Raw genomic sequence first — 55,997 nt, 5'->3', positions numbered from 1 at the left:
ATCTCCGAGATCGTCGACGAGTCCTCGGACCGCATCGGCATGCGGATCGTCGTCACACTCAAGCGCGACGCGGTCGCCAAGGTCGTGCTGAACAACCTCTACAAGCACACGCAGCTGCAGCACAGCTTCGGCGCGAACATGCTGTCGATCGTCGACGGCGTCCCGCGCACGCTGCGCCTCGACCAGATCGTGCGGCACTACGTGCGGCACCAGATCGAGGTCATCGTCCGGCGGACCCGCTACCGGCTCCGCAAGGCCGAGGAGCGGGCCCACATCCTGCGTGGTCTGGTCAAGGCGCTGGACGCGCTCGACGAGGTCATCGCCCTGATCCGGGCGTCGGCCACGGTCGACGTCGCCCGGGCCGGCCTGATCGACCTGCTCGACGTCGACGACATCCAGGCCCAGGCGATCCTGGACATGCAGCTGCGTCGCCTCGCCGCGCTGGAGCGCCAGAAGATCATCGACGAGCTCGCCGAGATCGAGCGCGAGATCGCGGACTACCAGGACATCCTGGCCCGTCCGGAGCGCCAGCGGGAGATCGTCCGCGACGAGCTCGCCGAGCTGGTCGAGGCCCACGGCGACGACCGTCGCACCCGGATCGTCGGCTACGACGGCGACGTCACCGACGAGGACCTGATCGCGGTCGAGGACGTCGTCGTCACGATCACCCGCACCGGCTACGCCAAGCGCACGAAGACCGACCTGTACCGCGCCCAGAAGCGCGGCGGGAAGGGCGTGCAGGGGGCGCAGCTGAAGCAGGACGACATCGTCAACCACTTCTTCGTGTGCTCCACGCACGACTGGATGCTGTTCTTCACCAACCGCGGGCGGGTCTACCGGCTCAAGGCCTACGAGCTGCCCGAGGCCAACCGCACCGCGCGCGGCCAGCACCTGGCGAACCTCCTGGCCCTGCAGCCGGAGGAGGAGATCGCCCAGGTCATGCAGATCAAGGACTACTCGGCGCGGCCGTACCTGGTCCTGGCTACCCGCAACGGCCTGGTGAAGAAGTCGCGCCTGACCGACTTCGACTCCAACCGGGCCGGCGGCCTCATCGGCATCAACCTGCGCGACGACGACGAGCTGGTCGGCGCCGTCCTCTGTTCGGGTGATGACGATCTGCTCCTCGTGTCCGCCGAGGGCCAGTCCATCCGGTTCACCGCGTCCGACGACGCGCTGCGCCCGATGGGCCGCGCCACCTCCGGTGTGCTGGGGATGCGGTTCAACGAGGGCGACAAGCTGCTGGCCCTCGGCGTGATCCGCTCCGACACCTACCTGCTCGTGGCCACCACCGGTGGCTACGCGAAGCGCACCCCGATCGAGGACTACCCCGTTCAGGGCCGTGGCGGGAAGGGAGTGTTGACCCTCCAGTACGACCGTCGGCGTGGCACGCTGGTCGGTGCGCTCATCGTCGGTATCGACGACGAGCTGTACGCGATCACCTCCACCGGCGGGGTCATCCGGACCTCCGCCCGCGAGGTGCGGAAGGCCGGCCGGCAGACGAAGGGAGTCCGCCTGATGAACCTGGGCGAGAGCTCCACGCTGCTGGCCGTCGCCCGCAACGCGGAGGAGACCGAGGAGGACCCGGGCCAGCAGGCGTAGTGCACGTCGGGTGGCCGGCCCCGCGGGGCCGGCCACCCGGCACACGCCGTGGGACCGGGGCAGTACCGAGCGACGACCAGCGAGGAGAGCTCCCACTCGTGAGCACCGACGACCGCACCCCGTCGCAGGACGAGGCCCGCACCGTCGCCACCGACGCCGACCACGACCCGTCGACGACGGCGGCCCCGGCCGACCACGTCCCCGGCCCGCGCGACGACGCCGAGCCCGCGGCCGACCCGGCCGCGGCCTCGCCGCCCCCGTGGCGCCGGGTGCCCGACACCCACGACGACCGCGACGGCGGCTCGGTCGCGGACTCGCTGCTGAGCGAGGCCCCGACCGCGTTCATGACCGCCCCCGGCGCCGGTGCGGCCGGCGCGACGACCGCCGTCCGCGACCCGGAGCAGCGCGAGAACGGCACGGCCCCGGCGGACACGCCGCGCGCGTCGGTCCGCAACCGGCCCCCGCGCCAGGCGCTGCTGCAGCTCAAGCGGCTCGACCCGTGGTCGGTGCTGAAGATGGCCCTGGCGCTGGCCGTCGTGCTGTGGCTGGTGTGGATGGTCGCCGCGGGCGTCCTCTACGGCGTGCTCGGCGGCATGGGCGTCTGGGACCGGCTCAACGGCACCTACGCCGACCTGGTCACCTCGCAGCAGGAGACCGGGGGCTCACTGATCAGCGTCGGACGGGTCTTCGGGCTCGCCGCTGTCGTCGGCGCGGTGAACAGCCTGCTGTTCGCGGTGGCCATCACCGTGGTCGCGTTCGTCTACAACGTGGCCGCCGACCTGGTCGGCGGCATCGAGGTCACGCTCTCCGAGCGGGACTGACCGGAGCGTCGTCACGCACCCCGCACGGGGCCGGGCGGAGGGGGACCCCCTCGTAACCCGCCCGACCCCGTGCGGTAGTGTTTCTCCTGTTGCACGGGCCTATAGCTCAGTTGGTTAGAGCGCATCGCTGATAACGATGAGGTCGCTGGTTCAAATCCAGCTAGGCCCACACCTTCCCCCTCCGACAGTCACTCGCGAGGAGACCTGCGATGAAGAAGCTGTTCGTGCTGGCCGTCGCCGCCGGTGCTGCGTACTTCGGCTGGTCCCGCTTCCGCGGCGTCGGGTCCGACGACCTGTGGCACGAGGCCACCACCCGCTGACCCCGCCTCCCGGGGTACCGTGATCGGGACCCACCAGGGGACATAGCTCAATTGGCAGAGCACCGCCTTTGCAAGGCGGGGGTTAGGGGTTCGATTCCCCTTGTCTCCACCAGCTGATACGCACTTCTCGCCGGTGTCCGTGGTCGGGGCGACCCACCGGACGGCCCGACCACCACTGTGACGCAGTCGTGGCGGTGTCCCGGTGGGCGACCATCCACCACCTGCGGTTCTCCCGGGTGCCCAGCTGTTCCACGTGGAACACGCCGCTCCGGCGCAGGCCGCCCCGGTGCCGGTGGCTGCGGGCCGTGGCGCGGACGGGCCGACCGACTCCGCGAGCCGACCGACCCACCTGTCGTCCGGCCTGCTCAGCCGTCCTCGCGCAGCGGGCCGCCGGCACCCGTCTGCTCCCGCTCGCGCTGCGCGCGGCGCTCCAGCTCCTCGTCGTCCGGCGGGTGCGGAGCCTTGGCGTGCTCACGGTGGTCGGGCGTCGCGCCCTCCTCCGGGTCGATGACCTCGTCCAGGCCCCGTCGGCGTTCGTGGTTGCTCATGTCCTGTGTCGTGCCCGTTCGCGGCCGATCCATGCGCGCTCCGGCACCCCGGCAGCGAGCCGAGCACCCGGGACGGTGCTGACGAGTGGGAGGCCGAGGTCGGTCGCCGCGTCGAGCAGTGGTGGCGGCCCGCCGCCGGGGCCCGACCCCCCGTGCTCACCGGGCGTCGCGGTGCAGGACGACCGTGTCCTCGGGCGCGGCGGTGTCCCCACCGTCGAACGAGACCCCGGTGAGCTCCTGCGAGACGCGCCAGATGCGCTCGGCGTCGTCGGTGCTGCGCAGGGGCCGGTAGAGGCTCAGCTCGGTGGGCGCACCACCCAGACCCCCGAACCCGTCGGGCCCGTAGAACCGCCCACCGTGTGCGTCCGGTGAGGTCGCGGCGTACAGCGCGGGCAGCCCGGCGCTCTGCGCGGTCCCGACGAGGATGCCGCGGGCCGAGAGCGCGCCGATCACCCGTCGTCCCCGCGCGGGCTGCTCGCGACCGACCTCGGCACGCGCGGCGAGCAGGCTGGTCGGGGCGATCCCGGGGTGGGACACGTTGCTGCTGATGCCCCAGCGCCCGGCGCGGCTGCGGCGGTCGAGCTCGAGGGCGAACAGCCCGAACGCGATCTTCGACCGGGCGTAGGCGGCCATGCCGTTGCCGTAGCCGACCTGCGCCTGGAGGTCGTCCCAGGCGATCCGGCCGCGGCGGGCGGCGACGCTGAGCTGGGAGGTCACCCGTGCCCGGCCGGCGCGCAGCAGCGGGAGCAGGTGCGCGACGAGGGCCACGTGACCGAGGTGGTTGGTGCCGAACTGCAGCTCGAAGCCGTCGACGGTCGTCGCCCGCCGGGGCGGGGTCATGACGCCGGCGTTGTTGACCAGGATGTGGATCGGGCGGCCCTCGCCCCGCAGCATGACGCCGAGCGCGGCGACGGAGCCCAGCGACGACAGGTCGAGCTCGCGCAGGGACACGGTCGCGCCGGGGGCGCGGGTGCAGATCGCGTCGACCGCCGCCTCGCCCTTGCGCCGGTTGCGGACGGGCAGCACGATCTCGGCTCCTGCGGCGGCGAGCCGGGTGGCGATACCGAGCCCGATGCCGTCGCTGGCGCCGGTGACGACGGCGAGCCGGCCGGTGAGGTCGCCGATGGTGATGTCGCGGGTGCGGGACATGCTGTCTCCCTGGTGGGTGCGGTGCTCGAGGTCGGGCGGTGGTCAGGCGGCGGTGGCGACGCGGGGGCCGAGCGCGCGGCGGGCGGCGACGAGGGTGCCCGCGGCGAGCGCGGCGAAGGCCGGTACGGCGGCGACGCCGAGCGCGGCCAGGACGGCGGGCCGGTCCGCGAGGTAGGCCACGGCGCGCAGGGTGAGGTTGAGCGCGTGGAGCACGACGCCGGCCAGCGTGCTGACGGTGTAGACGCGCATCAGCCGGGGGTGCCCACGCCAGTCCTCGGGGCCGCCGACCAGCCGGTTGAACAGGGTCCCGGTCACCGGGCGGCGGACGAGGACCGAGCCGAGGAACAGCACGCCGAGTGCGGCCGGGATCAGGGTGGGGAGCAGGAAGAACGCCCGGGCCTCGCCGGAGAACGCGGCGGCGGCGGCGCACACGCCGGCCACCGCCAGACCGACGACGGCGGCCCGCAGCGACTCCCGGCGGGCCAGGCGCACCCCGAACGTCACCGGCGCGGCGACGGCGAGCGCGATGAACGCCCAGCTCAGCCCGCCCGCCGCGTCGGCCGCCACGAAGGCGACGGCGGGCGCGGCGGCGAGGAGGATCCCGACGGCGCCGCCGGAGCGGTCCAGGCTGGTCCGCATCGCCGCGGAGAGCGTGGCGGCACCCGCGGCCCGGGCCGGCTCGCCGGTGCGGTGCTCCTCCGGGCGGCCCGGTGGCACGGTGGTGGTCGGGTCGAGCGGGAAGAGTTCGTTCGGCACGCTGGGCTCCTCGGGTCGGTGGCCGTGTGCCGACCACGTTCGTCCCACCGCCGGCCCGCAACCACGGCCTCCCGATCCACCCCTGGGCCGTGCGGCCCCGACCGGGTGGGGCGGATCGACGGTCCGTGGCTCCGCGCCGTGTGTCCCGGTAGGAACGGACGGAGGCGACCGAGAGGCGGTACGGATGATCGACCGGGCGGGTCTGGCCCAGTTCCTGCGGCGGCGCCGTGAGGTACTGCAACCGGAGGACGTGGGGCTGCCGCGGGGGCAGCGCCGTCGTACCAGCGGGCTGCGCCGCGAGGAGGCCGCGGCGCTGTGCCACATGTCGACCGACTACTACGCGCGCCTCGAACGGGAGCGTGGCCCGCGGCCGTCGGAGCAGATGATCGCCGCGATCGCCCAGGGGCTGCACCTCTCGCTCGACGAGCGCGACCACCTGTTCCGCCTCGCCGGGCAGCATCCGCCCGCCCGGGGCGCGACCAGCGACCACATCGGTCCCGGCCTGCTGCGCATCCTCGACCGCCTCGTCGACACACCCGCCGAGATCGTCACCGAGCTCGGCGAGACGCTGCGCCAGACCTCACTGGGGGTCGCGTTGACCGGCGACACCACCGGGTTCACCGGCCCGTCGCGGAGCATCGGCTACCGCTGGTTCACCGACCCCGGCGCCCGTCTGCTCCACCCGCAGGAGGATCACGCGTTCCTGTCGCGCCGCTACGTCTCGAGCCTGCGGGCGGTCGCGGCCCGGCGCGGGCCGGGGTCCCGCGCGGCCCACCTCGCCGATCTCCTGTACCCGGAGAACGAGGAGTTCCGCGCGCTGTGGGACTCCCACGAGGTCGGCGTCCGGACCGACGACGTCAAACGCCTCCTCCACCCCGAGGTCGGCCCACTGGAGCTGCACTGCCAGACGCTGCTCGACCCCGACCAGTCCCACCTGCTGCTGGTCTACACCGCCGTCCCGGGCAGCGAGACCCACGAGAAGCTGCAGCTGCTCTCGGTCATCGGGGCACCGTCCGCCGCCTGGTACCGGCACGGCGAGCCGGTCGGCCCGCGGCCGGACGAGACCTGACCCGGGCAGGAGGGCCGGTCAGCGCGGACCGGCGCCGACCCCGCGGACCAGGCCGGACAGCAGCACCTTCGACAGTCCCTTCGCCAGCAGCGTCTCACCCGCCGGCAGCCGCTTGTCGGCCTCGACCGCGTAGGTGATCTCGGTACCGGTGCCGACCGGGCGCAGCGTGACCTCGCCGCGGTAGTTCTTCAGCGGCACACCGGCCAGCGCGCGGTACCCGAGGCGTCGCCCCGGCTCGAACGCGGTGACCTCCTCGACGATCGGACCGGGCGAGCCGATGCCGACCTTGCGGACGGTGCCGACACCGTTGGGCTCCGGCGTCCCGGCCCGCGTCACGGCCACCTTCAGGCCCGGCGCCCACGCCGACATGCCCTCGTGGTCGGACAGCACCGACCACACCGTCTCGGGCGTCGCGGACACGGTGCGGACGGACGTCGCTCTGATCATGTGCGGAACTTACTGACGGGTAGGAGAAAAATCGAGCGGACATGTCGAGAACGCGCGTCCGGTTCCGTCCCCGGGGTGAACGCGGCCAGGATGGGCCGCGACGAGCACCGAGGAGACCCACCATGGCCAAGTACCTGCTGCTCAAGCACTACCGCGGCGCCCCGGCCCCGAAGAACGACGTCCCGATGGACCGCTGGGCTCCCGAGGAGGTCACCGCGCACATCCGCTTCATGCAGGACTTCGCCGAGTCCCTGAAGGAGACCGGCGAGTTCGTCGACGCCCAGGCGCTGGCGCCGGAGGGCACCTTCGTCCGCTACGACGGCGAGGGCCGCCCGCCGGTCACCGACGGTCCGTTCGCGGAGACCAAGGACCTCGTCGCCGGCTGGATGATCGTCGACGTCGACAGCTACGAGCGGGCCGTCGAGCTGACCGGTGGGCTGTCGGCGGCCCCCGGCGCCGGTGGGGAGCCGATCCACGAGTGGATCGAGCTGCGCCCGTTCCTCGAGGCCCCGCCGACCGTCACGGAGTGAGCGGCGAGGTGGCCGGCGCCGACGCCGCGCTGCTGCGCGGCCTCGTCCCGGAGGTACTGGGGATCCTCGGCCGCCGCGGTGCGGACTTCGCGGCGGCCGAGGACGCTGTGCAGGACGCGCTCGTCGAGGCCCTGCGGACCTGGCCCGCGGACCCGCCGCGGGACCCGAAGGGCTGGCTCGTGACGGTGGCCTGGCGCCGCTTCCTCGACGCCACCCGGTCGGAGACCGCGCGTCGTGGCCGGGAGGAACGGGCCGAGGCCGAGCCGGCGCCCGGCCCGGCGTCGGACCACGACGACGCGCTCGAGCTGTACTTCCTGTGCGCGCACCCGTCGCTGTCGCCGTCGTCGGCGGTCGCGCTCACCCTGCGCGCGGTCGGCGGACTCACCACCCGGCAGATCGCCGCGGCCTACCTGGTGCCCGAGGCGACGATGGCGCAGCGGATCAGCCGCGCCAAACGCACCGTCGCGGGGGAGCGGTTCGACCGCCCCGGCGACGTCGCGACCGTCCTGCGGGTGCTCTACCTGGTGTTCAACGAGGGCTACTCCGGCGACGTCGACCTCGCCGCCGAGGCGATCCGGCTGACCCGGCGCCTCGCGGCGTCGGTCGACCATCCCGAGGTCGCGGGCCTGCTCGCGCTGATGCTGCTGCACCACGCCCGACGCGCCGCCCGCACCGGCCCGGCCGGCGAGCTGGTGCCGCTGGCCGAGCAGGACCGCGGCCGCTGGGACACCGCCCTGATCACCGAGGGGGTGGCGGTGCTGCAGGCCGCGCTGGCCCGCGACCGGCTGGGGGAGTTCCAGGCCCAGGCGGCCGTCGCCGCCCTGCACGCCGACGCGCCGGCCGCCGGGGAGACCGACTGGCCCCAGATCGTCGAGTGGTACGACGAGCTGGTCCGGCTCACCGGCAGCCCGGTCGCCCGGCTGAACCGGGCGGTCGCCGTCGGGGAGGCCGACGGGCCACGGGCCGGGCTGGCGGCCCTCGCCGATCTCGACCCGGCGCTGCCCCGCTGGACCGCGGTCAGCGCCCACCTGCACGAGCGGGCGGGGGAGCGGGCCACGGCCGCGCGTCTCTACGCCGAGGCCGCGGCACTGGCGTCCTCCACGGCCGAACGGGACCACCTGACCCGGTGTGCCGCCCGTCTCCACACCGGATCGGCGGGCTGAACCGCATCGTCACAATTGACGATCACCCGGTCTCCGAGGCACACCGACAGGACGCCGGCGCGCAGCGGTGCAAGGATCATGCGAATGAGCCTGGTGTCGGATCCCGTTGCGGTCGCGGCACCGTCGCCGCTGACGTCGCCGGCACGGCTGGCCGCGGTCCGGGCCACCCAGCTGCTCGACACCGGGCCGGACGAGGCGTTCAACCGCCTGACCCGGCTGGTCTCGGTGGTCCTCGGCACCCCGGCGGTCATGCTGACCGTCGTCGACGAGGTCCGGACCTTCCTCAAGGGCACGCCCGAGCCCGCGCAGATCGTCGGGCCGGACGGCGTCTGGTCGGCGCCCGTCGAGGACAGCGGGTGCAAGGTCGTCATCGAGTCGGGCGGCGAGATCTGCGCCGGTGACGTGCGGGCCGACCCACGGCTGCGCGACCTCTCGCTGATGACCGACTTCGGTGCGGCCGCCTGGCTCGGCGTGCCGGTGCGCGACCCCGCGGGCCAGGTCGTGGGCAACCTCTGCGCGATGGACGTGGTCGTCCGTGACTGGACCCCGCTGCACCGCGAGACGATCCGTACCCTGGCCGACGCCGTCGAGGGCGAGATCGCGCTGCGTCTGGCCCTGCGCGAGACCGAGCGGCAGGCGGTCGCCGCCGCCCGCGACGCCGCCGAGATCGAGACGCTGGCCCGGACGCTGCAGGAGTCGCTGCTGCCCGCGCAGCCCCCGCGGCTGCCCGGGGTCGACATCGCGGCCCGCTTCCTGCCCGGCGGCTCCGGCGTGGAGGTCATGGGCGACTTCTACGACGCCGTCCCCACCCCGGACGGCGTCGCCGTGGTGATCGGCGACGTCCAGGGCAAGGGCGCCGGCGCCGCCCGGACGACCGCGCTGGCCCGCTCGGCCACCCGCACCGCCGCGCACTTCGAGAACGACCCGGCCGCCGTGCTGCGCACCGTCAACGACGTCCTGCACGTCTGGTTCGACGGCCGCACCAGCTTCGTCACCGCCGCGCTCGCGTCGCTGCGCCGCGGGCCCTCCGACACCTGGCACGCCGACCTCGCCTCGGCCGGTCACCCGCCCGCCCTCGTGCGACGGGCCGACGGCACCGCGGAGTTCCACGGCGGCGGCGGGCTGGTCCTCGGCATCGGCACCACCCCGATGGTGGCCGACGAGGCCGTCTCCCTCGCCGCGGGCGACAGCCTGGTGCTCTACACCGACGGCATCACCGAGGCGCACGTGCGCGGGCACTGGGAGCAGCTGGGGGAGGAGGGCGCCCGGCGCACGCTGGCCTCGCTCGACCCGGGCGCCGACGCCGACACGATCGCGCGCGCCCTCACCGACGCCGCCCTCGCGCACTGCGGCGGTCACCTCAGCGACGACGCCGGGGTGGTCGTCGTGCAGGTCGAGGAGCCCGGCACCGGCGACGTCGACCGGGTCGTCACCGAGCACGTCCCGCACGCCGGGGTCGGCCGGGAGACGCGGCGTTCCGCGGAACGCGTCCTCGTCGGCTGGGACCTCGCCCCCGGCACCCTCGCCGACGCGATGCTGGTCATCGAGGAGCTCGTCGCGAACGTCGTCGACCACGCCCGTACCGCGTTCCGCCTGACCCTGGTCCGCGGCCGGGACGCCCTGCGGATCGAGGTCGACGACGAGGGTGCGGGCGGCCCGCTGCTCCAGCCGCTCGACCTGCGGGCGGCGCGTGGGCGCGGCCTGCAGCTCGTCGACGCCGTCGCGCAGGCCTGGGGCTGTGACCCCCGGGGCCGCGGCAAGCGGGTGTGGGCCGAGCTCGCCGCGCGCTGACCCCCTAGGACGCGTCCTCGCGCCAGGTCAGGTCGACCTCCAGCTGCCGGTGACCGTCGGAGGCGGTGCCGGTCGCGGACCGGCGGACCTCCGCGCGGCCGTCGCGCAGGGCGCGGGCGGCGTCCTCCAGGTGCGCGGCGAGGTCGCGCGCCGCCGTCGTCGCGTCGGGCCAGGACCATGTGTCGCCGGATGCGGTCATGCGCCCAGTGTGCGACACCCGCTCACACCCGCGTGAGGACCAACCAGGTCAGATAGGCCGCGTAGCCCAGCACCAGCAACCCGCCCTCGGGCCGCGACAGCCGGGACCCGGTCCGCATCGCCAGCCCCGCCCCCAGGGTCGCGACGACCAGCAGCACCAGGTCGGCGTCGACGACGTCCGGCGGGACCGCGATCGTCGCGCCGGGTGCGGCGAGCACCGTCGCCCCCAGCACGAGCGCGATGTTCAGGACGCTGGACCCGACCAGGTTCCCGACGGCGAGCCCGGTCTCCCGCCGTGCGACGGCGACCAGCATCGTCACCAGCTCGGGCGCCGACGTGCCGAGCGCGACGACCGTCAGCCCGATCACCGCCTCGTCGACGCCGAGCACCAGCGCCCCCTGCACCGCGCCGTCGACCAGCCACTCCGCGCCGAGCACGACCAGCGCCAGCGAGACCACCAGCACCAGCAGCTGCACCGGCGGGCCGCCGCGCCCGTCGCCGGCGTCGGCCTCGGCGGTGACGTCCTCGCGCGGGGAGGTGCGCAGCACCAGCACGACGTAACCGACGGCGGCGAGGAGCAGCACGACCCCGCCGGCCGGGCCGATCGACCCGTCGCGCGACAGGACGAACAGCAGCAGCGCGGCGGCGACCATCGCGGGCAGGTCGAAGCGCAGCGTGCGCCGGTCGAACGCGACCGGTCGCAGCAGCGCGCCCAGACCGAGCACGAGCAGCAGGTTCGCCAGGTTGGTGCCGACGATGTTGCCGGTGGCGATGCCCGGGCTGCCCGAGCGTGCCGCGTCGATGCCGATCGCGAGCTCGGGCAGGCTCGTGCCGACCGAGACGACCGTCAGCCCGATGACCATCGGGGACAGGCCCAGCCGGGTGGCGAGCCTGCTGCCGGACCGGACGAGCAGCTCGGCGCCGACGAGCAGCAGTACGAGACCGCCGACCCCGAGGAGGACCGCCTCCACCGCCGCTACCGCATCCCGCCGGACACCACGGACCCAGCCTCGCCCACCGGGCGCCGCGTGTCGATCTGAGACAGGTCGGTCCGGCGACGTCCCGGATCGGCCACGCTGGGCCGGTGGAAGACGAGCACGACGTCGTGGTCGTCGGCGCCGGGGTCGCGGGTCTGTACGCGCTGCACCTGCTGCGCCGGCGCGGTCTGCGGGTGACCTGCGTCGACGCCGCGCCCGAGCCCGGCGGGGTGTGGCACCACCAGCGTTTCCCGGGTGCCCGCATCGACACCGAGGGTGCCGCCTACCAGTACCTGTTCTCCGACGAGCTGTACCGCGACTGGGGGTGGAGCGAGCGCTTCCCGGCCGGCTACGAGGTGCTGCGCTGGCTGCGGTTCGTCGTCGACCGGCTCGACCTGCACCGCGACCTGCGACTGTCCACACCGGTCACCGCCGCCCGCTGGGACGGCGGCCGCTGGCGGATCCGCACCGGCGACGACGAGCTGTCCGCGCGGTTCCTGGTCCGCTGCACGGGGTCGTTCACCGCGCCCCGCACCGACGCCGTCCCCGGCCGGTCGGACTTCACCGGGCCGGTCGTCCACACCGGAGCGTGGCCGGCCGGGGGACCCCGGCTCGACGGGCTGCGGGTCGGCGTCGTCGGCTGCGGGCCGAGTGCGGTCCAGCTGGTCCCGGCCCTGGCCGGGCGGGTCGGCCGGCTCACCGTCCTGGCCCGGACCCCGCGGTTCGTGCTGCCCGCGGCCAATCCGATGTTCGGCTGGCCGGAGCGCGCGGCCTATCGCGACCGGTTGCCCGCGATGCGCGAGGCCGTCCGGTCCACACCGTCCGGCACCGGACACCCGTCCGTCCACAGAGGACTCCACAGTCTGGGGACGGTCCACGACGAGGACCCGCTGGCGCTGCACCCGGCCCGGCTCGCCGGGCTCGCGTCCGACCCGGCACTGCGGGCCGCGGCGGCCGCGGTCGTCCGGGACCGGATGCGGGCGCGGCTGGGCGACGACCGCCTCGCGGCGGCGCTGGTCCCGGAGGGCGACGACTACGGCCTGCGGCCCGTCGCGACCGACCAGGGGTGGCTGGAGTCCTTCCACCGCGACGACGTCGAGGTGCTCCCCGTCGCCCGGAACCCGGTCACGCGGATCCGGCCGGAGGGGGTCGGGCTGGCCGACGGGACCGTCGTCGGGCTGGACGCGATCGTGCTGGCCACCGGGTTCGACACAGGCGCGACCCGGGCCGGGATCGACGTCGTCGGCCGCGACGGGCGGCGGCTGGGCACCGGGCCGGGCCTGTTCGGGATGGCGCACCCCGGCTTCCCGAACCTGTTCGCGCCGCTGGCGCCGACCCTCGGGTACGGCAACGACGCGGCCTGCCTGCAGGGGCAGGTCGAGTGGGTCGACCGGGCGATCGGCGCCCTCGACGCCGACGGCCTATCGACGATCGAGGCGCTGTCGTGCCCGGCGGAGCCGGTCGCTCCCCACGCGGTGCCCGGCGGGGTCGCGGGGGTACTGCGGGCCTGCGACGACGAGGCCGCCGCGGGCTACCCGTCGTTCGAGCGGCGCTGACCGTCCAGGCGGACGTCCGGGTCCGGTACGCCGAACACCATGTTCCGCGACGAGGCCGGCTCCTCGGGGATCCGGTCGACGACGTCGAACAGGTCCATCGCGCCGGTCACCTGGAGTGCGCGTCGGGCGGGACGGCTCGACCCGCAGTACACCCGGAGCCGTTTGCCCTCGGCGCCCAGCATGTCGCGCGACTGGAGCAGCGAGTTGAGCCCCGCCGTCCCCAGGAAGTCCACGCCGGTCAGGTCGAGGATGAGCTCGGGGCCGGCCTCGGACCAGATGCCCATCTCGACCCACAGGTCGGGGGAGGTCTCGTCGTCGATGGCGCCGATCGCGTGCAGCACGGTGGCGCCCGCCGGGTGGCTGGACTGCTCGAAGCGCAGCGTCGGCCCGGGAGCGGCGGCCTGCGCGGCATCCGGCACGGAGCGGTCGTCGTCCGCCATGGTCGAGAACCCCCTTCGGCCACCGGGATCTCCGGCACCTCCGACCAGCATCGCAGCGGGTGGCCGTCACCGCATGTGCTGATCGGCGGGCCCCGGGCGCGTAGCCTTCGCACCCGACCGCCCGACCACCCGCGGGGGCGATCCTCCCGCCGGGACCCGAAGGACCACCGTGACCGCTACGACCCTCTCCGCCGCCGCGATCGCCGGGATGATCGACCACGCGATCCTCAAGCCCGAGCTGACCCGCACCGAGGTCGACGCCCAGCTCGACCTCGCCGCCCGCTACCGCATCTTCAGCGTGTGCGTACGCCCGTCCGACGTCGCGCACGCCGCCGCCCGGCTCGCGGGGACCGGCGTCGCCGTCGGCACCGTGATCGGCTTCCCGCACGGCACGACCAGCACCGCGGCCAAGGTCGCCGAGGCGCGGCAGGCGATCGCCGACGGCGCCGCCGAGCTGGACATGGTGCTGAACGTCGGCCGGCTGCGGAGCGGCCTGACCGGCGACGTCGAGGCCGACATCGCCGCCGTCGTCGGGGCCGCCGACGGCCGCGTCGTGAAGGTGATCCTGGAGACCGCGCTGCTGTCCGACGACGACGTGGTCGCCGGCTGCCGGGCCGCCGAGTCGGCGGGCGCGGCGTTCGTGAAGACCTCCACCGGCTTCGCCGGCGGCGGTGCCACGCCCGAGCACCTCGCGCTCATGCGCGCCACCGTCGGACCGCAGGTCCAGGTCAAGGCCTCCGGCGGGGTCCGGGACCTCGACACCGTGCTGGCCTTCCACGCCGCGGGTGTCACTCGCTTCGGCACCAGCGGTACGGCCACGATCCTCGACGACGCCGCGGCCCGCGACGCCGGCGGCGACGCGGCGGCCCGGGTGGACGACGCGTCGTACTGAGGGAGCTACCGAGCGGTACACCGGGCCGCCGGATCTGCGAAGCTGACCGAGCACGTTCCCGTGAGCCCCGGAGGAGACCGATGGCGAAGCAGCCCCTCCCGAGCTCCTGGTCGCCCGCGGGCGTCACCGGGACCCTGATCGGCGCCGCCCTCGGCACAGTCGGCGCGGCTGTGGAGATCGGCCGCCGGCTGCCCGGCTGGCTGGCCGAGGCGCCGCGCGCGGTCGAGGCGATGCCGTCGGTCGCGGCCGACGTCGCCGCGCTGCCGCGGCGCATCGCCGGTGTCGACGCCGCCCTGACCGGCCTCGCCCCGGTGCTCGACGACGTGCTCGGCCGGGTCGTGACGCTGTGGGACGACCCGGTGACCGTCGAGCGGATCGACCGGCTGACCGCGGCCGTGGTCGAGCTGGCCGGGGCCGCCGGACCACTGCGCGAGCTGGCCGGTGCCCGCGAAGACCTGCACCAGCTCGCCGGGCTGCGCGAGGACCTGCACCAGCTGGCCGGCGTGCGCGAGGACCTCCACGAGCTGGCCGGGTTCCGGGAGGACCTGCACGAGCTGGCTGCGGTGCGCGGGGACCTGCACGAGCTGGCGGGGATGCGGGAGGACCTGCGGGAGCTGGCCGCGGTGCGGGGCGACCTGCACGAGCTCGCCGCCGCGGTCGGGCCGCTGCGGGAGCTGGGCGGGGCGGTGGCCTCGCTGCAGGAGCTGGCGGGGGCCGTCGAGGCGCTGCGGGAGCTGGCCGCGGCCGTGGGTCCGTTGTCGGAACTCGCCGGCGCGGTCGAGGCGCTGCGGGAGCTCGCCACCGCCGTCGGTCCGCTGACCGAGCTGGGCACGGCGGTCGAGCCGCTGCGCGAGCTGGGCACGGCCGTCGAGCCGCTGCGCGAGCTCAGCACCGCCGTGGGTCCGCTGTCGGAGCTGGCGGGCGCCGTGGAGTCGCTGCGGGAGCTCGGCGCGGCCGTCGGTCCCTTGTCCGAGCTGGCCGCGGTCCGGGACGACCTGCACGAGCTGGCCGGTGCCGCGGCGCCGCTGCGCGAGCTGGCCCCCGCCGCGGGCGACCTGGCTGCGCTGGCGGGGGCGGTCACCTCGCTGCAGCGCCTCGCCGACGCCGTCGCCCCGCTCCAGGAGCTCGCCGCCACCCGCGCCGACCTGGCGCAGCTCGCCGGCGCGGTCGAGCCGCTGCGGGAGCTGGCCTCGGCCCGCGAGCACCTGGAGAGCCTGACCGGCGCCGTGCCCGCGGTGCACGAGCTGGCCGCGACCCGGGCCGACCTCGCGCGGCTCGCCCAGGCGGTCGGACCGCTGGAGGAGCTGGCCCGCACCCCCGGCGACCTCGCCGCCCTCGCGGGCGCGGTGGAGCCGCTGCGGGTACTCGCCACCGTGCGCGAGGACCTTGCGACGCTGGCCGCCGCCACCGGCGACCAGGGCGCCGTCCGGCGGATCGCCGCGGCCGTCGCGGACGCCGACGCGGAGGGGACCCCGCGGCTGGCGGCGCTGGACGTCAACCTCGCGCAGGCCGCGAGCCAGCTGACCGCCGTCGCCCCGGACCTGCGGTCGGTCGCGGCCCGGATCGACGCGCTCGACCGGCAGATCGGGGTGCTGGCCGACGCGCTCGCGCCGCTGCAGGGCACCACCGAGCGGATCGGCCGCATCGTCGACCGGCTGCCGGACCGCACCCGGCGCCTGGTCACCCGTCCGGCGACGGAGGGCTGAGCGCCACCACCCGGCCGGCGGGCGCGCCCCGGACACACGAACGGGCCGGCCCGCCCGTCCGCGGACCGGCCCGTTCGCCGGAGAAGCCGGGCTGTGCCCCCGGACCTCGGGTGTCTCAGGACTGGTCGGCGACCTGGTCCAGGACGGTCTTCTGGGCCTGCTCGGAGGAGGCCTTGTTGCCCTGCTCGTTCGACGAGTCGATCGAGTTGTCCTGCACGATCTCCTGGCCGGAGCCGCCGCGGACGTCCTCGTTCGCGAAGTCGCTCAGCGAGGCGATGCCGTCGACGTTCGCCGCCGGGTTCGCCTGGGTCACCGGGGCGCCGTTGGCGTTGCCCTGGGTGCTCTCCGACGACTGGGTGCCGGTGGCCGAACCCGCGGTCTCCTGGGTGCTGGTCTCGCTGCGGTCGCCGCGCTCGTGGTCGGCGAAGGCCATGCCGGCCGCACCGATGGTCATGGGGACGGCGAGCGCCGCGGCGGCGGCGATGCGGAAGGACTTGCGCATGGGGAACGATCCTCTCGGGGAAGGGTCCCGGCCGACCCGGTCGTAGGGGTCGGCACGGGCGGTCGGCGCCGGAGCGGTGGGTTGTGCCCCGGCGGCCCGGGGACGGCGGCGGATCAGCCCGCGAGGCCGGCGATCTGCTCGACGACGGTCTTCTGGGCCTGCTCGGTGGAGGCCGTGTTGCCCTGCTCGTTCGAGGAGTCGATCGAGTTGTCCTGGACGATCTGCTGCCCGGACCCCTCACCGCCGTCGTAGTCCTCGTTGGCGAAGTCGCTCAGGCCGAGGACGTCGCTCACGTTCAGCGCCGGGTTCGCCTGGGTGACCGGGGCGAACGAGCTGTTGCCCTGCTCGGTGGCGGCACCCTGCTCGGACGATGCGGTGGCCTCGGAAGCCTGGCCCTGCTCGACGGTGTCGTCGGCGAAGGCCGTCCCGGCCGCACCGAGGGTCATCGGGACGGCGATGGCGGCGGCGGCCAGAGTACGCACGGACTGACGCATGGAATGCGTTCCCTTCATGGGTTCACTGCTGTCTACTGCACGCCCCGGAATAAGGGGACGTACTACGGAGAAAGGTAACCCGCGTTCTCCCGGAATGCGCGCCGACACCAGGTGACGCCATCGACACCCGTCTCGGTGAACCGCTGACGATGTGTCGCACGTAGCGATCCGACATTCTCGGAAGAATAGGCGATCATGGCTCTGAGCTGCTGGAACAGTGACTCGGCGACATCACTCGTTCGAGTGACGTCCAGTCTGTACGCGCACTCCGAATAACGCGCGCGAATTACGTTGCGCGTGGACACGGCGGGGTTACGGCTCGATGTCCCTCTTGTGTGGTGACAATCGTGACCCGGTGATCAGTTGCACGGCGATCGATTTCTCGGCGGAAGAAACTACGAGCGCAGCAGGGCCAGCCCCGGCCACACCAGCGCCATCAGCGTCGAGGCGAGGTCGTCGGGGTCCCCGCCGTCGCCGGCCCAGTCGGCCAGCCCCTCGGCCGCACCCGCCAGCGCCGCCGCGATCGGGGTGGTGACCGTCGCCGGGTCGACCCCCTCGGGGACGACCAGCTCGGCGGCCAGTAGCTGTGCCACCCGGTCGACGATGCGGGTGCGCGCCGCGTGCACCTCGTCCGCGAGTGCCCCGGTGCGGGCCTGGCGGTAGAGCACCGACCAGCCGTCGCGGTGGGTGGTCACGCTGGCGAAGAACGCCCGGAGGCCGCGGTGCAGGCGCACCTCGGCGTCGGCCGGTGCCCCGGCGGCGGCGCCGGAGACCGACTCCAGCAGCCGGTCGGACTCGCGGCGGATGCACCGCCGCAGCAGCTCGTCCTTCGAGCCCCCGCCGTGCGTGTAGACCATCGGCTTCGACAGCCCCGCCTCGTCGGCGACGGTGTCCATCGACGCGTCGTGGAACCCGTCCCGGGAGAACACGCGCACCGCCGCGTCGAGGACCTGCTTCTCGCGCTGCGCGGCAGGGAGCCTGCGGCGGGGTGGGGGTGCCATCTCGACAGCTTAGCTACTGCTGCGTAAAGTACGCCCCGTCCGAGCCGGTACGGCGAGTACCGGACACTTGTGTGAACCACGGCGAGGTGGAGCGAGCGATGGCCGACACGGTCGACATCAACGAGCTGGGTCGCAGCGTCGACCCGAAGTCCCTGTCCGACGAGCAGCTGATCTCCACCCTCGGCACGGCCCTGCGTGACGGGAACGCGAAGGACGTCGACCCGTCGCTGTTCGCCCGCCTGGTCAAGACCGCGTCGAAGCAGCAGCTGGCGACCGTGATGTCCTCCGAGGTCCGCCGGCCGGTCCTGGAGGCGATCTTCGGCCGGATGAGCGAGTTCTACTCGTCGAAGGGGGCCTCCGGAAACCGGCAGGTCGTGCACTGGCACATCAAGGACGGCTCGACGACCGACAGCTTCCAGACCGTGATGCAGAACGGGACCTGCACCGTCACCGAGGGCACCGACGAGGAGGCCCGGACCGCGCTGACCATGCCGGGCACCGAGTTCCTCAAGGTCGCCACGAACAACGCCAACCCGGTGACCCTGTTCATGACGCGCAAGCTCAAGGTCTCCGGCGACGTCGGCTTCGCGACCGCCCTGCAGAAGATGTTCCAGATCCCGTCCGCCTGACGAGAACCGCGACCGACCAGCGGAGAGCTGAGATGACTTCCTTCGAACTGTCCGAGGAGCACCGCGAGCTGCAGGAGTGGGTGCACGGCTTCGCCGCCGACGTCGTACGCCCGGCCGCCGCCGAGTGGGACGAGCGCGAGGAGACCCCGTGGCCGATCCTGCAGGAGGCCGCGAAGATCGAGCTCTACAACTTCGAGACCCTCGCCTCCTTCTGGGGTGACGAGACCGGCCTGTCCATGCCGCTGGTCAACGAGGAGCTCTTCTGGGGCGACGGCGGCATCGGCATGGCGATCTTCGGCACCACCCTCGCGGTGGCCGGCATCTTCGCTTCCGGCACGCCCGAGCAGATGGTCGAGTTCATCCCGCAGTGCTACGGCGACGCCTCCGAGCCGCAGGTCGGTGCGTTCTGCTCGTCCGAGCCCGAGGCCGGCTCGGACGTCTCGGCGATGCGTACCCGCGCCGTCTACGACGAGGCGAAGGACGAGTGGACCCTGACCGGCCAGAAGGCCTGGGCCACCAACGGCGGCATCGCGAACATCCACGTGGTGCAGGCCGTCGTCGACGCAGACCTGGGCAGCAAGGGCCAGGCCGCGTTCGTCGTCCCGCCGAACACCCCCGGCCTGGAGTCCACCCGCAAGATCAAGAAGATGGGTCTGCGCGCGTCGCACACCGCGGACGTCTTCCTCGACGACGTGAAGCTCCCCGGCTCCTGCCTGCTCGGCGGCAAGGAGAAGCTCGACGAGCGGCTCGCCCGCGCCCGGTCGGGGGAGAGGTCGAAGGGCTCGGCCGCGATGCAGACCTTCGAGCTGTCCCGCCCGACGGTCGGCTCGCAGGCGATCGGCATCGCCCGCGCCGCCTACGAGTACGCGCTGGAGTACGCCAAGGACCGCGTCGCCTTCGGCCGTCCGATCATCGAGAACCAGTCGATCTCGTTCATGCTCGCGGACATGAAGACCGAGATCGACGCCGCCCGGCTGCTCGTGCACCGGGCCGCGTGGATGGGCCGCAACAACGTCCCGTTCACCGCGGGCGAGGGGTCGATGTCCAAGCTCAAGGCCGGCCGGGTCGCGGTGTGGACCACCGAGCGCGCCATCCAGATCCTCGGCGGTGCGGGCTACTCGCGCGAGCACCCGGTGGAGCGGATGCACCGCGACTCGAAGATCTACGACATCTTCGAGGGCACCGAGCAGATCCAGCAGCTCGTCATCGCCCGCGCGATCTCCGGGAAGCACCTGGCGTGACCCCGGCGGGCCGGTCCGCTGCGACGGTCAGCGGGCCGGCCTCGCCGGGCGGGGCGTGGCTCCCGCCGCGGGCGACGCGCCGCTCGTCCGGGACGCCGCGGCGGCCGCCTCGCCGGCCGCCGTCCGGGCTCCGGCCCGTCCGCCGGAGGCGCACCCGTTCGTCGTCGGACCGACGAGAACGCGTCACCGCAGGCCGCCGCCCTCGTTCACCGATCGAGAAGATCGACAACGGGGGACGACATGGCACGGACGACGAGGTCCACCCTGCTCGCGCTGGCCGTCACCGCGGCCTGCCTGACCGGCGTCGCGGGGGTGGCGGCGGCCTCCCCGGAGCGCGACCCCGACCCCGGGCCCGCGCTCACCGCGCCCGGCCTGGACGAGAGCCTCACCTGCCACGGCGACCTCGCCGGCTCCGCGGGCAGCCCGGTCCTGCTGGTGCCGGGGACGACGCTGGACCCCGACGTCAACTTCGACTGGAACTACGCCCGCGCCTTCGCGCAGGAGGGCCGGGCCCACTGCCTCGTGCAGCTGCCCGCGCACGCGACCGGGGACATCCAGGTCGCGGCCGAGCACGTCGTCCACGCGATCCGCACCATGCACGACGAGGCCGGCGGACGGATCTCCGTCGTCGGGTTCAGCCAGGGCGGCATGGTCCCGCGCTGGGCGCTGAAGTACTGGCCGGACACCCGCGGCATGGTCACCGACCTGATCGGGATCGACCCGTCGAACCACGGCACGCTCGACGCCTACCCGGTCTGCGGCCCCGGTTGCGTCCCCGCGTTCTGGCAGCAGCGGACCGGCTCCCGGTTCCTCGCCGCACTCGACGACGGGCCGGAGACGTTCGCCGGGATCGACTACACCGTCGTCTACACGGTGACCGACGAGGTCGTGGTCCCGAACCTGCCGCCCGCGGCGAGCTCGGAGCTGCGTCGCGACGGCGCGGGCCGGGTCGCGAACGTCCCCGTCCAGTCGATCTGCCCGGTGCACGTCGCCGAGCACCTGACCATGGGCAGCACGGACCCGGTCGGGTACGCCGTCGTCGCCGACGCGCTGGACCACGACGGCCCCGCCGACGCGGGCCGGATCGACCGCGCCGTCTGCCTGGCCGACGTCATGCCCGCCGTCGACCGGACGCAGCTCCCGGCGAACGAGGCGCGGCTGCTGGGGCAGGTCGCGACCAGCATCGCGACCGAGCCGCGGGTGGCGGCCGAGCCGCCGCTGCGGGAGTACGCGCGCGGCTGACGACCGGCGGGGTGGGCGCGTACGCCGGGCCCCGGGGAGGATGGAGATCCAACCGGGTCCTGCAGCGGGCCCGTCCGTGCTGTGAGGAGACCACGTGCCGAGCGTGACGTTCCGTGGACGTACCTGGAACCGGGACCGGGCGATGGTCATGGCGATCGTGAACCGGACCCCCGACTCGTTCTACGACCACGGCGTCACCTTCGCCGAGCAGGCGGCCCGGGACCGGATCACCGCGGTGGTCCGGGAGGGTGCCGACGTCATCGACATCGGCGGTGTCCCGGCCAGTCCGGGCACCGAGGTCACCGAGCAGGAGGAGATCGACCGGGTCGTACCGACCGTGGAGTGGGCGCGCCACACGTTCCCCGACGTCGCGATCTCGGTCGACACCTTCCGCGCCGGGCCCGCCGACGCCGTCTGCGCCGCCGGGGCCGACCTGGTCAACGACAACTGGGCCGCCGCCGACGGGGCGATCCTCGACGTCGCCGCCCGGTACGGCGCCGGCTACGTCAGCGCCCACACCGACCACGTCACCCCGCGCACCGAGCCGCACCGGCCCCGCTACGCCGACGTGCTCCGCAGCGTCATCGACCAGACCGTCGCGCTCGCCGAGAAGGCCGTCGCCGCCGGCGTGCCCGCCGGGGGGATCCTCATCGACCCGGCGATCGACTTCTCCAAGAACACGCTGCACAGCCTCCAGGTCCTGCGCGGCATCGACGAGATGGTCGCGACCGGCTGGCCGGTGCTGCTGGCGATGTCGAACAAGACCGTCGTCGGGGAGTCCCTGGCCGTGCCGCTCGAGGAGCGGCTGACCGGCACCCTCGCCGCGACGGCGCTGGCCGCGGACCGCGGCGTCGCCATGGTGCGCGCCCACCAGGCCCGGGCCACCCGGGAGACCTGCGAGATGGTCGCCACCGTCCGTGGCGAGCGGAACCCGTCGCGGGCGGTGAGACTGCTGGCGTGAGCATGATCCACCAGATCTTCCCGGTGGCCGACGCCGGCCCGCTGTCGACCGAGCAGCTCGAACGGCTCTACGCCTACCCGGACGACCGCCTCCGGCTGTCGGTCAACTTCGTGTCCAGCGCCGACGGCGCCGTCGAGGTCGAGGGCAGCTCGGCCGGGCTGTCCACCCCGCCCGACCGCGCGGTGCTGGACCTGGGCACCGACCTGGCCGACGTCGTGCTCGTCGCGGCCGGGACGGCCACCGCCGAGGGGTTCACCGGCGTGAAGCACAACGACCGGATGGACGACCGGCGCCGCCGCTTCGGGCTGTCGGAGCTGCCGTCGACGGCGGTCGTCACCTCGTCGGGGCGCTCGCTCGACCCCTCGGCGCCGGTGCTGACCGACACCGTGGTCCCCACGATCGTGCTCACCTGCGAGTCGGTCCCGGCGGACCTGCGCGGCCGGTGGGCCGACGCCGGCGCCGAGGTCGTGCTCACCGGCGACGAGTCGGTCGACCTCGCCGTCGCCGTCGCCGCGCTGGGGGAGCGCGGGCTGCGCCGGATCAACTGCATGGGCGGACCCGCGCTGTTCGGCAGCCTGGCCGAGGCGGGCCTGGTCGACGAGCTGCGGCTGACCCTCGCGCCGTTCCTGGTCTCCGGCGAGGCAGGCCGGATCGCCCGCGGCGCGGGCATGGACCCCGCGCGTCTCGAGCTCGTCAGCGTCGTCACGGGGGACGACACGCTCCTCATGCGCTACCGGGTGCGCGAGGCGCCGTCGTCCTGACGGGGAACCCCGGAGGGGGAGGTCCCGATCACGCACGGCGACGTCTGGGGCAGGATGGTGCCGTGTCGCGTCCCTCGAACATGCTGGCGGACGGCGTCGTCGTCCTCAGTCCGCTCGGCTGGGACGACGTGACGGCCCACCTCGCGGGTGAGGACGCCGAGATCGTCCGCTGGCTCGGTGGCGCACCCGCGACCCCGGCGACCGCCCGCGCCCACGTCCGCCGGGCGATCGAGCGCTGGGCCGACGACGGGCCGAAGCTGAGCTTCGGCATCCGGGTCGACGGCGGCGCCGTCCTCGCCGGGACCATCGACGTCGACCTGGATCCGGCGGGGGACCGGGCCGGTCTGTCCTACGGCGTCTACGCGGCGTACCGCCGTCGCGGCCTCGCGACGCGCGCGGTCCGGCTCGCGGCCCGCTACCTGGGCGAACGGGGTGACGTGCGGTGGATCTCGATCGACGTCGACCCGCAGAACACCGCATCGGTCGGGGTCGCGCGACGGGCCGGGTTCCGGTTCCTGCGCCACGTCGTCGACGACGAGGGGTCCTTCGACCGCTACGAGCTCCTCGTCCGCGCGCCGGTGGTGCCCGCGCCGCCGCCGCGTCCGCGGCACGGCCGGCCCTGACCCCGTCCGCGGTCGCCCGTCCGGTGCCCCGGTCGTGGGGGACACCGGAGGGGCGACGTCGCGAGCGCCGGTCGGGGGTCCGGCGCTCGTCGGTCCGCCGTCAGGAGACGGTCGGGGCCTCGAGGTACATCACGCCCGGGACCTCGAACACGGGCAGCGCGCCGGCGTCGTCGGCCGACGGGAGGTCGGCGTCGTCCGCGGAGGGGAGCTCGGGGGCGTCGTCGGCGGAGGGGAGCTCGGGCACGTCCGGAGCGGAGGGGAGCTCGGGCGCGTCCGCGGACTGCAGCGAGGCGGTGGAGAGGTCGTCCGCGCCCGGCAGCGAGTCCGCCGAGGGCAGTGCGTCGGTGCTCGGCAGCGAGTCGGCCGACGGGAGCTCGTCGGTGCTCGGCAGCGAGTCCGCCGACGGGAGCTCGTCGGTGCTCGGCAGCGAGTCGGCCGAGGGCAGCGCGTCGGCGCCCGGCAGGCCGGGGAGCGCGTCGGCCGACGGCAGCTCCGGCAGACCGGAGGCCTCGCCGTGCGGGGTCTGCAGCTCGCCGAAGGAGACGCTGTTCGCGTCGTTCGACACGGTGCCGTCCTCGTAGGACGGCAGGGCGGAGGTGTCCGGGGCGTCGGGTGCCTCGGGCAGTTCGGCGGCCGAGGCCTGGCCGACGACGCCGGCGCCGAGCGCGGCGATGCCGGCGCCGGCGAGGGACAGCCGCAGGGCGGTACGGGCGAGCGAGGTCATGCGCACGTCCTTCCAAGGGGGAGCGGGGGAGCGGAGGGCCGACGGACGACCCTCGCCGGGGGACAACGAGATCCACATCGGCCGGTTGCGTTCCGCAGTCGATCGGCGGGGATCTTCACTCGTACGAGTGGCAACCTGAGAGGGGTCTCGCACGTACGACCCCGTCTCGTCACTCCAGCAGGCTTCAGGTGGTCCACTCGCGGCACACGTACGCGGGAGAGCAGGATGAGTGTGTGCGCGCGCCGAGCTCCTCCGTCCGCCACTCCGTCCGTCGTTCGGCGCCCGTCGCGGGAGCGCTGGCCGGGGCCCTGGGCGGGGCGGGCGGCGCCGCCGCGGCCGCGATCGGCTGGCACTACTCGACGATCCTGCTGCACCCGTCGCCGCACCCGGGGCTGCCCGAGCGGGTCGTCGCCGCCGGGGACGGCACCGTCGAGCTGGCGCGGACCCGGCTGTCCGCACAGCCGGGCGTCTGGGGGCTGCGCGGCCCGGCCGGGCTCGCCGTCGTCGGTCCGGTCCTGGACCGCGGGCGCCGCACCGTCGTCCGGGAGCTGCACGCCGGCCCGGTCCCCGCGACCGGCCCCGCGGTGCTCGACGCCGGCCCCTTCGACCCGGACCCGTCCGCGCGCGGGCTGCCCTTCGACGACGTCCGGGTGCCCACCGACCTCGGCCTCGCCCCGGCCTGGCGCATCCCCGCCCCGGACGGCGGTGACCCGGACACCTGGGCGCTGTGCGTGCACGGCCGAGGCGGGACCCGGCGCGAGGCACTGCGGATCCTGCCCGCGCTGCACGCGGCCGGGCTGGCCCAGCTCGTCGTCAGCTACCGCGGGGACGGGACCGCCCCGGAGTCACCGGACGGGCGTTCGCACCTCGGCGACACCGAGTGGCGCGACATCGACGCCGCCGCGGCCTACGCCCTGGTCCACGGCGCGCGCCGGCTGGTGCTGGTCGGCTGGTCGATGGGGGCCGCGGTGGGCGGGGCGTTCCTCGACAGGTCCCCGCACGCCGACCTCGTCGACGCCGTGGTCTGGGACGCGCCGCTGCTCGACTGGCGTCGCACGCTGCGCAGGCAGGCCCGCAACCGCGGTCTCCCGCCGACCCTCGCCGGGGTCGCGGCCCGGTTCACCGCGCGCCGGATCGGGATCGACCTCGACCGCTTCGACCTGGTCCGGCGCCCGCCCGCGGTCCGCCCGCCGACGCTCGTCCTGCACAGCGACGCCGACACCGCCGTGCCGGTCACGCTGAGCCGGGACCTGGCCGCGGCCGCCCCCGGGCACGGCTGGCCGGTCACCTACCGGGAGTTCTCCGGCACCGAGCACACCGGCAGCTGGAACGCCGATCCCGACGGCTACGAGGCCGCCGTGACCGGCTTCCTGCGGACCCTGCGCCCGGCCTGACCCGTTCGCCCCGGGACGGGCCGTGGGTCAGTGACCGCTCGTCTGCGACCGGCCCTGGCCGATCGGCTTGCCGTGGATCTGGTCGTCGGTCGGCGGGGTCGTCGGCACCGGGGTCCCCGGGTCCACCTCGCGCTCGCGCTGCAGGACCGTCGCCCAGCCCCACACCGCGGCCGCGGTCAGCAGCAGGACGGCCACGATCCACGGCGCCCGGCGCACCCGCGCCGGGGTCGGCTCGACCACCTCGGCCAGCGCGTGGCGGGCGTCGTGCACCGAGCCGGACACCACGTCGGACAGGCCGGACAGGCGGGACGAGACCCCTCCCGCGACGGCGTCGGCGACCGCGCCACCGGCGATCCGGCCGGCGTCGGCGAAGGTGTGCACGGCCTCGACCGCATCCTTGCGGGCACGGGCCCGCGTCCTCTCGGCACTCATGTTCCGGACCTGCTTCCCACGGATGCGGCTGCTTACTGGCACGATGGTAGCCGTGACGGAACCAGGAAACGCCAACACGACGGCCGTCCTGCACACCTCCGAGGGCGTCGTCCGCGTCGTGCTGTTCGGCGACCACGCGCCGAAGACGGTCGCGAACTTCGTCGGCCTCGCGGAGGGCAGCAAGGACTACACGGGCCCGAACGCGAGCGGCGGCGACTCCGGGCCGTTCTACGACGGTTCGATCTTCCACCGGGTGATCAGCGGCTTCATGATCCAGGGCGGCGACCCGACCGGTACCGGTCGCGGTGGCCCGGGCTACCAGTTCGGCGACGAGTTCCACCCGGACCTCAAGTTCGACAAGCCCTACCTGCTGGCCATGGCCAACGCCGGGCCGGGCACCAACGGCTCGCAGTTCTTCATCACGGTGGGCAACACCCCGCACCTGAACCGGCGCCACACCATCTTCGGTGAGGTCGCCGACGCCGAGTCGCGGGCCGTCGTGGACGCCATCGCCCAGACCACCACCGGCCAGGCCGACCGGCCGCTGACCGACGTGGTCATCGAGAAGATCGAGATCGAGCGGTCCTGACCCCGCAGGTCTCCGACCACCGAGTGGACGGGCCGTGGTGAACGGACGACCCGACGACAGCGGATCCGGGACACCCGGCGAGCCCGAGGGCGGGCCGGGTTCCCCCGGCCCCGCGGGCACGCCGTACTACCCGGCGCCGCCCGGCTACCCGCAGCCCCAGTGGCCGCCGCCGGGCGCGCCGGGCGGTCCGCCCCGGGCCGGTTCCGGCGCGGAGTACGGCGGGGCCCCGAACGGCGGTGCCACGCACGGCGTCCCGCACGGTGGTCCACCGCCCGGTGGGGTCCCGCGGGCCGGGTCCGGTGCCGGCGCGGTCTGCGTCCGGCACCCCGACCGGCCCACCGGGCTGGCCTGCTCGCGCTGCGACCGGCCCGCCTGTCCCGACTGCCTGCGGCCGGCCCCGGTCGGCCAGCACTGCGTGGACTGCCTCGCCGAGGGCGCGCGGACGACCCCGCGCTGGCGCAACGTCGCCGGTGCGAGCCGCACCGGGAAGCCGGTGATCGTCCCCGGTCTGATCGTCGCCAACGTGGTGGTCTACGTGCTCACCGCGGTCACGGCGGGCAGCGTGATGTCCAACTTCCGCTCGCCGCTGTTCGACGCCGGGGGGCTCGTCCCGCTCCTGGTCGCCGACGGCGAGTACTGGCGCATCATCACCTCGGGCTTCCTGCACATCGGCCCGCTGCACCTGGCGTTCAACATGTACGCCCTGTGGATCATCGGCCGCGAGGTCGAGGCGGTCCTGGGCCGGGCCCGGTTCGTCGCCGTCTACGGCGTCTCCATGCTCGGCGGTGCGGCCGCGGTCATGCTCTTCAGCTCCCCGGTCGGGGCGACCGCGGGCGCCTCCGGTGCGGTGTTCGGGCTGATGGGGGCACTGTTCGTCCTGCTGCGGCGGCTGAAGCTGCCGACCGGGCAGGTCGTCGCCGTCATCGCGATCAACGCCGTGATCAGCCTCAGCATCCAGGGGATCTCCTGGCAGGGGCACCTCGGCGGGCTCGTCTTCGGCGCCGCGGTCACCGCGGCGCTGGTCCACCTCGGGACGGGATCCCCGCAGCGCAGGCGGACCCAGCTGCTGGCGGTCTCCGGGCTGGCCGTGCTGGCGCTGGTACTGATCGGGGTGCGCGCCGCGGGGCTGCTCGCGGCCGCCGGTGTCTGAGGCAGCCCGGGCCCGACCTCGGCCCGTACGTCGAGAGGCAGCTCAGGGCTGTCGCCACTGAGTCAGGACGGCCCCGAGGTGCCTGCCGGCGGCTGCCCGCCGACCCGGGCCGTCGGGGCCGGATCCGGTGCTCGCCGAGGTGCGGGTGGCGGGTCAGAGCCCGGGCGGGCCCGCGTCGCCGGGGCGGTGCCCCGGGCGGAGGGCGGCGAGGTCGTCGAACACGTCCACCGGGTCCGCGCCCAGCTCGGCCCGGCCGAGGATCACCAGCCGCTCGTGGTCGTCGACGTCGCGCAGCTCCAGTTCCAGCAGCACCGACTCGCGGCCCAGCCTGCGGGTCCGCAGCAGCCGCAGGTCGTCCACCCGCCCCCAGGGCACGTGCCGGGTCCAGGTCAGCCTGCGGACCGTCAGCCCCTCGGGGCCGGCCTCCAGCCGGGGCCGGGCACGGGTCCCCGACGCCGCGGCCAGGGTGAGACCGAGCGCAGCGACGCCCGCGACCAACGCGCCCGCCGCGTCCGCGCCGGAGACGAGCACCGTGACCGACCAGCCGGTCGCGGCGACCGCCAGCGCCCAGAGCACGACGACCGTGCCCACCGGCGTCGACCACCGAAGTCGATCACCCTGTGTGGTCATGTGAAGTTGTCCACAGGCTCCATCCACACGGTGGACAACTCACATCCGTGTATTTCTGCTGGTCAACGCCACCGCATCGTCATCAGCAGGCCGATCACGATGAGTGAGAACCCGATGATGAAGTTCCAGTTGCCCAGCGCCAGCATGAACGGGATGGACGGACCGGCCAGATAGTTGATCACCAGCCAGGCCAGGCCGAGGATCCACATCGCGACCATGACGGCGATGTAGGCCGGGTGTGTCGGTCCCGCGACCTTCTGCGGGGTGCGGCTGACCGGGGGCGGGGTGTAGGCCGCCTTCTTGCGGACCTTCGACTTCGGCATCTGACCTCATCGCCTGTCGGAGTCGGACACGGGTCCGGCCGGTGCGCCGGCCGGGGGCGGGACCTGCGACGGGGCGCCGTGGTCGGGGGACGTGGCGACCCGGACAGATCCGCCACCACGGTAGCGCGACCGTCTCGCCGTCCGGGTCACACCGGCGACACAGGCGTCACACATCACGGGGACGTCGGGTGGTGCGGGGCGGGGATCAGACCCCGGCGACCAGTCCGGCCATCTCGTCGGACAGCCGTACGACCAGGTCCTCCGGCACGTCGTAGCCGGCCTGGCGCAGCCAGTTCGCCAGCATCCGGTGCCCGCCCTCGGTCAGCACGGACTCCGGGTGGAACTGCACGCCGGAGATCGGGAGCTCCCGGTGCCGCACGGCCATGATCAGGCCGGTCTCGGTGTGGCCGGTCGCCTCCAGCTCCGACGGCAGACCGTCGGGCGCGATCGTCAGCGAGTGGTAGCGGGTGGCCGTGAACGGCGACGGCAGCCCGGTCAGCACACCGGTGTCGTCGTGGAAGACCTCCGAGGTCTTGCCGTGCAGCAGCTCGGGCGCGCGCTCCACGACCCCGCCCCAGGCGGTGGCCAGCGCCTGGTGGCCGAGGCACACGCCCAGCAGGGGCGTGGCGCGCTCCGCGGCGCGGCGGATGACCTCGACGCTGCGACCGGCCCGCTCCGGGGTCCCCGGACCGGGGCTGACCAGGACGGCGCCGACCTCGTCGAGCTCGTCGAGCTCGACCTCGTCGTTGCGCCGGACCACCGGGTCGGCACCGAGCTGGGCCAGGTACTGGACCAGGTTGTAGACGAAGCTGTCGTAGTTGTCGACGACGAGTACGCGCACGGTCCCTCCCGGGAGATCGTCAGTTGAACGGGAAGCCGTTGCTGCCGTTCTCACCGTCGCTGCTGCTGCCACCGGAGTAGCTGCCGACGGTGAGGGTGACGGTCTGGCCGCTCGAGGCCTCGGACCCGCCGGACGGGCTCTGCTGCAGCACGATGCCGTTCTGCGAGGAGTCCGAGACGTCGACCTGGCGGATCGACGGGCTCAGCCCCGCCTCCTGCAGTGTGCTGATCGCGCTGTCGACGCGCTGGCCGACGACGTTGGGCACCTGGTTCTGGTTCCCACGGCTGATCTGGATCGTGATGGTCTGGTCGGGTGCGACCCGGGTCCCGGCCGACGGGTTCGTGCCGACCGCCTGGCCCGCCGAACCGCTGCTGTCGACCTCGGTCGTGGAGATCGACTGGAAGCCGGCGTTCTGCAGCGTCGCCCGGGCGGCGTCGGCCGACTGGCCCGCCACGTCCGGCACGGCGACGGTCTGCTGCTTGCGGCCCACCACCAGCGACACCGCGGTGTTGCCCGAGACCTGCTGGCCCGGCCCCGGGTCGGAGGTGATGACCTTGCCGACCTGACTGGAGTCACTGGTGTCGCGTTCGGTGCGGCCGCCGACCTGCAGGCCGGCCTCCCGGAGCTTGGCCTCGGCCTCGTCCGGGGACAGACCCTCCACGCTCGGCACCGTGACCTGCGCGGGCCCGCTGCCGACGTAGACCGTCACCCGGCTGTTCTCGGCGACCTGGTTGCCGCCGCCGGGGTCGGTCCGGACGACCTTGCCGACCTGGGCGACGTCCGACGGCTGGTCCTGCTGGGAGAACAGCAGCCCGGCCTGGGTGATGGTCTGCCGCGCCTGGTCCGGGGACTGGCCGAGCACGTCGGGCACCGACACCTGGTCCGGTCCCGAGGAGGAGAACAGCTGGAAGCCGACGAAGCCGAGCAGACCGATGACGGCGAGCGCGGCGACCCACAGGAGGGCCTTGCGCCGCCCGCCGCGGCCCTCGTCGTCGGCGTAGTCGGGGTGGTGCGGCGGCATCGTGTGCCGGCCGGTGGGCGGGCCGCCCGCGTCGAGCCGGCGCGTCGCCATGGCCTGGGTCGCGCCGTCGTGGGCCATCATGTGCGTGCGCTCGTGCTCGCTCATGACCAGCGGTGCGTGCACCGGCTCGCCGTTGCGCACGCGGACCAGGTCCGCCCGCATCTCGGCGGCCGACTGGTAGCGGTTGGCCGGGTTCTTGCTGAGCGCCTTGAGCACCACCGCGTCGAGCGCCGGGGGCACCGACGGGTTGAGCTCCGACGGGGACCGGGGGTCCTCCCGCACGTGCTGGTAGGCCACTGCGACCGGGGTGTCCCCGGTGAAGGGCGGCTCGCCGGTCAGGAGCTCGAACAGCACACAGCCCGCGGCGTAGACGTCCGAGCGGGCGTCCACGGCCTCGCCGCGCGCCTGCTCGGGGGACAGGTACTGCGCCGTGCCGATGACGGCGGCGGTCTGGGTGACGTTCTGGCCCTCGCCCAGCGCACGGGCGATGCCGAAGTCCATGACCTTGACCGCACCGACGCCGTTGATCATCACGTTCGCGGGCTTCACGTCGCGGTGGATGATGTTGTGCCGGTGCGAGAAGTCGAGCGCGGCGCAGACGTCGGCCATCACCTCGACGACCCGCTGCTGGGTCATCGGGCCGGTGGTCTTGACGATCTCGCGCAGCGTCTGCCCGTCGACGAACTCCATGACGATGTAGGGCAGCGGCCCGAACTCGGACTCGACCTCGCCGGTGTCGTACACCGCGACGATCGCCGGGTGGTTCAGCGACGCCGAGTTCTGCGCCTCGCGGCGGAAGCGCAGCTGGAACTGGGGGTCGCGGGCCAGGTCGGCGCGCAGCACCTTGACCGCCACGTCCCGGCCGAGCCGGGTGTCGAGGCCGCGGTGGACCTCGGACATGCCGCCGTAGCCGAGCGGGTCGCCCAGCTCGTAGCGCTCGGAGAGCAGTCGTGGTGTCGTCATCGGTTCAGATTCCCGTACTCATCGAGTCCGTCGGAGGCGTGCTCATCATGCCGGTCGGCGCTCACTGCCGGTCCCGTACGGGCGACATGTGCGCCGGAGCGACCGTTCGGTGGGATCACCGGGACATCACCGGGCACCTCCGGTCGATCTTGGGCACGGGGGACGGCGAACGGCTCCGCCGGGACCGCCGGTCCCGTGGACCCGGCCGAGGGGCCGGCCGCGGTCGCCACGGTACCGGGCGCGACCCCCAGCGAGCCGGGCCGCATGTCGTCGGGCGAGGCGCCCCTCAAGATCATCACGGCCAGGAGCACGGCGGCGAGCGTCAGGATCACGAACAGCACGGCCAGCCACGCCTTCGACCGTCCGGAGCGCTGCGGGCCGAGATCGAGCGGGCCGGACGGATGCTGCTCGGGCATCCGGTCGGCGGAGGCGTTGCGGCGCACCGGCGGACGGGTCGGCGCCGATCGCTGCTGCCCCGGGACCCCGGGTCCGGTGGGCGGCCCGCCCGGACGACGGCCACCCGGGAGACCGCCGCTGTGCGGCCCGGTGTGCGGCGGCCGCAGCGGGGCACCGTAGGGCGGCGAGCCCGGGGGCACCGGGACCGGCCCGGACCAGGACGGCGTGCCGCCCGGGGTGCGCGGTCCCTGCGGCCGGCCCGGCGCGCCACCGGGGTACGGACCGGTGACCGGGCGGGAGACACCCTGGTCCGGCCCGGTGCGGCGGGCGCCGTCGGGGCCGGGGTCACCGGTGCGCGGGCCGCGGTCGGCGGTCTCGGTGCCGCCCGCCGACGGGCCGTCGTCACCGGTCTCCGGCCCGGACTCGTGCAGGGTGTGCCGCGAGCCGGTGCCGTCGTCGCCGCGGAAGTCGGGTGCGTACCCGGCGGGGGCGGGGATGCCGGGCGGCGGCGGCCGGTGCCCGCGCCGGACCGCGGCGACGGCGTCGGCGAACTCGGCGCCGTCGGCGTAGCGCTGCTCGGGGTCCTTGACCAGCACCGAGGAGACCAGTTCGCGGACCCGCTCGGGGATCTCGTCCGGCAGCGGTGGCGGGTCGTCGCGGACCTGCATCATCGCCACCGCGACCGCGCTCTCGGCGCGGAACGGCCGCACCCCGGCCAGGCACTCGTAGCCGACGATGCCGAGCGAGTAGACGTCGCCGGACGGCCCGGCCTCCTCGCCGGAGGCCTGCTCCGGAGCGATGTAGTGGGCGGTGCCCATGACCATCCCGGACCGGGTCACCGGGACGGCGTCGGCGGCCTTGGCGATGCCGAAGTCGGTCAGCTTCACGACGCCGTCGGTGCGCAGCAGGATGTTGCCGGGCTTGACGTCGCGGTGGACGAACCCGCGCTCGTGCGCGGCGAACAGCGCCCGGCCCGCCTGCTCGAGGATGTCGAGCGCCTCGTCGGCGGGGATGGGCCCGCGCCCGATCCGCGACGACAGCGGCTCACCCCGGACGAGCTCCATCACCAGGTAGGCGGTGCGCCCGCCGCCGGTGGGGCTGTCGTCCTCGCCGTAGTCGTGCACGGCGGCGATCCCGGCGTGGTCGAGCGAGGCGACGGTGCGGGCCTCGATGCGGAACCGGTGCAGGAACTCCGGGTCGTCGGAGAGCTCCGCCTTGAGGACCTTCACCGCGACGCTGCGCCCGAGCCGGGTGTCCGAGGCCTCCCAGACCTCGCCCATCCCGCCGACCGCGATCCGCCGGTCCAGCTGGTAGCGCTCGGAGATCAGCTGCCCGGCCGACAGGGCGCTCACGGGGCCGCCGGGGACCTGCGCCGGGCCGGGTCCCGCGGGCTCACTGGGCGTCCCGCAGCGCCTCGGCGATCACGGCCCGCCCGATCGGGGCCGCGACCGAACCACCGGTCGCCTCGAGCGCCCGGTCGCCGCCGTTCTCGACGAGCACCGCCACCGCGACCTTGGGGTTGTCGGCCGGTGCGAACGCCACGTACCAGGCGTGCGGCGGGGTGTTCTTCGGGTCGGTGCCGTGCTCGGCGGTACCGGTCTTCGACGCGATCTGGACGCCGGTGATCTTGCCGCCGCCCGAGGTCCGGTCCTCCGAGCCGACCATCAGGTCGGTCATCGTCCGGGCCACGTCGGCCGGCATCGACCGCGACATCCGGTCCGGGTCGGTGGTGTCGACGACGTCCAGGGTCTGGCTCTGGATCTCCTTGACCAGGTGCGGGGCCATCGTCTGGCCGCCGTTGGCGATCGAGGCGCCGATCATCGCCAGCTGCATCGGGGTCAGCCGGACGTCGCGCTGCCCGATCGCGGACTGCTGGGTCGAGGGGGTGTCGGCCATCGGGCCGACCTGCGACGCCGTGACGGGCATCGGGATCTGCAGGTCGGTGCGGCCGATGCCGAACGCCTCGGCCTGGGCACGGAGCTTGTCCGGGCCGAGCTCGCCGCCGAGCTGGGCGAACGCGGTGTTGCAGGATCGCGCCAGCGCCTCGCGCAGCGACGCGGTCGCCCCGCCGCCGCAGGCCGAGCCGTTGTAGTTCTCCAGGGTGGTCGTGGAGTCGGCCAGCTGGATGTTGCGGGCGGCCGTGAGCTGGCTGTCCGGGGTGTAGCCGTTCTGCAGGGCGGCCGCGGTGGTGACGAGCTTGAACGTCGAGCCGGGCGGCTCGATCTCGTTGATGGCCCGGTTGGTCATCGGGTCCGGGTCGGCGGCGCCGTAGCGCTTCCACGCCTCCTGCTGCTGCGCCGGGTCCGGCGAGGCCAGCGGGTTCGGGTCGAACGACGGCGTCGAGGCCATCGCCAGGATCTCCCCGGTCTGCGGCACCAGCGCGACGACGGCGCCGGTGTACCCGCGGGAGGCCAGCCCGTCGTAGGCGGCGCGCTGCACCTCGGGGTCGATGGTGGTCACCACGTTGCCGCCCGCCGGGTCCCGGCCGGTGATGAGGTCCGACAGCCTGCGCACGAACAGCCGGTCGTCGGTGCCGTTGAGCACCTCGTCGGTGGACCGCTCGAGTGCGGTCTTGCCGTACACGGTCGACAGGAAGCCGGTGACCGGCGCGAACATCTCGCCCTGCGGGTACTGGCGGGCGAACCGCAGCCGGCCGTCGCTCTCCACGCTCTGCGCGAGGACCTGCCCGCCGGCGACGATCTGGCCGCGCTGACGCGAGTACTCGTCGATCTGCGATCGCTGGTTGCGGGAGTCGTCCCGGTACTGGCCGGCCATGACCACCTGCACGTAGGTGATGTTGCCGAGCAGGACCACGATCATCACCATCACGGCGAGTGCCACGCGGCGGACCGGGCGGTTCACGTCTCGCTCCTCTGGGCCGCGGTGTCGGCGCGGTTGTCGTCACGGGTGTCGGAACGGCCCGTCCCGGGACGCTGGACGAGTTCGGTGCTGGCCTCGGCGATCGGCGCCCGCGGCTTCGCGGGCCGGACGGGAAGCGGTGCCCTGGCCACGTGCGAGATCCGCAGCAGGATCGCCACCAGCACGTAGTTCGCCAGCAGCGACGAGCCGCCGTAGGACAGGAACGGGAGCGTCAGACCGGTCAACGGGATCAGCTTCGTCACCCCGCCGATGACGACGAAGATCTGCAGCGCCACCGAGAACGACAGCCCGGTCGCGAGCAGCTTGCCGTAGGAGTCGCGCACGGCCAGCGCCGACCGCAGCCCACGGGTGATGAGCACCAGGTAGACCAGCAGGATCGCGGCCAGCCCGATCAGCCCGAGCTCCTCGCCGAGCGAGGAGAAGATGAAGTCGGACTCGGCGAAGGGCACGATGTCCGGCCGTCCGGCGCCCAGCCCGGTCCCGCCGACACCGCCGGTGCCGAGCCCGAACAGCGCCTGCGCGAGCTGGTAGCCGCCGCCGCTGAAGTCGGCGAACGGGTCCAGCCAGATCCGCACGCGGGTCTGGACGTGGTCGAACAGGTTGTAGGCGACGACGGCGCCGCCGGAGAACGCCAGCAGCCCGATCACCATCCACGACACGCGTTCGGTCGCGGTGTAGAGCAGGACCAGGACCAGGCCGAAGATCAACAGCGAGCTGCCGAGGTCGCGCTGGAGCACGAGCACGCCGACCGACAGCCCCCAGGCGACGAGCAGCGGCGCCAGGTCACGGGCACGGGGCAGCTCCATGCCCAGGAAGCGGCGGCCCGCGGTGGAGAGCAGGTTGCGCTTCTGGACCAGGTAGGCCGCGAAGAAGATGATCAGCAGGATCTTGGAGAACTCGCCGGGCTGGATGCCGGGGCCGCCGGGGATGCGGATCCAGAGCTTGGCCCCGTTGACCTCGGAGATCGACGACGGCAGGAACGCCGGGATCGCCAGGAAGACCAGGCCGACGAAGCCGGCGGTGTAGCCGTAGCGGGCCAGTGTGCGGTGGTCCCGGAGGAAGAACAGCACCAGCGCGAACAACGCCAGGCCGGCGACGGTCCAGGTGACCTGGGCGCCGATCAGCCCGCTCGGCACCGGGCTCCCGGTGGCCTCCGCGCGGGCGGCCTTGGCCAGGTCGAGCCGGTGGATCATCACCAGGCCGATGCCGTTGAGCAGCGCGACCGACGGCAGGATCAGCGGGTCGGCGTAGGGCGCGAGGAAGCGCACCGCCACGTGCGCACCCGCGAACAGCACGAGGTACGCCAGACCCACCCACAACAGGTCGGTCGTCAGCGACTGCTCCTGGTTCGCCTCCACCAGCACCAGCGCACCGGTCGTGAGCACGGCGGCCAGGCCCAGCATCAACAGCTCGATGCCGCGGCCGGTGGGCGTGGTCGGCTCCGCGGCGGAGCTGCCCGTGGCCATCAGCCGTCGAGCCGGCAGTTCCGGCCCGGCTCGGGGGTCGCGGTCGGCAGCGGGGTCGTCGTCACCGGCGGGGCGCCGGGTACCTGGACGACCGCGGGCGGCTGCGGCGGGTTCAGCGTGGAGCAGAGCGGGAGCATGCGCTCCCGCAGCCGGTCGACGGTCTCCCGCGCACCGGTCTCGCCCTCGTCGGAGACGATGCCGTCGGTGACCTGGCTGCGGACCGCCTGCGGCAGGTCGTCGAGGCCGATGTCGGTGGACTCGGCCACCCGTTGCAACGGGACCCCGAGCACGTTGCCGCGCACACCCTGGTAGATCGCGACCTGGTTCCGGTCGACGGCCACGTAGTACTGCTGCAGCACCAGCGCCCGGGCGACGAACACACCCGCCACGAGCACCACGAGCACGCCCAGCAGGGCGAGCACCGGGCGCAGGCCGCGCCGTCGGCGCGGCTCCTCCGCGGCGGCGGGCTCCAGCCGCACCGGCTCGGTGCGGGGCAGCGTGGTGGCCGCGGCGCGCTGCGCCGAGGAGTGCGGGGTCCGCTCGTCGTGGCGGTAGTCGCCGTCGCCGGCGCGCGGGTTGCGGCCCGCGGAGCCCCCGATGATCGGGGCGTCGTCGGCGTAGTCGACGTCCACGACGTCGGCGACGATGCAGGTGATGTTGTCCGGCCCGCCGCCGCGCAGCGCCAGCTCGATCATGCGGTCGGCGCACTCGCGCGGGTCGGCGTAGTCGGTCAGGGTGTCGTGCAGCGTCTCGTCGCTGACCGGGCCGGACAGGCCGTCGGAGCACAGCAGGAAGCGGTCCCCGGCGCGGGCCTCACGGATCGACAGCGACGGGTCGACGTCCTGCCCGGTGATGGCGCGCAGCAGCAGCGACCGCTGCGGGTGCGTGTGCGCCTCCTCCTCGGTGATCCGGCCCTCGTCGATCAGCGACTGGACGAACGTGTCGTCCTTCGTGATCTGGGCGAACTCGCCGTCCCGCAGCAGGTAGCAGCGCGAGTCGCCGACGTGGACCATGCCCAGGCGCGAGCCCGCGAACAGGATCGCGGTCAGCGTGGTGCCCATGCCCTCGAGGTCGGGGGCCTCGGCGACGTGGCGGGAGATCGCCTCGTTGCCGTCGTGGGTGGCCTCGCGGAGTTCGGCGAGCAGGTCGTCGCCGGGTACGTCGTCGTCGAGCGGGGCCAGTGCGGAGATCACCAGGGACGAGGCGACCTCGCCCGCGGCGTGACCGCCCATGCCGTCGGCGAGGGCGAGCAGGCGGGGGCCCGCGTAGACGGCGTCCTGGTTGTTCTGCCGGACCAGTCCGCGGTCACTGCGGGCCGAGTAACGCAGCACCAGTGTCACGGGGCGGCTCCGGCTTCGGTCGGGGCACGTCGGGCGGATCCCGCGCCGCGGGACCGGTCGGACGGCCGCGGCACCGGGGGAGCGGTCGGTCGCGCCGGGCTCACGGTCGGTACCTCATGGTCGGTCCGTGTCCGTCACGATCGCAGCTCGATCACCGTCTTGCCGATGCGGACCGGTGTCCCCAGCGGGACCCGGGTGGGCCCGGTGACCTTATTACGTTCCAGATAGGTGCCGTTCGTCGACCCGAGATCCTCGACGTACCAGTCGTCACCCTGCTGCGAGATGCGTGCGTGCCGGGTGGAGGCGTAGTCGTCGTCGAGCTTGAGGGTCGAGTCGTCGGCGCGGCCGATCAGGATCGGCCGGGAGTCGAGCGTGATGCGGCTGCCGGCCAGCGGACCCTGGGTGACGAGGAGCTGGCGGGCCACCTTGCCGCGGCCACCGCCGCGGACCCTGGCGGCCCGTCCGCCGCCCGCGCGGCCGGGTGCGGCCGTCCGGAGACCGGACGCGGCGTAGAGGTCGGAGCGGACCACCTGGAGTGCGAGCAGGACGAACAGCCACAGGAGGGCGAGGAAGCCGCCCCGGGTCAGTTGCAGTACCAGTTCCGGCACGTCGTCCTACTCGCCCTTCTCGTGTTCCCGCACGCTCCGCCCGCCCGGTGGATCACCGGGCGGGCGGGGACGCACCGCTGTCGCTGCGCGGACTCCGCTCCGCGGGTGTGGCTCAGCCCTGGGTGCGGAACACCAGGCTGGAGTGACCCACGCGGATCACGTCGCCGTCGGTCAGCTGGCAGGACTGCACCGGGGAGTTGTTCACCGTGGTGCCGTTGGTCGAGCCCAGGTCGTTCAGGGTCGCGACCTGGCCGTCCCAGGTGACCTCCAGGTGCCGGCGGGACACACCGGTGTCCGGGAGCCGGAACTGGGAGTCCTGGCCGCGGCCGATGACGTGGGTGCCCTCGGCCAGCTGGTAGTTGCGGTTCGACCCGTCGTCCAGGATCAGCATCGCGGTCAGCTGCGCCGGAGCGCCCCAGCCGCCCTGGCCGCCGTAACCCTGGCCGTCGTAGCCCTGGTCGTAGCCGCCCTGCTGGTAGCCGGGCTGGGCGTAGCCCTGCTGCTGGCCGTAGCCGCCGTCGTAGCCCTGCTCGTAGCCACCCTGCTGCGGGTAGCCGGGCTGGGCGTAGCCCTGGGGCTGGCCGTAGCCACCCTGCTGGGGCTGGCCGTAGCCGTCGTAGCCCTGCTCGTAGCCCTGCTGGGGGTAGCCACCCTGCTGCGGCTGGCCGTAGCCCTGCTGGCCGTACTGGTCGTAGCCGCCCTGCTGGGGCTGGCCGTAGCCGCCCTGCTGGCCGTAGCCCTGCTGCTGGCCGTACTGGTCGTAGCCGGGCTGCTGCTGGTCGTACCCGGGCTGCTGGCCGTAGCCCTGCTGGGGCTGGCCGTACTGGTCGTAGCCGGGCTGGCCGTAGCCGCCCTGCTGCTGCCCGTACTGGTCGTACCCGCCCTGCTGCTCCTGGTCGTACCCCTGAGGCGCGTAGGTCTGCTGGCCGTACCCGCCGGGTGCGCCCCGGTCGTATCCGTACTGCCCGTTCTCCTCGGGGTGGCCCGGTTGCTGGCTCATGGGTGCTTCTCCTGCGGTGCGTGCTCGGTTGGCGGCCCGACGGGAAGCGTCGGGGTCGACAGCGGAGCGGGTGCGGAATTGTCCCGTGTGCAGCGCCTCGGAGCGCTCCAGAAAGACTACGACCTCACCGTAGGTGTCCCAGCCCTGGTCGGTGAGTTCCTTCGCCACGTGCGACGAGAGGGATCGGACGACCCCGTCCTCGTCGCCCGCCATCCGGTCGAGATCGCTGGGGCTGAGCAGAACGGTGTACCGGTTGGGCGCCAGCTGGCGACCTCCGGCGAGCTGCTCGACGTTGTCCTCGGCTTCCCTCAGCAGTGCCTGTGCGACTTCCTGTGGGACGACACTGCCCCCGAAGACCCGCGCGAAGGCGTCGCCCACGAACCCCTGAAGTCGGCGCTCGAAGCGGTCCACGCGGCCCAAAAGATCTCCTCCATCCGCATCGGCGTGTCGGTGATGTGCGACCGATCGTATCTGTGTTATCCGCCGGGCACGGCGGGGCCCGGCACGAGCGGGCGACCGGCCCCGCGGTGCCACCGACGTGCTTCCCTCCGATCTACCCGGCCCGGAGCCGCGGCGCATCCCGGTGCCCACCCGCCACGACCCCCTCCAGCTGGTGATCGACGGGCAGGGGACCCCCCTGCGAACGGCTGCCGAGCGGGGTGCTAACTTTCTCGTGTCGCTCGGGCGAGTGGCGGAATGGCAGACGCGCACGGTTCAGGTCCGTGTGTCCGAAAGGACGTGAGGGTTCAACTCCCTCCTCGCCCACCATCTCCCCTCATCGGGGATTCTCCCCCTCCGGCGGTCACCACCGCCATCGCGAGATCGGTTCCGGGTGTAGCCCGATCCGGTCTCGCTTTTCGTTTTCCCGGGTTCCGGCCACGCTCCGTGCCCGGACGCCGTGCGCCGATCAGGCGTCCCGCAGCGCCGGGCGGTCGGGATGGTCGGCCATCACGAGCACATCGGCGAACGAACCGGGGTCGCCCTCGCTCTCGTAGCGGGCGTACGCGGCGGCCGTCCAGGCGTCGTCGGGGGGCAGCATGCGGCGCAGCGCGGCCCCGCCGACGCGCAGGTGCACGGTCAGCTCGGCGGCCAGGCCCCGGCCCAGCAGCCGCCCGCCGGCGAGCAGCACCACCCCGTCCGGCCCGAGCGGCACCGGCTCGTCGCGGTAGGCACGGTCGCGCACCGTGTCGCGCAGCCGGGGCAGCACCAGGCCGCTGCCGCCGGGACCCATCGGGGCGAGGACCTCGCGGCGCAGCGCGGGCTCGTCGAGCCAGCCGTCGAGGAACATGTCCGGGTCGGTGCGGCCGAGCTCCAGGCGGACCGACGCCGGTCGCAGGAAGTCGTCGGCGTCCACCGCCAGGGCCGGTCGGCCGCCGGAGCGCAGCCGCTCCGCGACCGCCCGGGCCAGCTCCAGCGGGGCCGCGGGCGGGGCGCCGTCGACGAGCACGCGCACCCGCCCCGACGGCTCCCGCGCGCGTTCCGCCAGGTGTGCCGCGAGCCCCGCCCGGTCGACGGGCCGGAACGCCCCTGCCATGTCGTCCTCCCGGTCCTGGCGTGCCCTCGGTCCCGCAGCGACACTAGGCGGATGGTCGGCGACGGCGCGGGAGCGGTGCTGCGCCGAGCGCTGCGGGTCCTCGAGGCGGTCGCCGAGGCGGGTGACGGGGTCAGCGCCAAGGCCCTCGCCCGCCGCCTGGAGCTGCCGTTGCCGACGGCGTACCGGTTGCTGGGGACGCTCGTCGAGGAGGGCTACCTGGTCCGGCTGCACGCCGAGCGCGGGTACGGGCTGGGCTACCGCGTCGTCGGGCTGTACCGGGGGATGACCGACCCGATCGTGCCGCCCGCCCCGGCCCGGGAGGTGCTCGCCGAGCTGCACACCACGGCCCGCGCGGCGGTGGTGCTGGCGGTGCTGCGGTCCGACGACGTCGTCGTCGCCCACACCGAGACCTGTGCGGCGCACCCGGGGCCGGGCGCGGTGACCGGGGAGCCGCTGCCCGCGCACGCGACCGCGCCGGGCAAGGCACTGCTCGCCGGGCTCGACGCCGGACGGCTGGCCGACGTCCTCGGCGTCGGGCACGGGCCGCTGGCGCCGCTGACCCCGCACACCCTCACCGACCGGCGGCTACTCGACCGCGACCTGCTGCGGGTCCGCTCGGCGGGGGTCGCGGTGGAGGTGGAGGAGCACGCCCGCGGCCGGGCCGGGCTCGCGGTCGCGGTGCCGCACCCGGGCGGCGGCGCCGCGCTGTCGGTCGTCGTCAGCCGGGCGGACTTCACCGGGCGCCGCTGGGAGCTCGAACGCGCGGTGCGCGAGGCCGCGGCCCCGCTGGCCCGCCACCTGGCCGCGGCGCCGGGGGTCGCCGCGTCCGGCTGAGCCCGCCAGGATGGCCCGATGGCCGACGGGGTGCGCTACGAACGCGACGGACACGTCGTGACGATCACCTACGACCGCCCGGAGAAGCGCAACGCGATCGACGGGGACATGCGGCGTGCGATCAACGCCGCCTGGGACCGCTTCCGCACCGACGACGAGGCGTGGGTCGCGATCGTGACCGGCCGGGGGCCTGCGTTCTGTGCCGGGGCGGACACGCGCTCGACCACCGGCAACCCGGCGGGCGACTTCCCGGGCAGCTTCTTCGAGCGGCCGACGGTGAACTCGCTGGAGAGCGGCTGGGAGATCTTCAAGCCGATCGTCGCCGCGGTGAACGGACCCGCCGTCGGCTACGGCGTCACGCTGCTGACCTGGTGCGACTTCGTGATCGCCTCGGACCGCGCCACCTTCTCCTTCCCGGAGGCCCGGCTGGGCGTCCCGACGATCGTCGGTGCGCTGCGGCTGCCCCGGATGATCGACCGGCAGTACGCGATGGAGCTGCTGCTCACCGGCGAGACGATCGACGCGCGGCGGGCGCACGAGATCGGCCTCGCCGGGTGGGTCGTGCCGCACGAGGAGCTGGGCGACGCCGCCCGGGACCTCGCCCGGCGGCTCACCGCGGGGGCGCCGCTGGCCCAGCGCGCGATCAAGGAGATGGCGGTGCGCGGGCCGGAGATGGGCACCAGGGAGGCGATCCGCTTCGGCGAGACGCTGCGGAAGGTCGTCGCGACCACCGAGGACGCGGCGGAGGGTGCCGCCGCGGCCCGGGAGAAGCGGTCCCCGCACTGGCGCGCGCGATAGACCTTCCATTCTCCGGAAGTGACGTCGGCGGACATGCGGACACGGCGATACGTTCGCCCGATGCCGGAGAAGACAGTGGAGTCGCTCGTCCGCACCGTCCCGCCGTTCCGGGCCGACCACGTCGGCTCGCTGCTGCGGCCGCCCGCCCTGCTCGCCGCCCGGGAGCGGCACGCCGCGGGCGAGCTCGACGACGCGGGCCTGCGCGCGGCCGAGGACGCCGCGATCACCGACGTCGTCGCGCTGCAGGAGTCGGTCGGCCTGCGCTCGGCCACCGACGGCGAGTTCCGCCGCACCTCCTGGCACATGGACTTCATCTACGCCCTCGGCGGCGTCACGAAGACCTCCGGCCGGGTCGAGGTCGCGATGCGCAACGCGGCGGGCCAGAACAACTTCACCTCCGCCGGGATGGCCGTCGACAGCCGGGTGCACCTCGACGAACCCGTCTTCGCCTCGGCGTTCGAGTACCTGGCCGCGCAGGTCACCACGGCGACCCCGAAGCTCACGATCCCCTCGCCGAGCATGGTCTACGCCCGCGGCGGCCGGTCGGTCATCTCCGGCGAGGTCTACCCCGACGTCGAGGAGTTCTGGTCCGACCTGTCGACCGCTTACGCCGACCAGCTCCGCGCGATGTACGACCGCGGCTGCCGCTACCTGCAGCTCGACGACACCGCGCTGGCCTACCTGAACGACCCGGCGCACCGCGCGCAGCTGGCCGAGAAGGGTGACGACCCGGAGACCCAGCACCTGCGCTACATCCGCCAGATCAACGCCGCGATCGCCGACCGGCCGTCGGACATGTACGTCACCACCCACATGTGCCGGGGCAACTACCGGTCGTCGTGGGCCGCGGAGGGCGGCTACGACCACGTCGCCGAGGCGCTGTTCGGCACGCTGGGCGTCGACGGCTTCTTCTGCGAGTTCGACGACGAGCGCTCCGGCGGGTTCGCCCCGCTGCGGTTCGTCCCGAAGGGCAAGCAGGTGGTGCTCGGGCTGGTCACGACCAAGTCCGGGACGCTGGAGGACCCGGACGGGCTCAAGCGGCGGATCGACGAGGCGGCGCGGTACGTGCCGCTGGACCAGCTGTGCCTGTCGCCGCAGTGCGGGTTCTCCTCCACCGTCGAGGGCAACGAGCTCACCGTCGACGACCAGAAGCGCAAGCTGGAGCTGATCGTCTCGGTCGCCGAGGACGTCTGGGGCCGCTGAGGGCCATACTCGCCCGGGTGGCCTACGACGAGGGTCTCGCCGCCCGCCTGCGCAGCCTGCTCGCGGAGCGACCGGTGACCGAGAAGAAGATGTTCGGCGGGCTCGCCTTCCTGGTCGACGGGCACATGGCCGTCGCCGCGAGCGGACGTGGCGGGCTGCTCGTACGGGTGGCCGCGGACCGCTCCGCGGAGCTGCTGGAGCGCCCGCGGACCGAGCGGATGGTGATGGGCGGCCGCGAGATGGCCGGCTGGCTGTGGGTGACCGGCGAGCCCGACGTCGACGACCTCGACGGCCCGGAGCTCGCCGGCTGGGTCGCCGAGGCGGTCGCGGTCGTGGAGACGCTCCCACCGAAGCGGTGACCGCGGCACCGCGCCGGACTAGCGTCGGAGCCGTGAGCACCGCCGCCGCGTCCCCGCTGTTCGACCGTGTCCTGGCGGGCGCCGGCCCGGGCTCGCGGCTGCTGGACGTCGGCTGCGGGGCGGGGCGGCTGCTCGCCGACGCGGCCGCCGCCGGGCTGGCCGTCACCGGCGTCGACACCGAACCCCGCGCGCTCGCCGCGGCGGAGCGGGCCGCGCCCGGGGCGGACCTGCGGGTCGCCGACGCCCATGAGCTGCCCTTCGCCGATGACGCGTTCGACCTGGTCACGCTGGTGCAGGTGCTGGAGCACCTCACGAACCCGGTGCTCGCGCTGCGCGGGGCGGGCCGGGTGTGCGCGCCGGGCGGCGCGGTGCGGGCCACGGTCTGGGGCACCCCCGACGAGTGCGACGCCGCCGTCATCGGCGCGGCGCTCGCCCCGCTCACCGGGGCCGCGCCCGCGCCGCCGCAGAACAACCCCGGGCCCGACCGCAGCGGCGTCGGTGCGCCCCCGCTGACCGATCCGCGGCGGTTGACCCGGCTGGCGGAGCTGGCCGGGCTCGTGGTGCGGGAGGTCGCCGTCGTCCGGGTGCCGGTGGTGCACCCCGACCCGGACGACCTCGTCGCCGGGGTGCTCGCGTCCGGGCCGGGGCGGCACGCGGCACGCCACGCCGGCCCCGCCGCCGTCCGCGCCGCCCTGCTGGCCGCCCTGGCCCCCTTCGCGCACGGGGACGGCTACCGCCTCACCGACACCGTCCGCGTCCTGGACGCCGGTCCTCCCTCGCCCTGATTCGCGGTTCGCGCGCTGATCCGCGGTTCGCGCGTGCCGTGACACGCGCGGACTGCGCGGATGCGCGCGGACTCCGGATCAGCGCGCGGACTCGGGGCGTGCACACGTCCGGGCCGCGTCCCTCGATGAGGGGCGCGGCCCGGAGGTGGCGTGCGGTGGTCAGCGGCCGGCGGTCGCCGCCGTCCGGCCGGTCTCGTAGCGGATCTTCAACAGGCCCTTGCAGTACTCCCCGTTGGTCTCGATCCCGACCCGCTGCAACCGCGCGCGACGCAGGTGCAGCGGGACCTGCTCGACGGTCACCGCGGTGCCGTCGGAGTGGACCAGCAGCGGTGCGTCGTCGCTGGCGGGCAGGCCGATCGCCCTGCGGCGGGTCCGCATCCGGGTCAGCTCCTCGGTGTCGGCCTCGGTCCCGACCAGCTCGCCGAGCGTCAGCCCGGCCAGCTCGTCGGGTCCCCGGCCGGCGTCGACGAGCGGGCGGGCCACCCGGTCCTGGCCGGCCAGCGCGGCCTTGGCCAGGAACGTGTGCCGCAGCTCGTCGAGCTCGGCCGCGGCCTGCCCGTTGATCGAGCCCTCGAAGGACTTGACGAACCCGGCGTGCGCCGCGACCCCGCCGTTGATCTCGTCGGAGGCGTGGTGGTCGGCCAGCGTCACCTCCGCCCTCGTCACTCCCGGTACCGCGGTCACCGCGTCGTAGGCGTCGGCGACCATCAGGAACGAGAAGTTCGGAGCGCAGAAGAACGTCGGCAGCCGGAGCCCGACGACGACCTCACCGGCGGGCGAGACCGACCACGACTCGACGAAGTCGAGCTCGGTGATCGGCTCGTCCAGCTCCGGGTCGAGCACCGTCCCCAGCGCGGACCACACGGCCTGCCGGAGCGGGCTCTCAGCAGGCCGCGGGGTCACGCCTGCGCCCCCGCCTTGTTGTCGACGAGCTCCTCACCCGGGGCCATGGCCTCGTCGGCCGTGGTGTCGGGCAGCCGGCACTCGGCCGGGACCTCGAGGTCGTAGAGCTTCGCCGCGTTGAGGCCGAGGATCTTCTTCTTCGACGCGGTGGTGAGACGCGGGTAGTCGGCGAACTGGTCGTCGTCGGGCATCTGCCAGTCGACCAGGCCCTCGACCTGCCACTTCGGCGTCCAGATGTTGTAGTCGCTGCCGAAGGTCATCTTGTCCTCGCCGACCCAGAACAGCAGCTCGCCCATCACCTTGGCGAAGAACTTCGGGCGGGCGTGCATCAGGCCGCCGACGACGACCGACAGGCCGGCGTAGACGTTGGGCTCCTGCACCGCCATGAAGCAGAAGTCCTCGATGCGCGGCAGGCCGACGTGCTCGACGATGAAGTTCAGGCCCTGGAAGTCGGTGGCCGCGTGGTCGACGTCGGCGACGTCGAACGCGTCCTTGTCCAGCGGCCAGATCGTCGGGCCCTTGTGGACGTGGACGTTCTTGACGCCCAGCTCCTGGGCCCGCTCCAGGAAGCGGTAGCACTCCGGGTCGGTGAGCTTGAAACCGCGGGAGCTGCCGTTCCACTCCGCGGTGTAGAGCTTCACGCCCTTGTGCTTGTACTTCGCGCAGTCCGCCTCGAACTGCTTCATGCCCTCGTCGCCGTCACGCGGGTCGAAGCGCCCGTTGACGATGATCCGGTCGCCCCACTTCTCCAGCAGCGCCGCGTTCTGGTCGGCGGTGTTGAAGCCGTTCTTGTACCACTCCTTGAGGTAGGTCGACTGGAAGATCGAGTAGTCGACGTGGCCCTCGATGAAGACGTCGCGCTCGAAGTCGTCCTGCGAGACCTTGAGGTAGTGCTCCCAGTCCCAGTGGGTCTCGGGCGGGCCGAGCTGGTGGTAGCCGTAGAAGCAGTCGATCCAGCCCTTGGCGTACTGCTCGCGACCCTCGACCCAGTTCTCCCGGGAGGCGTCCCAGAAGTGGCTGTGGGAGTCGACGATGAAGTACTTCTCGCCGTCCTTCTCGTACATGTGGTTCCTCCTGCGTCAGCAGCTCTGCTGATCGGTGGTGGGTCAGGGAAAGAACGTTCGTCCTGTACGTACGTATGACTGAGTCACGGAACGAGGATCGCCCGGCCACGGACCTTGCCCGCGTCCAGGTCGTGCAGGGCCTCCAGCGCCTGGTCGAGCTTGTACTGGACGGTGTGCAGGGTGACCTTCCCGGCCTGGGCCAGGACCATGAGCTCTGCGAGGTCGTTGTAGGTGCCGACGATGTTGCCGATGATGTTCTTCTCGCCGGCGACGAAGTCGAGGGTGGGGGCGGAGAGGTTGCCGCCGTAGCCGAGGACGAAGTTGTAGCCGGCCGGCCCGGTCATCGCCCAGGCGTCGTTCTCCGCGCCCTGCTCGGCGACGAAGTCGAAGACCACCGTGGCGCCGCCGCCGGTGAGCTCCTGGACGGCCTCGACCTGGTTCCCGTCGGCGACGACGGTCTCCTCCGCGCCGATCTGCTTCGCCAGCTCGAGCGCGTCCGGGTTCTTGTCGACGACGATGATCTTGGTTGCGGTGAGCGCGGCGAGCGCCTGGATGCCGATGTGGCCGAGCCCGCCCGCGCCTTGCACGACCGCGGTGGTGCCCGGGTACAGGAACGGCACCGCCTTGCGGACCGCGTGGTAGGCGGTGATGCCCGCATCGGCGAGTGCGGCGACGTCGGCCGGGTCGGTGTCCGGGTTCAGCTTCACGCAGGACCGCGCGGTGGTGCGCAGGTACTCGGCCATGCCGCCGTCGTTGTTCGACAGGCCGGGGAAGAACGCGTCCCCGGTGCACTGCATGTCGCGCCCGTAGCGGCACATGGTGCACAGCCCGCACGACGGCTGCGGGTGCAGGATGACGGTGTCGCCGACCCGCACGTTCGTGACGCCGTCGCCGACCGCGTGCACCCAGCCCGCGTTCTCGTGGCCGATGACGTAGGGCAGGTCGGGGTTCTGGATGTCGGCCCAGTCCCCGTCGATGATGTGGAGGTCGGTGCGGCACACGCCGGCACCGCCGATCTTGACGATGACGTCGAGCGGACCCTGGATCGTCGGTTCCGGGATGTCGTCGATCCGGGGGTCCTGCTTGTACGCGTGCACCCGCACGGCCTTCACTGGCGGTACCTCCGGGCCTCGGACGCGCGGCGTTGCGCGTCGTGGTGGTGGGACTTGGTGTGCCTGCTGTCACACCGATCTCAACCCCGTTGTGCACGACGGACAAGGGGGTTCGTTCTTACACAGCGAGAATCGTGAGGAAACGGGCGTCGCTTTCCTCGGAGGTTACCGACGAGTAGGGTCGGGCCATGGCTGATGACGCGAGCTGGGTGGCCGACGCGATGACGCAGGCGGTGCCGTGGGTGGGCACCGCCGGGATCACCTTCGGGTCGATCACGACCGACCGGGTCGAGGCGTTCCTCCCCGACCGGTCCGACCAGCACAACCACGTCGGCGGGCCGCACGCCGCGGTCATGTTCGGACTGGGCGAGACCGCCTCCGGCGCCGTCGGCCTGGCCGCGTTCGCCTCGGCCGGGGACCGGGCCGTACCGCTGGTCGTCCGGTCCGAGATCCGCTACCTCAAGCTCGCCAAGGGCGACCTCCGCGCCGAGGCGGTGCTGACCCGTCCGGCCGGTGAGGTGCTCGCCGAGCTCGACGCCGGGACGCGCCCGGAGTTCACCGTCGACGTCACCATCACCGACGCCCAGGGTGTGCAGACCGGGGCCATGACGATCGTCTGGACGCTCAAGCCGAACAGGCGGTGAGCAGCCGTCCGGCCTAGCGTGGCCGCATGGACGTGGTGATCGCCGGAGGACACGGACAGATCGCGCTGCGACTGTCCACACTGCTCACGGTGCAGGGACACACGGTGCGCTCGATCGTGCGCAACCCCGACCACACCGACGACGTGGCGGCCACCGGGGCGAGCCCGGTCGTGGCGGACCTGGAGAAGATCTCCGCGACGGACCTCGCGGGGCACCTGACCGGCGCCGACGCCGTCGTCTTCGCGGCGGGGGCCGGACCGGACAGCGGCGTCGCACGCAAGGAGACCGTCGACCGGGACGGCGCCACCCTGCTCGCCGACGCGGCCGCAGTGGCGGGCGTCCGCCGCTACCTGCTGGTGTCCTCGCCCGGGGTCGACGCCGAGCCCGACCCCGAGCGCGGCGAGGTGTGGGCCGCCTACATCCGCGCGAAGAAGGCCGCCGAGGACGCGATCCGCGCCGACACGCGCCTCGACGCGACGATCCTGCGGCCCGGGAGGCTCACGAACGACCCGGGCACCGGGCGGGTCACCCTGGCCCCGCCGCCGGTGGAGTACGGCGAGGTGACCCGCGACGACTCCGCCGCGGCCGTCGCCGCGCTGCTGGCGGCGCCGGGCACCGCGGGCACGACGCTGGAGCTGCGCGGCGGCGACACCGAGCTGGGTGACGCGGTCGCGGCCCTGGGGTGAGTGCGGAAGGGTCGCCCCCATGAGCGAGCAGAGCTACGACGTCGTCGTGATCGGGGCGGGCCCGGTCGGTGAGAACGCCGCGGGCTACGCGGTGGACGCCGGCCTGTCCGCGGTGCTGGTGGAGGCCGAGCTCCTCGGCGGGGAGTGCTCGTACTGGGCGTGCATCCCGTCGAAGGCGTTGCTGCGCACCCCGCAGGCCGTCGCCGACGCCCGGCGGCTGCCCGGTGTGCGGGCCGAGTTCGACCCGGCGAAGGTCCTCGAACGCCGCACGACGTTCACCTCCGACTGGGACGACAGCGGCCAGGTGCGGTGGGCCGAGGGCGCCGGTGCCGCCGTGCTGCGCGGCCGGGGCCGGCTGGCCGGGGAGAAGCGCGTCGTCGTGACCGCGGCCGACGGCACCGAGACCGTGGTGACCGCGCGCCACGCCGTCGTCGTCGCGACCGGCAGCGTGCCGGTCGTCCCGCACGTCGCGGGGCTGGACACGGTCGAGTACTGGGGCTCGCGCGAGGCGACCTCGGCGCGGGAGGTCCCGCGCCGGCTCGGCGTGCTCGGCGGCGGCGTCGTCGGCTGCGAGATGGCGCTGGCCCACGCCCGGCTGGGCGCGCAGGTCACGTTGTTCAACCACGGCGACCGGGTGCTGCCGGGCGCGGAGCCGCAGGCCTCCGAGCGGGTCGCGGCCGGGCTGCGGGAGGCCGGCGTCGACGTGCGGCTGGGCACCGGCCTGGACGAGGTGCGCCGGAACGGGGACGCGACGGTGCTGGTCGGGGGCGGGGACGAGGTCGAGGTGGACCGGCTGCTCGTCGCGACCGGGCGCCGTCCGGCCACCGACGGGCTCGACCTCGGCTCGGCCGGGGTGGGCCCCGGGCGGCGCGGCGAGATCGTCGTCGACGACTCGGGGCTCGCCGCGGGGGACTGGCTCTACGCGGTCGGCGACGTCAACGGGCGGGCCCCGCTCACCCACCAGGGCAAGTACCAGGCCCGGATCGCCGCGCACGCGATCGCCGCGCGCGCCGCGGGCCGCCCGCTCGACGACGCCCCCTGGGGCGAGGACGCGGCGACCGCCGACCACCACGCGGTGCCCCAGGTCGTGTTCACCGACCCCGAGGTCGCCTGGGTGGGCCGGACCGCCGCGACCGCCCGCGCCGAGGGGCTCGACGTGCGGGTGGTCGACATGGACATCGCCGTCGCCGGGTCCTCGCTCACCGCGGACGACTGGTCCGGCCGGGTGGTCGCCGTCGTCGACCCGCGGCGCGAGGTGCTGCTCGGGGTCACGTTCGTCGGGCCCGGGGTCGCCGAGCTGCTGCACGCGGCGACGGTCGCCGTGGTCGGTGAGGTGCCGCTGGCCCGGCTGTGGCACGCCGTGCCCGCGTTCCCCACGATCAGCGAGGTGTGGCTGCGGCTGCTGGAGACCTACCGCGCGTAGCGCAGGCGGAGCGCGCATCGGAACCGCGCGGGCCGACCGTCGCCGTGGGCCCGGCCGGGGCCGGGCCCACGGAACGGGTCAGGAGCGGACGCCCAGGTGGTCGAGCAGGCGGACCTCGATGCGGTCCAGGTCCGCGGACACCGTGCGGTACGCGGCCTTGCGGCGGGCGGCCGGCATGTTCTCCGCGGCCCGGACGGCGGCGGCGAGGTCGTGCAGCCGCGGCTCGGTCTCGTCGGCGAACCGCTTCGCGGCCTGGTCGCGCTCGACGGTCCCGTCCTCGCGCAGCTCGGTGATGGTGCGCGCGATCCGGGACAGCCGTGCGTGCAGCCGTCCGCCGGGGCCGGAGTAGCCGCCCAGCTCGTCCGGGGACACGCCGAGTCGGCGGGAACGGTGGTCGTCGAGGCGGTGGCGCAGCGACCCGGCCGCGGCCATCGCGTACGGCGCCAGCAGCGGCGCGACGATCTTCGCCACGCCCAGGTACCGCTGGACCTTCTTGGCGTTCCACTCGCGGGCGGCGCGGTCCCGCTCGGCCTGCTTGGCGGCCAGGTTCTCGCTCTTGAGCCTGCCCTTCTCCGCGGCGCGCGCGGCCTTCGCCTCGGCCTTGCGGGCGCCGGCGTCGGCCTTCGCCGCCGCCTTGGCGACCTTCCGGTCGGCCGAGCGGGCCTTGAGGTCGGCCGAGCTCAGCAGGCTGTTCGCGGTGGCGGTGCCCTCGCCGACGGCGCGACGCGTGCTGCGCGCGGCCCGGCGGCCGGCCTTCTCCGCCCGCCGCGACGCCGCCTCGGCCTTCTTCCGGGCCTTCACCGCGCGCTGGTGCAGCTTCTCGGCGGCCTTGTCGGCGGTCTCGCGGGTGTACTCGAGGGTCTGGACCGTGGCCGACTGCACCCGTTCCGACGCATCGACCGCCGCCTCCCTGGTCGCCGCCGCGGCGCGCTCGCCCGCGCTCGGCTTCCTGCGCAGCAGTCCCATGTCGTGTCCTCCCGGGTCGGCTCGGCAGATGATCGCCGTGTCGACGCAGCCTAGGGCCCCGCCCACCGCACGCGCAGGACCGACACCACCCGGGTGGGGGAACGGGGCGTCACGCGGATCCGTTCCTGTCGGGGGTGGTCTCTACCCTCGGGAGCCGTGAGCACCTCGACCGGACCGCGTACCGCACCCCGTGTCCTGCTGGACGCGGCGGCGCTGAGCGGGTGCCGCCGCCGGGTGCACCTGGACCACGACCCGTCGGCGGCGGAGCGGCCGCGGGCGCTCCCGGACCCGGCGATCGAGCAGCGCCGGGCCGACGCGGCGGCGCACCGGGTGCGGATCGGCGAGCTGCTCGCGCGCACCTGGGGGGCGGACTGGGCGAGCACCTGGCCGGACGGCGCGGCCGGGCCGACCGGGACCGGCGCCGGTCCGCGGGCGGCCCGGGCGGAGCGCACGGCCGAGCTCGTCGCGGCCGGTGCACCGCTGGTCTGGGGTGCGGTACTGCCCGTCGACGGCGACCGGCGCGGCACCGCGGAGCTGCTCGTGCGCACGCCCACCGGGGGCTACGTCCCGCTGCTCGTCGTGCGCCGCCGGATCACCGATCCGGGCGAGGGCGCGCGCACCACCGCCGTCACCGACCCGTGGCCGCAGCGTGCCCGGCACGACCCGGACCGCAAGGTCCGCTCCCAGCCGCGCGACCTGCTGGCCCTGGCCCAGCTGACCCGGCTGCTGGAGGCCGCGGGCTGGGCGCCGCCGGAGTCGGCCCCGCGGCTCGGCGGGGTGATCGGGCTGGACGCCGACGTGGTCGTCTGGCACGACCTGCGGGCCGGGCACTGGCCCGGCGGGCGGTCCACGCTGGAGGAGTACGACGCGCGGTTCACCGACCGGGCCGCCGTCGCCCGGGCCGCGGCGACCGGCGGGCCCGCGCTCGCGGCGCCGTCGCGGATCACCGAGTGCCGCCGCTGCCCCTGGTGGCCGACGTGCGAGGCCGAGCTGGAACAGGTCGACGACGTCAGCCTGGTCGCCCACGGCGAGACGGCGCGGCTGCTGCGGGAGTCGGGCGTCGCGACCGTCGCGGGGCTGGCCGGGCTGGACCCGGCGGACCCGCCCGCCGAGCTGACCGGCACCCTGCCCGGGCCGCCGTTCACCGACCTCGTGGCGCTGGCCCGCGCGCGCCGCCGGGGACTCGCCGTCGCCCGCCGGGTGCCGCGGGTGCCGGTCACGCGCGCCGACGTCGAGGTCGACGTCGACATGGAGAGCTTCGGCGAGTCCGGGGCCTACCTGTGGGGTGCGCTGCTGACGCTGCCCGGCGGTGCCCGTGACGGGGACCCGGAGCCCGGCTACCGGGCGTTCGCGACCTGGGACCCGCTGCCCACCCGCGACGAGGGGCGCTCGTTCGGGGAGTTCTGGACGTGGTTCGCGGGCGTGCGCGCCGCCACGCTCGCGTCCGGGCGCACGTTCGCCGCCTACTGCTACAACGAGCAGGCCGAGAACCGCTGGATGATCGCCTCGGCGCAGCGGTTCGCCGGGATGCCCGGGGTACCGACCGAGGCCGAGGTGCGCGCGTTCGTCGCGGACCCGTGCTGGGTGGACCTCTACGGCGTGGTCTCCACCTGGTTCCTGTGCTCGCAGGGCAAGGGGCTGAAGAAGATCGCTCCCGCCGCCGGGTTCTCCTGGCGGGACCCGGAGGCGGGTGGGGAGAACTCCATGCGCTGGTATCGCGACGCCGTCGCGCTCGACGGCGGCGAGCCCGACCCGGTCCAGCGGGAGCGGCTGCTCGGCTACAACACCGACGACGTGCTGGCCACCCACGCGCTGCGCGAGTGGATGTCCTCGGACCGGGTGCTGGAGGTCCCGCTGGTGAGCGAGCTGCGCGACCCCGCCTGAGGTCCGCGGGGCCACGCGGGCGTGTGAGGATCCGGGTCGTGGCACCCAGAGGACACGACCGGATCGGGCCGCACGGCGCGGTCAGCAGCACCCACCATCTCGGCACCGCCGCCGCGGCCACGGTGCTGGCGCGGGGCGGGAACGCCTTCGACGCCGCCGTCGCCTGCGGGTTCGTGCTGCAGGTGGTCGAGCCGCACCTGTGCGGGCCGGGAGGTGAGCTGCCCGCCGTGTTCGTCACCGCGACCGACCCCGTCCCGCGGGTGCTGTGCGCCCAGGGCGTGGCACCGGCCGCCGCGACGGCCGACCGGCTGCGCGACCTGGGCTGCACGATCGTCCCCGGCACCGGCCTGCTCCCGGCGACGGTCCCCGGGGCCTGGGAGGGCTGGCTGACCCTGCTGCGCGACCACGGCACCTGGGAGCTCGCCGACGTCCTCGCACCGGCGCTCGGCTACGCCGCGGGCGGGTTCCCGCTGGTCCCGCGGGTGCCCGCGGCCATCGGCACGGTCGCCGACCACTTCCGCACGCACTGGCCGTCGTCGGCGGCGACCTGGCTGCCCGACGGCCGGGTCCCCGCCGCGGGCGAGCCGGTGCGGCTGCCCGTGCTGGCCGCGACCTGGCGCCGGCTGCTCGACGAGGCCGTCGGCCCGAGCAGGGAGGCGCGGATCGACGCCGCCCGCGACGCCTGGTACCGCGGGTTCGTCGCCGAGGAGATCGGCCGGTTCGCCGCGACCCCGGTCCGGGACGAGACCGGGCGCGACCACATCGGCCTGCTCACCGCCGACGACCTGGCCGGCTGGTCGGCGCACTACGAGGACGCGCTCGTCGCCGACGCCGGGTCCGGCTGGTCGGTCGCGAAGTGCGGCCCATGGTCGCAGGGGCCGGTCCTGCTGCAGCAGCTGCGGCTGCTGGCGGGCCTGGACCTGGAGCTGCCCGGCGGTGTCGCGACCCTCGACACGGTGCACGCCGCCGCCGAGGCCGCGAAGCTCGCCTTCGCCGACCGGGAGGCCTGGTACGGCGACGGCGCGACCCCCGACCTGATCGCCGACCTGCTCTCCGACGCCTACACCGACGACCGGCGGGGCCTGATCGGCCCGGCCTCGGACGGCGGGCTGCGACCCGGCTCGCCGGGCGGACGCACCCCCCGGATCGGGGACTACGCGGCGACCCCGGGAGCCGGTCGCGGCTCCGGGACGGAGGGGCCGGGCACCGGCGAGCCGACGGTGTCGCGGGACGGCGTCGCCCGCGGGGACACGGTGCACGTCGACGTCGTCGACGCCGCCGGGAACATGATCTCGGTGACGCCGTCGGGGGGCTGGCTGCAGTCGTCGCCGACGATCCCGGCGCTGGGCTTCTGCCTCGGCACCCGCGGCCAGATGTTCTGGCTGGAGGAGGGGCTCGCGAGCACGCTGGCGCCCGGGCGGATGCCGCGCACGACGCTGTCGCCGTCGCTGGCGCTGCGCGACGGCGAGCCCGCACTCGCGTTCGGGACGCCGGGTGGGGACCAGCAGGACCAGTGGCAGCTCGCCTTCCTGCTCGCGCTGATGCACGGCGGGCTGGACCTGCAGGCCGCGATCGACGCGCCGACCTGGCACTCGACGGCGTTCCCCGCGTCCTTCGCGCCGCGCGGCTGGGAGCCGCACGGGCTCGTCGTCGAGTCCCGGCTCGGGGCCGGCACCCTCGCCGGGCTGACCCGCCGCGGGCACGTCGTGGACGACGCGGGCGCCTGGGCGCTGGGCCGGATGTGCGCGGTCGGGACCGGCGCCGCCGTCCCCGGGGGCGGCGGGCCCGGGACGCTGCACGCCGCGGTCGACCCCCGGTCCGGGGTGGGCGCGGCCATCGCGCTGTAGACGGCGGAGCGCCCCGCCCTCCCGTGACGGGAGGAACGGGGCGTTCCACGTGGAACACGGACGGGTGGGTCAGCGGTGCGCCTCGCCCCGCAGACCCTGCTCGCCCTCCCGGACGTGCCGGCCGTTCTGCAGCCCGTTGCCGTTGCTCGACGCGGACCCGTTGCCGTTCGTGGACGCCTGCCCGTCGAGCGGGAGCGGGAACTCCACGTCGGAGTGGGTCACCCGGCCCGGCTCCAGCGCGACCACCGTCGCGACCGGGGCGTAGCCGCTGGTCGCGAGGGTGTAGCTGCCCGCGGGCAGGCCCTCGAACGCGAAGGTCCCGTCCGGGCCGGACAGCCGCGACCCGACGACGGCGCCCTCGGCGTCGATCAGCGTGGCCAGTGCGTGCGCCACCGGGTGCCCGTCGGGCGCCGCGGTGACCCGGCCGGTGAGCCGGGAGCGCTGCGGCAGCCGCAGGTCCTGGACCGCCGTACCGGAGCCGGGCACCTCGACGCCGACCGCCACCGGGTCGACGCCCTCGCCGGCGGCGGTGAGCGTGTAGCGCCCGGCCGGGACGCCGTCGAGCGCCCAGCGGCCGCCCTCACCGGACCGGCCGGCCGCGGCGACGTCGCCGCCGTGGTCGATCAGCGAGACGGTGATCCCGGGCAGCGGGGTGCCCGCGGCGTCGAGCACGGTGCCGCGGATGCCGCTGCTGACCGACAGCCGCACGTCGTGGCGGACCGGCTCGGTGCCGACCGAGACCGTGGCGGCGTGCGGCGGCAGCGCCGCCGAGGCCGCCACCA

Annotated in this window: 57 protein-coding genes and 3 tRNA genes (2 of these 60 cut by a window edge); 32 read left to right on the top strand and 28 right to left on the bottom strand. The window is 74.3% G+C overall.

The window, feature by feature from the left end; all coding sequences use genetic code 11:
* The 5 genes from gyrA to ND486_RS06935 all read left to right on the top strand — a co-directional run.
* On the top strand, positions 1-1,599 hold the 3' portion of the coding sequence (gyrA, locus tag ND486_RS06955) for a DNA gyrase subunit A (RefSeq protein ID WP_208820449.1). It extends 912 nt beyond the left edge of the window; only the last 1,599 of its 2,511 coding nucleotides appear in the window; its start codon lies beyond the left edge, outside the window; it ends in the stop codon at positions 1,597-1,599.
* A 98-nt stretch (positions 1,600-1,697) separates the two neighbouring features.
* A complete protein-coding gene (locus tag ND486_RS29620) occupies positions 1,698-2,420 on the top strand; it encodes a DUF3566 domain-containing protein (RefSeq protein WP_224401041.1) in 723 nt (240 codons plus the stop codon).
* A gap of 95 nt (positions 2,421-2,515) precedes the next feature.
* A tRNA-Ile gene (locus tag ND486_RS06945) sits at positions 2,516-2,589 on the top strand.
* 40 nt (positions 2,590-2,629) lie between these two features.
* The gene (locus tag ND486_RS06940; RefSeq protein WP_208820446.1) at positions 2,630-2,740 is read left to right on the top strand and encodes a DLW-39 family protein; all 111 of its coding nucleotides are present in this window, start codon (positions 2,630-2,632) and stop codon (positions 2,738-2,740) included.
* Positions 2,741-2,776: 36 nt separating this feature from the next.
* A tRNA-Ala gene (locus tag ND486_RS06935) sits at positions 2,777-2,852 on the top strand.
* A 253-nt stretch (positions 2,853-3,105) separates the two neighbouring features.
* On the opposite strand, the gene ND486_RS06930 is transcribed toward ND486_RS06935, so the two are convergent.
* From ND486_RS06930 to ND486_RS06920, 3 genes are all read right to left on the bottom strand, one after another.
* On the bottom strand, positions 3,106-3,288 hold the full coding sequence (locus ND486_RS06930; RefSeq protein WP_062399053.1) for a hypothetical protein: 183 nt from the start codon (positions 3,286-3,288) through the stop codon (positions 3,106-3,108).
* A 156-nt stretch (positions 3,289-3,444) separates the two neighbouring features.
* Positions 3,445-4,437 carry an SDR family oxidoreductase gene (locus tag ND486_RS06925; protein ID WP_251783307.1) on the bottom strand — a complete coding sequence of 331 codons (993 nt, stop codon included), beginning with the start codon at positions 4,435-4,437 and terminating at the stop codon, positions 3,445-3,447.
* 42 nt (positions 4,438-4,479) lie between these two features.
* A complete protein-coding gene (locus ND486_RS06920; protein WP_251783306.1) occupies positions 4,480-5,193 on the bottom strand; it encodes a DUF3159 domain-containing protein in 714 nt (237 codons plus the stop codon).
* Between the two features lie 184 nt (positions 5,194-5,377).
* Between ND486_RS06920 and ND486_RS06915 the strand changes: the two genes are divergently transcribed.
* The gene (locus ND486_RS06915) at positions 5,378-6,262 is read left to right on the top strand and encodes a helix-turn-helix transcriptional regulator (RefSeq protein ID WP_251783305.1); all 885 of its coding nucleotides are present in this window, start codon (positions 5,378-5,380) and stop codon (positions 6,260-6,262) included.
* Between the two features lie 18 nt (positions 6,263-6,280).
* Here ND486_RS06915 and ND486_RS06910 read toward each other — a convergent pair whose 3' ends face one another.
* Positions 6,281-6,709 carry an SRPBCC family protein gene (locus tag ND486_RS06910; RefSeq protein WP_100879109.1) on the bottom strand — a complete coding sequence of 143 codons (429 nt, stop codon included), beginning with the start codon at positions 6,707-6,709 and terminating at the stop codon, positions 6,281-6,283.
* A 122-nt stretch (positions 6,710-6,831) separates the two neighbouring features.
* On the opposite strand from ND486_RS06910, the gene ND486_RS06905 reads away from it, so the two are divergent.
* The 3 genes from ND486_RS06905 (at position 6,832) to ND486_RS06895 (ending at position 10,193) form a co-directional block, all read left to right on the top strand.
* Positions 6,832-7,239, top strand: a complete 408-nt coding sequence (locus ND486_RS06905) for a YciI family protein (RefSeq protein ID WP_251783304.1) — start codon at positions 6,832-6,834, stop codon at positions 7,237-7,239.
* Positions 7,236-8,402 (top strand): RNA polymerase sigma factor, encoded by a 1,167-nt coding sequence (locus ND486_RS06900; RefSeq protein WP_251783303.1) that lies wholly within the window; start codon positions 7,236-7,238, stop codon positions 8,400-8,402. The genes ND486_RS06905 and ND486_RS06900 overlap by 4 nt, the downstream gene beginning before the upstream one ends.
* An 84-nt stretch (positions 8,403-8,486) precedes the next feature.
* On the top strand, positions 8,487-10,193 hold the full coding sequence (locus ND486_RS06895; RefSeq protein ID WP_251783302.1) for a SpoIIE family protein phosphatase: 1,707 nt from the start codon (positions 8,487-8,489) through the stop codon (positions 10,191-10,193).
* Positions 10,194-10,197: 4 nt separating this feature from the next.
* Here ND486_RS06895 and ND486_RS06890 read toward each other — a convergent pair whose 3' ends face one another.
* Complete coding sequence (locus ND486_RS06890; RefSeq protein WP_251783301.1) at positions 10,198-10,392, bottom strand: hypothetical protein; 195 nt, start codon at positions 10,390-10,392, stop codon at positions 10,198-10,200.
* A gap of 22 nt (positions 10,393-10,414) precedes the next feature.
* Positions 10,415-11,362, bottom strand: a complete 948-nt coding sequence (locus ND486_RS06885; protein ID WP_208820430.1) for a calcium/sodium antiporter — start codon at positions 11,360-11,362, stop codon at positions 10,415-10,417.
* A 113-nt stretch (positions 11,363-11,475) separates the two neighbouring features.
* Between ND486_RS06885 and ND486_RS06880 the strand changes: the two genes are divergently transcribed.
* Positions 11,476-12,924, top strand: coding sequence for an NAD(P)/FAD-dependent oxidoreductase (locus ND486_RS06880; protein ID WP_251783300.1), 1,449 nt, complete (start codon positions 11,476-11,478; stop codon positions 12,922-12,924).
* Here ND486_RS06880 and ND486_RS06875 read toward each other — a convergent pair.
* Positions 12,900-13,364, bottom strand: coding sequence for an STAS domain-containing protein (locus ND486_RS06875; RefSeq protein WP_251783299.1), 465 nt, complete (start codon positions 13,362-13,364; stop codon positions 12,900-12,902). The two genes, ND486_RS06880 and ND486_RS06875, sit on opposite strands and share 25 nt — an antisense overlap.
* Positions 13,365-13,533: 169 nt before the next feature.
* On the opposite strand from ND486_RS06875, the gene deoC reads away from it, so the two are divergent.
* Positions 13,534-14,256, top strand: coding sequence for a deoxyribose-phosphate aldolase (deoC, locus tag ND486_RS06870; RefSeq protein WP_251783298.1), 723 nt, complete (start codon positions 13,534-13,536; stop codon positions 14,254-14,256).
* Positions 14,257-14,336: 80 nt separating this feature from the next.
* Entirely contained in the window at positions 14,337-15,962 is a 1,626-nt protein-coding gene (locus ND486_RS06865; RefSeq protein ID WP_251783297.1) for a hypothetical protein, read from the top strand.
* Positions 15,963-16,077: 115 nt separating this feature from the next.
* Here ND486_RS06865 and ND486_RS06860 read toward each other — a convergent pair whose 3' ends face one another.
* The 3 genes from ND486_RS06860 to ND486_RS06850 form a co-directional block, all read right to left on the bottom strand.
* Positions 16,078-16,464: a hypothetical protein gene (locus ND486_RS06860; protein ID WP_251783296.1), complete on the bottom strand. Its 387-nt coding sequence runs from the start codon at positions 16,462-16,464 to the stop codon at positions 16,078-16,080.
* Positions 16,465-16,577: 113 nt separating this feature from the next.
* Positions 16,578-16,958 (bottom strand): hypothetical protein, encoded by a 381-nt coding sequence (locus ND486_RS06855; RefSeq protein ID WP_251783295.1) that lies wholly within the window; start codon positions 16,956-16,958, stop codon positions 16,578-16,580.
* A 395-nt stretch (positions 16,959-17,353) separates the two neighbouring features.
* Entirely contained in the window at positions 17,354-17,959 is a 606-nt protein-coding gene (locus tag ND486_RS06850) for a TetR/AcrR family transcriptional regulator (RefSeq protein ID WP_251783294.1), read from the bottom strand.
* A gap of 98 nt (positions 17,960-18,057) precedes the next feature.
* On the opposite strand from ND486_RS06850, the gene ND486_RS06845 reads away from it, so the two are divergent.
* The 6 genes from ND486_RS06845 (at position 18,058) to ND486_RS06820 (ending at position 23,416) form a co-directional block, all read left to right on the top strand.
* Complete coding sequence (locus ND486_RS06845; protein WP_208820423.1) at positions 18,058-18,588, top strand: SCP2 sterol-binding domain-containing protein; 531 nt, start codon at positions 18,058-18,060, stop codon at positions 18,586-18,588.
* 32 nt (positions 18,589-18,620) lie between these two features.
* Complete coding sequence (locus tag ND486_RS06840) at positions 18,621-19,829, top strand: acyl-CoA dehydrogenase family protein (RefSeq protein WP_208820421.1); 1,209 nt, start codon at positions 18,621-18,623, stop codon at positions 19,827-19,829.
* Positions 19,830-20,069: 240 nt separating this feature from the next.
* Entirely contained in the window at positions 20,070-21,071 is a 1,002-nt protein-coding gene (locus ND486_RS06835) for a triacylglycerol lipase (RefSeq protein ID WP_251783293.1), read from the top strand.
* Between the two features lie 94 nt (positions 21,072-21,165).
* Positions 21,166-22,032: a dihydropteroate synthase gene (gene folP, locus ND486_RS06830; protein ID WP_083657976.1), complete on the top strand. Its 867-nt coding sequence runs from the start codon at positions 21,166-21,168 to the stop codon at positions 22,030-22,032.
* Positions 22,033-22,034: 2 nt separating this feature from the next.
* Positions 22,035-22,793: a dihydrofolate reductase family protein gene (locus ND486_RS06825; protein ID WP_251783695.1), complete on the top strand. Its 759-nt coding sequence runs from the start codon at positions 22,035-22,037 to the stop codon at positions 22,791-22,793.
* Positions 22,794-22,855: 62 nt separating this feature from the next.
* A complete protein-coding gene (locus tag ND486_RS06820) occupies positions 22,856-23,416 on the top strand; it encodes a GNAT family N-acetyltransferase (RefSeq protein ID WP_062399087.1) in 561 nt (186 codons plus the stop codon).
* A 100-nt stretch (positions 23,417-23,516) separates the two neighbouring features.
* Here ND486_RS06820 and ND486_RS06815 read toward each other — a convergent pair whose 3' ends face one another.
* A complete protein-coding gene (locus ND486_RS06815) occupies positions 23,517-24,140 on the bottom strand; it encodes a hypothetical protein (protein ID WP_251783292.1) in 624 nt (207 codons plus the stop codon).
* 233 nt (positions 24,141-24,373) lie between these two features.
* Here ND486_RS06815 and ND486_RS06810 point away from each other — a divergent pair, with 233 nt between their 5' ends.
* Complete coding sequence (locus tag ND486_RS06810; protein WP_251783291.1) at positions 24,374-25,534, top strand: prolyl oligopeptidase family serine peptidase; 1,161 nt, start codon at positions 24,374-24,376, stop codon at positions 25,532-25,534.
* A gap of 27 nt (positions 25,535-25,561) precedes the next feature.
* Here the strand turns inward: ND486_RS06810 and ND486_RS06805 are convergent, their stop codons facing one another.
* Entirely contained in the window at positions 25,562-25,966 is a 405-nt protein-coding gene (locus ND486_RS06805) for a hypothetical protein (RefSeq protein ID WP_062399091.1), read from the bottom strand.
* Positions 25,967-26,009: 43 nt separating this feature from the next.
* On the opposite strand from ND486_RS06805, the gene ND486_RS06800 reads away from it, so the two are divergent.
* Together ND486_RS06800 and ND486_RS29615 are read left to right on the top strand one after the other, a co-directional pair.
* Positions 26,010-26,555, top strand: coding sequence for a peptidylprolyl isomerase (locus ND486_RS06800; protein WP_062399093.1), 546 nt, complete (start codon positions 26,010-26,012; stop codon positions 26,553-26,555).
* A gap of 37 nt (positions 26,556-26,592) precedes the next feature.
* Positions 26,593-27,705, top strand: coding sequence for a rhomboid family intramembrane serine protease (locus ND486_RS29615; RefSeq protein WP_251783290.1), 1,113 nt, complete (start codon positions 26,593-26,595; stop codon positions 27,703-27,705).
* Positions 27,706-27,858: 153 nt separating this feature from the next.
* Here ND486_RS29615 and ND486_RS06790 read toward each other — a convergent pair whose 3' ends face one another.
* From ND486_RS06790 to ND486_RS06740, 10 genes are all read right to left on the bottom strand, one after another.
* A complete protein-coding gene (locus ND486_RS06790) occupies positions 27,859-28,296 on the bottom strand; it encodes a PH domain-containing protein (protein ID WP_251783289.1) in 438 nt (145 codons plus the stop codon).
* Positions 28,297-28,397: 101 nt separating this feature from the next.
* On the bottom strand, positions 28,398-28,658 hold the full coding sequence (gene crgA, locus ND486_RS06785) for a cell division protein CrgA (RefSeq protein WP_020626195.1): 261 nt from the start codon (positions 28,656-28,658) through the stop codon (positions 28,398-28,400).
* A gap of 205 nt (positions 28,659-28,863) precedes the next feature.
* The gene (locus tag ND486_RS06780) at positions 28,864-29,499 is read right to left on the bottom strand and encodes an aminodeoxychorismate/anthranilate synthase component II (RefSeq protein WP_062399097.1); all 636 of its coding nucleotides are present in this window, start codon (positions 29,497-29,499) and stop codon (positions 28,864-28,866) included.
* A gap of 19 nt (positions 29,500-29,518) precedes the next feature.
* On the bottom strand, positions 29,519-31,483 hold the full coding sequence (gene pknB / locus ND486_RS06775; protein WP_251783288.1) for a Stk1 family PASTA domain-containing Ser/Thr kinase: 1,965 nt from the start codon (positions 31,481-31,483) through the stop codon (positions 29,519-29,521).
* Positions 31,480-33,231: a protein kinase gene (locus ND486_RS30005; RefSeq protein ID WP_374231383.1), complete on the bottom strand. Its 1,752-nt coding sequence runs from the start codon at positions 33,229-33,231 to the stop codon at positions 31,480-31,482. The genes pknB and ND486_RS30005 overlap by 4 nt, the downstream gene beginning before the upstream one ends.
* Before the next feature lie 40 nt (positions 33,232-33,271).
* On the bottom strand, positions 33,272-34,741 hold the full coding sequence (locus tag ND486_RS06760) for a penicillin-binding protein 2 (RefSeq protein WP_208820405.1): 1,470 nt from the start codon (positions 34,739-34,741) through the stop codon (positions 33,272-33,274).
* The gene (locus ND486_RS06755; protein WP_083474438.1) at positions 34,738-36,225 is read right to left on the bottom strand and encodes an FtsW/RodA/SpoVE family cell cycle protein; all 1,488 of its coding nucleotides are present in this window, start codon (positions 36,223-36,225) and stop codon (positions 34,738-34,740) included. Before ND486_RS06755 ends, ND486_RS06760 begins: the two co-directional genes overlap by 4 nt.
* Positions 36,225-37,565 carry a PP2C family serine/threonine-protein phosphatase gene (locus ND486_RS06750; RefSeq protein WP_251783287.1) on the bottom strand — a complete coding sequence of 447 codons (1,341 nt, stop codon included), beginning with the start codon at positions 37,563-37,565 and terminating at the stop codon, positions 36,225-36,227. Before ND486_RS06750 ends, ND486_RS06755 begins: the two co-directional genes overlap by 1 nt.
* Positions 37,566-37,699: 134 nt before the next feature.
* Entirely contained in the window at positions 37,700-38,173 is a 474-nt protein-coding gene (locus ND486_RS06745) for an FHA domain-containing protein (protein ID WP_062399103.1), read from the bottom strand.
* A 112-nt stretch (positions 38,174-38,285) separates the two neighbouring features.
* Positions 38,286-39,593, bottom strand: coding sequence for a DUF3662 and FHA domain-containing protein (locus tag ND486_RS06740; protein WP_251783286.1), 1,308 nt, complete (start codon positions 39,591-39,593; stop codon positions 38,286-38,288).
* 262 nt (positions 39,594-39,855) lie between these two features.
* Between ND486_RS06740 and ND486_RS06735 the strand changes: the two genes are divergently transcribed.
* Positions 39,856-39,941 (top strand) — tRNA-Leu (locus ND486_RS06735).
* 139 nt (positions 39,942-40,080) lie between these two features.
* Here the strand turns inward: ND486_RS06735 and ND486_RS06730 are convergent.
* Positions 40,081-40,707 (bottom strand): uridine kinase, encoded by a 627-nt coding sequence (locus tag ND486_RS06730; protein ID WP_208820401.1) that lies wholly within the window; start codon positions 40,705-40,707, stop codon positions 40,081-40,083.
* A 51-nt stretch (positions 40,708-40,758) separates the two neighbouring features.
* Here ND486_RS06730 and ND486_RS06725 point away from each other — a divergent pair, with 51 nt between their 5' ends.
* From ND486_RS06725 to ND486_RS06705, 5 genes are read left to right on the top strand one after another with little or no spacing between them, the layout of a single operon-like run.
* A complete protein-coding gene (locus tag ND486_RS06725; protein WP_251783285.1) occupies positions 40,759-41,541 on the top strand; it encodes an IclR family transcriptional regulator in 783 nt (260 codons plus the stop codon).
* Between the two features lie 18 nt (positions 41,542-41,559).
* Positions 41,560-42,339 carry an enoyl-CoA hydratase/isomerase family protein gene (locus ND486_RS06720; RefSeq protein ID WP_251783284.1) on the top strand — a complete coding sequence of 260 codons (780 nt, stop codon included), beginning with the start codon at positions 41,560-41,562 and terminating at the stop codon, positions 42,337-42,339.
* Positions 42,340-42,399: 60 nt separating this feature from the next.
* Positions 42,400-43,542 carry a 5-methyltetrahydropteroyltriglutamate--homocysteine S-methyltransferase gene (locus ND486_RS06715; RefSeq protein ID WP_251783283.1) on the top strand — a complete coding sequence of 381 codons (1,143 nt, stop codon included), beginning with the start codon at positions 42,400-42,402 and terminating at the stop codon, positions 43,540-43,542.
* Between the two features lie 17 nt (positions 43,543-43,559).
* Positions 43,560-43,901, top strand: coding sequence for a TfoX/Sxy family protein (locus ND486_RS06710; RefSeq protein ID WP_251783282.1), 342 nt, complete (start codon positions 43,560-43,562; stop codon positions 43,899-43,901).
* A 32-nt stretch (positions 43,902-43,933) separates the two neighbouring features.
* Positions 43,934-44,686: a class I SAM-dependent methyltransferase gene (locus ND486_RS06705; protein ID WP_251783281.1), complete on the top strand. Its 753-nt coding sequence runs from the start codon at positions 43,934-43,936 to the stop codon at positions 44,684-44,686.
* Positions 44,687-44,845: 159 nt separating this feature from the next.
* On the opposite strand, the gene ND486_RS06700 is transcribed toward ND486_RS06705, so the two are convergent.
* The 3 genes from ND486_RS06700 to ND486_RS06690 all read right to left on the bottom strand — a co-directional run bounded on the left by ND486_RS06700 (position 44,846) and on the right by ND486_RS06690 (position 47,765).
* Positions 44,846-45,589, bottom strand: a complete 744-nt coding sequence (locus ND486_RS06700) for an iron-sulfur cluster assembly protein (protein ID WP_251783280.1) — start codon at positions 45,587-45,589, stop codon at positions 44,846-44,848.
* Positions 45,586-46,653 (bottom strand): amidohydrolase family protein, encoded by a 1,068-nt coding sequence (locus ND486_RS06695; RefSeq protein ID WP_251783279.1) that lies wholly within the window; start codon positions 46,651-46,653, stop codon positions 45,586-45,588. Before ND486_RS06695 ends, ND486_RS06700 begins: the two co-directional genes overlap by 4 nt.
* Positions 46,654-46,736: 83 nt before the next feature.
* Positions 46,737-47,765, bottom strand: a complete 1,029-nt coding sequence (locus ND486_RS06690; RefSeq protein WP_251783278.1) for an NAD(P)-dependent alcohol dehydrogenase — start codon at positions 47,763-47,765, stop codon at positions 46,737-46,739.
* Between the two features lie 188 nt (positions 47,766-47,953).
* Between ND486_RS06690 and ND486_RS06685 the strand changes: the two genes are divergently transcribed.
* The 3 genes from ND486_RS06685 to ND486_RS06675 are packed head-to-tail and all read left to right on the top strand — an operon-like array spanning position 47,954 to position 50,518.
* Positions 47,954-48,409, top strand: a complete 456-nt coding sequence (locus ND486_RS06685) for a DUF4442 domain-containing protein (protein WP_083474440.1) — start codon at positions 47,954-47,956, stop codon at positions 48,407-48,409.
* Between the two features lie 26 nt (positions 48,410-48,435).
* A complete protein-coding gene (locus tag ND486_RS06680) occupies positions 48,436-49,095 on the top strand; it encodes an NAD(P)H-binding protein (RefSeq protein WP_251783277.1) in 660 nt (219 codons plus the stop codon).
* 19 nt (positions 49,096-49,114) lie between these two features.
* Positions 49,115-50,518 (top strand): NAD(P)/FAD-dependent oxidoreductase, encoded by a 1,404-nt coding sequence (locus tag ND486_RS06675; RefSeq protein WP_251783276.1) that lies wholly within the window; start codon positions 49,115-49,117, stop codon positions 50,516-50,518.
* A 78-nt stretch (positions 50,519-50,596) separates the two neighbouring features.
* Here ND486_RS06675 and ND486_RS06670 read toward each other — a convergent pair whose 3' ends face one another.
* The gene (locus ND486_RS06670) at positions 50,597-51,484 is read right to left on the bottom strand and encodes a DUF6474 family protein (RefSeq protein WP_208820385.1); all 888 of its coding nucleotides are present in this window, start codon (positions 51,482-51,484) and stop codon (positions 50,597-50,599) included.
* Positions 51,485-51,640: 156 nt separating this feature from the next.
* Here ND486_RS06670 and ND486_RS06665 point away from each other — a divergent pair, with 156 nt between their 5' ends.
* Together ND486_RS06665 and ND486_RS06660 are read left to right on the top strand one after the other, a co-directional pair.
* Positions 51,641-53,368, top strand: coding sequence for a TM0106 family RecB-like putative nuclease (locus ND486_RS06665; protein WP_251783275.1), 1,728 nt, complete (start codon positions 51,641-51,643; stop codon positions 53,366-53,368).
* Positions 53,369-53,406: 38 nt separating this feature from the next.
* A complete protein-coding gene (locus ND486_RS06660; protein ID WP_251783274.1) occupies positions 53,407-55,215 on the top strand; it encodes a gamma-glutamyltransferase in 1,809 nt (602 codons plus the stop codon).
* Between the two features lie 69 nt (positions 55,216-55,284).
* On the opposite strand, the gene ND486_RS06655 is transcribed toward ND486_RS06660, so the two are convergent.
* Positions 55,285-55,997 carry the end of an MFS transporter gene (locus ND486_RS06655; RefSeq protein ID WP_251783273.1) on the bottom strand. The gene runs 2,101 nt beyond the window's last position, so the window shows 713 of its 2,814 coding nt (coding positions 2,102-2,814); the start codon falls outside the window, past its right edge — the gene reads right to left on this strand; it ends in the stop codon at positions 55,285-55,287.

The organism is Pseudonocardia sp. DR1-2 (assembly GCF_023717215.1).
Taxonomy (GTDB): domain Bacteria; phylum Actinomycetota; class Actinomycetes; order Mycobacteriales; family Pseudonocardiaceae; genus Pseudonocardia; species Pseudonocardia alni.
Note: the sequence above shows the minus strand (reverse complement) of the source record. Positions and strands in the feature narration are given on the sequence as shown.

Coding starts and splice junctions, on each gene's coding strand:
- ND486_RS06675 (WP_251783276.1), top strand. CDS start 49,115: ATGAGCGAGCAGAGCTACGACGTCGTCGTGATCGGGGCGGGCCCGGTC.
- ND486_RS06890 (WP_251783301.1), bottom strand. CDS start 10,392: ATGACCGCATCCGGCGACACATGGTCCTGGCCCGACGCGACGACGGCG.
- ND486_RS06850 (WP_251783294.1), bottom strand. CDS start 17,959: ATGGCACCCCCACCCCGCCGCAGGCTCCCTGCCGCGCAGCGCGAGAAG.
- ND486_RS06855 (WP_251783295.1), bottom strand. CDS start 16,958: ATGCGTCAGTCCGTGCGTACTCTGGCCGCCGCCGCCATCGCCGTCCCG.
- ND486_RS06915 (WP_251783305.1), top strand. CDS start 5,378: ATGATCGACCGGGCGGGTCTGGCCCAGTTCCTGCGGCGGCGCCGTGAG.
- ND486_RS06930 (WP_062399053.1), bottom strand. CDS start 3,288: ATGAGCAACCACGAACGCCGACGGGGCCTGGACGAGGTCATCGACCCG.
- ND486_RS06875 (WP_251783299.1), bottom strand. CDS start 13,364: ATGGCGGACGACGACCGCTCCGTGCCGGATGCCGCGCAGGCCGCCGCT.
- ND486_RS06695 (WP_251783279.1), bottom strand. CDS start 46,653: ATGTACGAGAAGGACGGCGAGAAGTACTTCATCGTCGACTCCCACAGC.
- ND486_RS06800 (WP_062399093.1), top strand. CDS start 26,010: ATGGTAGCCGTGACGGAACCAGGAAACGCCAACACGACGGCCGTCCTG.
- ND486_RS06840 (WP_208820421.1), top strand. CDS start 18,621: ATGACTTCCTTCGAACTGTCCGAGGAGCACCGCGAGCTGCAGGAGTGG.
- ND486_RS06860 (WP_251783296.1), bottom strand. CDS start 16,464: ATGCGCAAGTCCTTCCGCATCGCCGCCGCCGCGGCGCTCGCCGTCCCC.
- ND486_RS06835 (WP_251783293.1), top strand. CDS start 20,070: ATGGCACGGACGACGAGGTCCACCCTGCTCGCGCTGGCCGTCACCGCG.
- crgA (WP_020626195.1), bottom strand. CDS start 28,658: ATGCCGAAGTCGAAGGTCCGCAAGAAGGCGGCCTACACCCCGCCCCCG.
- ND486_RS06755 (WP_083474438.1), bottom strand. CDS start 36,225: ATGGCCACGGGCAGCTCCGCCGCGGAGCCGACCACGCCCACCGGCCGC.
- ND486_RS06730 (WP_208820401.1), bottom strand. CDS start 40,707: ATGGCAGGGGCGTTCCGGCCCGTCGACCGGGCGGGGCTCGCGGCACAC.
- ND486_RS06725 (WP_251783285.1), top strand. CDS start 40,759: ATGGTCGGCGACGGCGCGGGAGCGGTGCTGCGCCGAGCGCTGCGGGTC.
- ND486_RS06715 (WP_251783283.1), top strand. CDS start 42,400: ATGCCGGAGAAGACAGTGGAGTCGCTCGTCCGCACCGTCCCGCCGTTC.
- ND486_RS06905 (WP_251783304.1), top strand. CDS start 6,832: ATGGCCAAGTACCTGCTGCTCAAGCACTACCGCGGCGCCCCGGCCCCG.
- ND486_RS06805 (WP_062399091.1), bottom strand. CDS start 25,966: ATGAGTGCCGAGAGGACGCGGGCCCGTGCCCGCAAGGATGCGGTCGAG.
- ND486_RS06720 (WP_251783284.1), top strand. CDS start 41,560: ATGGCCGACGGGGTGCGCTACGAACGCGACGGACACGTCGTGACGATC.
- pknB (WP_251783288.1), bottom strand. CDS start 31,483: ATGACGACACCACGACTGCTCTCCGAGCGCTACGAGCTGGGCGACCCG.
- ND486_RS06670 (WP_208820385.1), bottom strand. CDS start 51,484: ATGGGACTGCTGCGCAGGAAGCCGAGCGCGGGCGAGCGCGCCGCGGCG.
- ND486_RS06895 (WP_251783302.1), top strand. CDS start 8,487: ATGAGCCTGGTGTCGGATCCCGTTGCGGTCGCGGCACCGTCGCCGCTG.
- ND486_RS06865 (WP_251783297.1), top strand. CDS start 14,337: ATGGCGAAGCAGCCCCTCCCGAGCTCCTGGTCGCCCGCGGGCGTCACC.
- ND486_RS06825 (WP_251783695.1), top strand. CDS start 22,035: ATGATCCACCAGATCTTCCCGGTGGCCGACGCCGGCCCGCTGTCGACC.
- ND486_RS06910 (WP_100879109.1), bottom strand. CDS start 6,709: ATGATCAGAGCGACGTCCGTCCGCACCGTGTCCGCGACGCCCGAGACG.
- ND486_RS06815 (WP_251783292.1), bottom strand. CDS start 24,140: ATGACCTCGCTCGCCCGTACCGCCCTGCGGCTGTCCCTCGCCGGCGCC.
- ND486_RS06845 (WP_208820423.1), top strand. CDS start 18,058: ATGGCCGACACGGTCGACATCAACGAGCTGGGTCGCAGCGTCGACCCG.
- ND486_RS06685 (WP_083474440.1), top strand. CDS start 47,954: ATGGCTGATGACGCGAGCTGGGTGGCCGACGCGATGACGCAGGCGGTG.
- ND486_RS06925 (WP_251783307.1), bottom strand. CDS start 4,437: ATGTCCCGCACCCGCGACATCACCATCGGCGACCTCACCGGCCGGCTC.
- ND486_RS06940 (WP_208820446.1), top strand. CDS start 2,630: ATGAAGAAGCTGTTCGTGCTGGCCGTCGCCGCCGGTGCTGCGTACTTC.
- ND486_RS06680 (WP_251783277.1), top strand. CDS start 48,436: ATGGACGTGGTGATCGCCGGAGGACACGGACAGATCGCGCTGCGACTG.